Source organism: Pseudomonas sp. FBCC-B1667 (assembly GCF_059133255.1).
Genome location: NZ_CP101437.1, coordinates 4,364,283 through 4,421,075, shown reverse-complemented (window position 1 = coordinate 4,421,075; position 56,793 = coordinate 4,364,283). Strand labels below are relative to the sequence as shown.

The 56,793-nt window shown below is 60.2% G+C and carries 51 protein-coding genes (2 of these 51 running past the window's edge); 20 read left to right on the top strand and 31 right to left on the bottom strand.

All coding sequences use genetic code 11. The features are described 5' to 3' along the window. Positions 1-497, bottom strand: the beginning of a protein-coding gene (locus NL116_RS20410) for an AraC family transcriptional regulator (protein ID WP_494373770.1). The gene continues 544 nt to the left of window position 1, outside the view; the window shows 497 of its 1,041 coding nt (coding positions 1-497); it begins with the start codon at positions 495-497; its stop codon lies beyond the left edge, outside the window. A 3-nt stretch (positions 498-500) separates the two neighbouring features. Next, positions 501-1,631 carry a carbon-nitrogen hydrolase family protein gene (locus NL116_RS20405; protein ID WP_494373769.1) on the bottom strand — a complete coding sequence of 377 codons (1,131 nt, stop codon included), beginning with the start codon at positions 1,629-1,631 and terminating at the stop codon, positions 501-503. Between the two features lie 209 nt (positions 1,632-1,840). On the opposite strand from NL116_RS20405, the gene NL116_RS20400 reads away from it, so the two are divergent. Beyond that, positions 1,841-3,880, top strand: a complete 2,040-nt coding sequence (locus tag NL116_RS20400; protein WP_494373768.1) for an oxidoreductase — start codon at positions 1,841-1,843, stop codon at positions 3,878-3,880. Between the two features lie 144 nt (positions 3,881-4,024). Then, a complete protein-coding gene (locus NL116_RS20395; protein ID WP_494373767.1) occupies positions 4,025-4,942 on the top strand; it encodes a 1-aminocyclopropane-1-carboxylate deaminase/D-cysteine desulfhydrase in 918 nt (305 codons plus the stop codon). Between the two features lie 10 nt (positions 4,943-4,952). Here NL116_RS20395 and NL116_RS20390 read toward each other — a convergent pair whose 3' ends face one another. From NL116_RS20390 to NL116_RS20380, 3 genes are all read right to left on the bottom strand, one after another. Continuing rightward, complete coding sequence (locus NL116_RS20390; RefSeq protein ID WP_494373766.1) at positions 4,953-5,501, bottom strand: cytochrome b; 549 nt, start codon at positions 5,499-5,501, stop codon at positions 4,953-4,955. A 187-nt stretch (positions 5,502-5,688) separates the two neighbouring features. Continuing rightward, entirely contained in the window at positions 5,689-6,516 is an 828-nt protein-coding gene (gene phnX, locus NL116_RS20385; RefSeq protein ID WP_494373765.1) for a phosphonoacetaldehyde hydrolase, read from the bottom strand. Between the two features lie 151 nt (positions 6,517-6,667). Further along, positions 6,668-7,777: a 2-aminoethylphosphonate--pyruvate transaminase gene (locus tag NL116_RS20380; protein WP_494373764.1), complete on the bottom strand. Its 1,110-nt coding sequence runs from the start codon at positions 7,775-7,777 to the stop codon at positions 6,668-6,670. Between the two features lie 109 nt (positions 7,778-7,886). On the opposite strand from NL116_RS20380, the gene NL116_RS20375 reads away from it, so the two are divergent. Further along, positions 7,887-8,747, top strand: a complete 861-nt coding sequence (locus NL116_RS20375; protein WP_494373763.1) for a LysR substrate-binding domain-containing protein — start codon at positions 7,887-7,889, stop codon at positions 8,745-8,747. A 103-nt stretch (positions 8,748-8,850) separates the two neighbouring features. Here NL116_RS20375 and NL116_RS20370 read toward each other — a convergent pair whose 3' ends face one another. After that, positions 8,851-9,723 (bottom strand): LysR family transcriptional regulator, encoded by an 873-nt coding sequence (locus NL116_RS20370; protein WP_494373762.1) that lies wholly within the window; start codon positions 9,721-9,723, stop codon positions 8,851-8,853. A 266-nt stretch (positions 9,724-9,989) separates the two neighbouring features. Here NL116_RS20370 and NL116_RS20365 point away from each other — a divergent pair, with 266 nt between their 5' ends. Together NL116_RS20365 and NL116_RS20360 are read left to right on the top strand one after the other, a co-directional pair. Continuing rightward, positions 9,990-11,315, top strand: coding sequence for an MFS transporter (locus NL116_RS20365; protein WP_494373761.1), 1,326 nt, complete (start codon positions 9,990-9,992; stop codon positions 11,313-11,315). A gap of 69 nt (positions 11,316-11,384) precedes the next feature. Then, a complete protein-coding gene (locus NL116_RS20360; RefSeq protein WP_494373760.1) occupies positions 11,385-12,776 on the top strand; it encodes an FAD-dependent oxidoreductase in 1,392 nt (463 codons plus the stop codon). On the opposite strand, the gene NL116_RS20355 is transcribed toward NL116_RS20360, so the two are convergent. Then, positions 12,773-14,170, bottom strand: coding sequence for a type VI secretion system Vgr family protein (locus NL116_RS20355; RefSeq protein ID WP_494373759.1), 1,398 nt, complete (start codon positions 14,168-14,170; stop codon positions 12,773-12,775). The two genes, NL116_RS20360 and NL116_RS20355, sit on opposite strands and share 4 nt — an antisense overlap. Positions 14,171-14,403: 233 nt before the next feature. Here NL116_RS20355 and NL116_RS20350 point away from each other — a divergent pair, with 233 nt between their 5' ends. Further along, on the top strand, positions 14,404-15,111 hold the full coding sequence (locus tag NL116_RS20350) for a YebC/PmpR family DNA-binding transcriptional regulator (protein ID WP_123432313.1): 708 nt from the start codon (positions 14,404-14,406) through the stop codon (positions 15,109-15,111). A 136-nt stretch (positions 15,112-15,247) separates the two neighbouring features. Here NL116_RS20350 and NL116_RS20345 read toward each other — a convergent pair whose 3' ends face one another. The 9 genes from NL116_RS20345 to NL116_RS20305 form a co-directional block, all read right to left on the bottom strand. After that, positions 15,248-16,561, bottom strand: a complete 1,314-nt coding sequence (locus NL116_RS20345; protein ID WP_494373758.1) for a leucine-rich repeat-containing protein kinase family protein — start codon at positions 16,559-16,561, stop codon at positions 15,248-15,250. An 80-nt stretch (positions 16,562-16,641) separates the two neighbouring features. Continuing rightward, positions 16,642-17,772: a cell division protein ZapE gene (gene zapE, locus NL116_RS20340; protein ID WP_494373757.1), complete on the bottom strand. Its 1,131-nt coding sequence runs from the start codon at positions 17,770-17,772 to the stop codon at positions 16,642-16,644. A 186-nt stretch (positions 17,773-17,958) separates the two neighbouring features. Further along, positions 17,959-19,005 (bottom strand): ABC transporter substrate-binding protein, encoded by a 1,047-nt coding sequence (locus tag NL116_RS20335; protein ID WP_494373756.1) that lies wholly within the window; start codon positions 19,003-19,005, stop codon positions 17,959-17,961. 18 nt (positions 19,006-19,023) lie between these two features. Beyond that, entirely contained in the window at positions 19,024-20,139 is a 1,116-nt protein-coding gene (locus tag NL116_RS20330; RefSeq protein ID WP_494373755.1) for an NAD(P)/FAD-dependent oxidoreductase, read from the bottom strand. Then, on the bottom strand, positions 20,136-21,491 hold the full coding sequence (locus NL116_RS20325; protein ID WP_494373754.1) for an FAD/NAD(P)-dependent oxidoreductase: 1,356 nt from the start codon (positions 21,489-21,491) through the stop codon (positions 20,136-20,138). The genes NL116_RS20330 and NL116_RS20325 overlap by 4 nt, the downstream gene beginning before the upstream one ends. Before the next feature lie 157 nt (positions 21,492-21,648). After that, the gene (locus tag NL116_RS20320; RefSeq protein WP_494373753.1) at positions 21,649-21,939 is read right to left on the bottom strand and encodes a (2Fe-2S)-binding protein; all 291 of its coding nucleotides are present in this window, start codon (positions 21,937-21,939) and stop codon (positions 21,649-21,651) included. Positions 21,940-21,946: 7 nt separating this feature from the next. Then, on the bottom strand, positions 21,947-22,741 hold the full coding sequence (locus NL116_RS20315) for an ABC transporter permease (protein WP_494373752.1): 795 nt from the start codon (positions 22,739-22,741) through the stop codon (positions 21,947-21,949). Between the two features lie 6 nt (positions 22,742-22,747). Then, on the bottom strand, positions 22,748-23,617 hold the full coding sequence (locus NL116_RS20310) for an ABC transporter permease (protein WP_494373751.1): 870 nt from the start codon (positions 23,615-23,617) through the stop codon (positions 22,748-22,750). Beyond that, positions 23,614-24,633, bottom strand: a complete 1,020-nt coding sequence (locus NL116_RS20305) for an ABC transporter ATP-binding protein (RefSeq protein WP_494373750.1) — start codon at positions 24,631-24,633, stop codon at positions 23,614-23,616. The genes NL116_RS20310 and NL116_RS20305 overlap by 4 nt, the downstream gene beginning before the upstream one ends. Positions 24,634-24,875: 242 nt before the next feature. Here NL116_RS20305 and NL116_RS20300 point away from each other — a divergent pair, with 242 nt between their 5' ends. Next, positions 24,876-25,712: an IclR family transcriptional regulator gene (locus NL116_RS20300; RefSeq protein WP_494373749.1), complete on the top strand. Its 837-nt coding sequence runs from the start codon at positions 24,876-24,878 to the stop codon at positions 25,710-25,712. 158 nt (positions 25,713-25,870) lie between these two features. Here NL116_RS20300 and NL116_RS20295 read toward each other — a convergent pair whose 3' ends face one another. Beyond that, a complete protein-coding gene (locus NL116_RS20295) occupies positions 25,871-26,623 on the bottom strand; it encodes an anti-sigma factor family protein (RefSeq protein ID WP_494373748.1) in 753 nt (250 codons plus the stop codon). Further along, positions 26,620-27,126, bottom strand: coding sequence for an RNA polymerase sigma factor (locus NL116_RS20290; RefSeq protein WP_140667822.1), 507 nt, complete (start codon positions 27,124-27,126; stop codon positions 26,620-26,622). Before NL116_RS20290 ends, NL116_RS20295 begins: the two co-directional genes overlap by 4 nt. A 268-nt stretch (positions 27,127-27,394) precedes the next feature. On the opposite strand from NL116_RS20290, the gene NL116_RS20285 reads away from it, so the two are divergent. The 5 genes from NL116_RS20285 to NL116_RS20265 all read left to right on the top strand — a co-directional run bounded on the left by NL116_RS20285 (position 27,395) and on the right by NL116_RS20265 (position 32,890). Then, positions 27,395-28,996: an amino acid adenylation domain-containing protein gene (locus tag NL116_RS20285; RefSeq protein WP_494373747.1), complete on the top strand. Its 1,602-nt coding sequence runs from the start codon at positions 27,395-27,397 to the stop codon at positions 28,994-28,996. Beyond that, entirely contained in the window at positions 28,993-30,318 is a 1,326-nt protein-coding gene (locus tag NL116_RS20280) for a ferredoxin reductase domain-containing protein (protein ID WP_494373746.1), read from the top strand. Before NL116_RS20285 ends, NL116_RS20280 begins: the two co-directional genes overlap by 4 nt. Positions 30,319-30,366: 48 nt before the next feature. Beyond that, a complete protein-coding gene (locus tag NL116_RS20275) occupies positions 30,367-31,131 on the top strand; it encodes an enoyl-CoA hydratase-related protein (RefSeq protein ID WP_494373745.1) in 765 nt (254 codons plus the stop codon). A 122-nt stretch (positions 31,132-31,253) separates the two neighbouring features. Continuing rightward, positions 31,254-32,348 (top strand): catalase family peroxidase, encoded by a 1,095-nt coding sequence (locus tag NL116_RS20270; RefSeq protein ID WP_494373744.1) that lies wholly within the window; start codon positions 31,254-31,256, stop codon positions 32,346-32,348. Beyond that, positions 32,345-32,890 carry a cytochrome b gene (locus NL116_RS20265; RefSeq protein WP_494373743.1) on the top strand — a complete coding sequence of 182 codons (546 nt, stop codon included), beginning with the start codon at positions 32,345-32,347 and terminating at the stop codon, positions 32,888-32,890. Before NL116_RS20270 ends, NL116_RS20265 begins: the two co-directional genes overlap by 4 nt. A 43-nt stretch (positions 32,891-32,933) precedes the next feature. Here the strand turns inward: NL116_RS20265 and NL116_RS20260 are convergent, their stop codons facing one another. The 3 genes from NL116_RS20260 to NL116_RS20250 all read right to left on the bottom strand — a co-directional run bounded on the left by NL116_RS20260 (position 32,934) and on the right by NL116_RS20250 (position 36,606). Continuing rightward, positions 32,934-34,085, bottom strand: coding sequence for a M14 family metallopeptidase (locus tag NL116_RS20260; RefSeq protein ID WP_494373742.1), 1,152 nt, complete (start codon positions 34,083-34,085; stop codon positions 32,934-32,936). A gap of 87 nt (positions 34,086-34,172) precedes the next feature. After that, a complete protein-coding gene (locus NL116_RS20255; protein WP_494373741.1) occupies positions 34,173-34,550 on the bottom strand; it encodes a cupin domain-containing protein in 378 nt (125 codons plus the stop codon). Between the two features lie 19 nt (positions 34,551-34,569). Next, complete coding sequence (locus NL116_RS20250) at positions 34,570-36,606, bottom strand: oxidoreductase (protein WP_494373740.1); 2,037 nt, start codon at positions 36,604-36,606, stop codon at positions 34,570-34,572. A gap of 135 nt (positions 36,607-36,741) precedes the next feature. Between NL116_RS20250 and NL116_RS20245 the strand changes: the two genes are divergently transcribed. From NL116_RS20245 to NL116_RS20225, 5 genes are all read left to right on the top strand, one after another. Beyond that, positions 36,742-37,401, top strand: a complete 660-nt coding sequence (locus tag NL116_RS20245) for a TetR/AcrR family transcriptional regulator (protein ID WP_494373739.1) — start codon at positions 36,742-36,744, stop codon at positions 37,399-37,401. Between the two features lie 32 nt (positions 37,402-37,433). Further along, complete coding sequence (locus tag NL116_RS20240) at positions 37,434-38,273, top strand: pyrroline-5-carboxylate reductase family protein (protein ID WP_494373738.1); 840 nt, start codon at positions 37,434-37,436, stop codon at positions 38,271-38,273. 41 nt (positions 38,274-38,314) lie between these two features. Further along, positions 38,315-39,316 (top strand): ABC transporter substrate-binding protein, encoded by a 1,002-nt coding sequence (locus NL116_RS20235; RefSeq protein ID WP_494373737.1) that lies wholly within the window; start codon positions 38,315-38,317, stop codon positions 39,314-39,316. 155 nt (positions 39,317-39,471) lie between these two features. Continuing rightward, the gene (locus tag NL116_RS20230) at positions 39,472-40,335 is read left to right on the top strand and encodes an ABC transporter permease (protein WP_494378101.1); all 864 of its coding nucleotides are present in this window, start codon (positions 39,472-39,474) and stop codon (positions 40,333-40,335) included. After that, positions 40,325-41,416 carry a quaternary amine ABC transporter ATP-binding protein gene (locus NL116_RS20225; RefSeq protein ID WP_494373736.1) on the top strand — a complete coding sequence of 364 codons (1,092 nt, stop codon included), beginning with the start codon at positions 40,325-40,327 and terminating at the stop codon, positions 41,414-41,416. The genes NL116_RS20230 and NL116_RS20225 overlap by 11 nt, the downstream gene beginning before the upstream one ends. Positions 41,417-41,857: 441 nt before the next feature. Here NL116_RS20225 and NL116_RS20220 read toward each other — a convergent pair whose 3' ends face one another. Continuing rightward, positions 41,858-42,199: a DUF6124 family protein gene (locus NL116_RS20220; RefSeq protein ID WP_494373735.1), complete on the bottom strand. Its 342-nt coding sequence runs from the start codon at positions 42,197-42,199 to the stop codon at positions 41,858-41,860. 129 nt (positions 42,200-42,328) lie between these two features. Between NL116_RS20220 and NL116_RS20215 the strand changes: the two genes are divergently transcribed. Then, a complete protein-coding gene (locus NL116_RS20215) occupies positions 42,329-42,970 on the top strand; it encodes a LexA family protein (RefSeq protein ID WP_494373734.1) in 642 nt (213 codons plus the stop codon). A 39-nt stretch (positions 42,971-43,009) separates the two neighbouring features. On the opposite strand, the gene NL116_RS20210 is transcribed toward NL116_RS20215, so the two are convergent. From NL116_RS20210 to NL116_RS20195, 4 genes are read right to left on the bottom strand one after another with little or no spacing between them, the layout of a single operon-like run. After that, complete coding sequence (locus NL116_RS20210) at positions 43,010-44,959, bottom strand: acetyl/propionyl/methylcrotonyl-CoA carboxylase subunit alpha (protein ID WP_494373733.1); 1,950 nt, start codon at positions 44,957-44,959, stop codon at positions 43,010-43,012. Next, positions 44,959-45,771 (bottom strand): gamma-carboxygeranoyl-CoA hydratase, encoded by an 813-nt coding sequence (locus NL116_RS20205; protein WP_494373732.1) that lies wholly within the window; start codon positions 45,769-45,771, stop codon positions 44,959-44,961. The genes NL116_RS20210 and NL116_RS20205 overlap by 1 nt, the downstream gene beginning before the upstream one ends. A 13-nt stretch (positions 45,772-45,784) precedes the next feature. Then, positions 45,785-47,392 (bottom strand): carboxyl transferase domain-containing protein, encoded by a 1,608-nt coding sequence (locus tag NL116_RS20200; protein ID WP_494373731.1) that lies wholly within the window; start codon positions 47,390-47,392, stop codon positions 45,785-45,787. A gap of 12 nt (positions 47,393-47,404) precedes the next feature. Continuing rightward, positions 47,405-48,568 (bottom strand): isovaleryl-CoA dehydrogenase, encoded by a 1,164-nt coding sequence (locus NL116_RS20195; protein WP_046032531.1) that lies wholly within the window; start codon positions 48,566-48,568, stop codon positions 47,405-47,407. A gap of 203 nt (positions 48,569-48,771) precedes the next feature. Here NL116_RS20195 and NL116_RS20190 point away from each other — a divergent pair, with 203 nt between their 5' ends. Further along, positions 48,772-50,469, top strand: a complete 1,698-nt coding sequence (locus NL116_RS20190) for an AMP-binding protein (protein ID WP_494373730.1) — start codon at positions 48,772-48,774, stop codon at positions 50,467-50,469. 688 nt (positions 50,470-51,157) lie between these two features. Here NL116_RS20190 and NL116_RS20185 read toward each other — a convergent pair. The 3 genes from NL116_RS20185 to NL116_RS20175 form a co-directional block, all read right to left on the bottom strand. Continuing rightward, entirely contained in the window at positions 51,158-52,057 is a 900-nt protein-coding gene (locus tag NL116_RS20185; RefSeq protein WP_494373729.1) for a hydroxymethylglutaryl-CoA lyase, read from the bottom strand. 149 nt (positions 52,058-52,206) lie between these two features. After that, complete coding sequence (locus NL116_RS20180; RefSeq protein ID WP_494373728.1) at positions 52,207-52,605, bottom strand: MerR family transcriptional regulator; 399 nt, start codon at positions 52,603-52,605, stop codon at positions 52,207-52,209. A gap of 116 nt (positions 52,606-52,721) precedes the next feature. After that, positions 52,722-53,651, bottom strand: coding sequence for a LysR family transcriptional regulator (locus tag NL116_RS20175; protein WP_494373727.1), 930 nt, complete (start codon positions 53,649-53,651; stop codon positions 52,722-52,724). Positions 53,652-53,804: 153 nt separating this feature from the next. Between NL116_RS20175 and NL116_RS20170 the strand changes: the two genes are divergently transcribed. Beyond that, positions 53,805-55,034, top strand: a complete 1,230-nt coding sequence (locus NL116_RS20170) for an acyl-CoA dehydrogenase (protein WP_494373726.1) — start codon at positions 53,805-53,807, stop codon at positions 55,032-55,034. Positions 55,035-55,152: 118 nt separating this feature from the next. Here NL116_RS20170 and NL116_RS20165 read toward each other — a convergent pair whose 3' ends face one another. Both NL116_RS20165 and xthA read right to left on the bottom strand, forming a co-directional pair. Then, positions 55,153-56,493, bottom strand: coding sequence for a substrate-binding domain-containing protein (locus NL116_RS20165; RefSeq protein WP_494373725.1), 1,341 nt, complete (start codon positions 56,491-56,493; stop codon positions 55,153-55,155). A 140-nt stretch (positions 56,494-56,633) separates the two neighbouring features. Then, positions 56,634-56,793 carry the end of an exodeoxyribonuclease III gene (gene xthA, locus NL116_RS20160; RefSeq protein WP_494373724.1) on the bottom strand. 653 nt of this gene lie beyond the right edge of the window, so 160 of the gene's 813 nt are visible here — the last part of the coding sequence; its start codon lies off the right edge, out of view; its stop codon occupies positions 56,634-56,636.

Sequence of the window (56,793 nt, the reverse complement as noted above, 5' to 3'; positions counted from 1 at the left end):
AGCGGGGCAGGGCTGATGCTGGACAATTGGTGCAACCAGCCGGCGATGATCGAGTCCACCACAAAGCGGTTGTAGGCGTTGTAGGGGCTGATGGAATAGAAACGCAGCCAAGCACCCTGAGCGTCTTCATGAAAGCTTGACTGACCGCGATAGTTGGAGCCGTACAAGGCTTCGAAACGAATCAGGCAACGCGCGGCTTCCCGAACCGTCGGCGCCTGAGCGGCCGTGACACCGGCCAGACCGGCCTGGCTCAAGCGACTGAGTCGGCCCATGCGCAAACCCAACGCGGGGTCGTCCGTCAGTTGTATCGCGCCATGGCCCAAACGCATATAGCGCGGGATCGACAGCCGCGCGCCGGGCTCCGCCAATCGGGCTGCATCCAGCCCGTATTGATCGAGCAACGGTTGCGGGTCAGCACCGTGGCTGTGTACCGCATCGGCCAGGCTATGGACGAAACCCACCGATAAATCTCCGAGGCGCATCGGTAGCGGTTTCATGGATCACAACCAGAGGTTTAGCAACCGCGCACCACGGGCATTGCCCTCGGCGAACTGTTGACCGTTGTTGCTGAGAAAACTGTGCCCGGCGCTGCCCTTGTCCCAGAACTGCCCGCGCAGGAACACGCTCATGCCGGCAATGGCCTGGCTGGCGGGCGGTTGGGCAGTCAGGGTCAGGCGATGCCAGGCCTGTCCTTCGCTCAGCTCGCCGGGTTTGAGGCTGACATCGGCGGGTGTCGGTAGTCCACGGTAACCGCGCCACGGTTTATCCCACGTGTCACGTCCGATGACGTACGCCGGAACGGCTATCAGTTGCACGCCCTGATCGTCGAGTTTGCGGTAATTGTCCGGGTACCAACTGTCGCTGCCGATCAACACGCCAAGGCGTCCGGCAGGCGTATCGACGACGGTGAGAGCTTGTTGTTCATTGGCCCTGATGCCCTCAGGCTGCTCGAACACTGGATGCATCTGGCGTTGAGGCTGGCCAATCGGCAGGCCATCGCGGTCAAAGATCACGCTGCTGTTGTACAGCTCACCGCGGCCGATTTTCAACGTGCCGTCGATGACGCTGGGCTCCGGCAACACAATGGTGCCCGCCACCAGCGTCACGTGAAACTCCTTTGCCAATCCGCCGAACAGGGCCTGATAATTCTTGGCCATGCCTTTGGCCTTCATCCGCAAATGGGCATCGTCGATCCGGCTGTCGCCCTTGGCGCTGATTAGCGCACGAACGAACTGCAACGGATTGCTCGCTGCCAGCCAGTTCATCGCTTCCTGAATCGTCGTGGCCTGGTACAACTCATCTTTTTCGCCGCTGACCATCAGCCAGGTGCCGACATGTTCGGGCAGCACGACGATGGTCTTGTCGTTCAGCAGGCCCTGATCCTGAGCCTTCTGCAAATAGGCTGCGAGTTTGCGATGCAGGCGCTCGGGGCTTTGATAGTCGGTGGGGAAGAGTTCGGGCTGGATGCCCAGCAGGTTGCCGCGATCAGCGGGTGTGCCTTGATCGATGGCCAGGTTGATGCGCAGGTCCGACAGGTAATGGCCCACCGGACGATCCGCAGCCCACATCGCGTAGGTGGTAAGGGCGGCAATGATCGCCATGGAAAAGGTCAGGTACAGAAGTTTGCGCATGGGGAAGCAGTCAACGGCCGTGTGCAGGGTTTGCGGCTAGGGTAGGGCGCCTGATGTCGCTTGCCAAGGGGCGTTGCGCATTTTGATCATTAACTTGTCAGTTTCGGTCATTGAGTGACAGCGATGCGACTCTTAGTCTGTCCACCATGACTGACGGGAGCCGAAGAACTCCTGCATTTTTTCCGTGATCGCTCGATGTGGAGTTACAAATGGCCGCCGCTCACTACCCGCACCTGTTGGCCCCGCTGGACCTGGGTTTTACCACGTTGCGCAACCGCACCCTGATGGGGTCGATGCACACCGGTCTTGAGGAGAAACCCGGCGGTTTCGAACGCATGGCGGCGTACTTTGCCGAACGCGCGCGCGGTGGTGTTGGCCTGATGGTCACCGGCGGCATCGGCCCTAACGATGAGGGCGGGGTGTATTCCGGTGCAGCCAAGCTGACCACCGAGGAAGAAGCGCTCAAGCACCAGATCGTGACGCGCGCCGTGCACGAGGCGGGCGGCAAGATCTGCATGCAGATCCTCCACGCCGGGCGTTATGCCTACAGCCCGAAACAGGTCGCACCGAGCGCCATTCAGGCGCCGATCAACCCGTTCAAGCCCAAAGAGCTGGACGAGGAAGGCATCGAGAAGCAGATCAGCGATTTCGTCACCTGTTCGGTTCTGGCGCAAACCGCCGAATACGACGGCGTCGAGATCATGGGCTCGGAAGGTTATTTCATTAACCAGTTCCTCGCCGCCCACACCAACCACCGCACCGACCGTTGGGGCGGCAGCTACGAAAACCGTATGCGCCTGCCGGTAGAAATCGTCCGTCGCGTGCGTGAAGCGGTGGGTCCGAACTTCATCATCATCTTCCGCCTGTCGATGCTCGACCTCGTGGAAGGCGGCAGCAGCTGGGAAGAAATCGTCACCCTGGCCAAGGCCATCGAACAGGCTGGTGCAACGATCATCAACACCGGTATCGGCTGGCACGAAGCGCGGATCCCCACCATCGCCACCAAAGTGCCACGCGCGGCGTTCAGCAAAGTCACCGCCAAACTGCGTGGCTCGGTGAGCATTCCGTTGATCACCACCAACCGCATCAACACCCCGGAAGTGGCCGAACAGATTCTGGCTGAGGGCGATGCCGACATGGTTTCGATGGCGCGGCCGTTCCTCGCCGACCCGGACTTCGTCAACAAGGCCGCTGAAGGGCGCGCCGATGAAATCAACACCTGCATCGGTTGCAACCAGGCGTGCCTGGACCATACCTTCGGCGGCAAGTTGACCAGTTGCCTGGTCAACCCGCGCGCTTGCCATGAAACCGAGCTCAACTACCTGCCGGTGCAGCAGATCAAGAAAATCGCCGTGGTCGGCGCAGGTCCTGCAGGGCTTTCCGCGGCGACAGTGGCCGCTGAGCGCGGGCATCAGGTGACGCTGTTTGATTCGGCGAGTGAAATCGGCGGTCAGTTCAACATCGCCAAGCGCGTACCAGGCAAGGAAGAGTTCTTCGAAACCCTGCGCTATTTCAACCGCAAATTGCAGACCACCAACGTCGAGGTGTGTCTGAACACCCGTGTCGACGTGGCTCGACTGGTCGAAGGCGGTTACGACGAGATCATTCTCGCCACAGGTATCGCGCCACGGACCCCGGCGATTCCCGGCGTGGAAAACGCCAAGGTATTGAGCTATCTGGATGTGATCCTGGAGCGCAAACCGGTGGGCAAGCGGGTTGCTGTGATCGGCGCGGGCGGTATCGGTTTCGACGTGTCGGAATTTCTCGTGCACCAGGGCGTCGCCACCAGTCAGGACCGCGAAGCATTCTGGAAGGAGTGGGGCATCGATACTCACCTTGAAGCGCGCGGAGGCGTCGCGGGTATCAAGGCTGAGCCGCATGCACCGGCCCGTGATGTGTTCCTGTTGCAACGCAAAAAATCCAAGGTCGGCGACGGCCTCGGCAAAACCACGGGCTGGATTCACCGCACGGGGCTCAAGAACAAGCAGGTGCAGATGCTCAACAGCGTCGAGTACCTGAAAATCGACGATGAAGGCCTGCACATTCGCATCGGCGAAACCGGCGAGCCGCAAGTGCTGCCAGTGGACAATATCGTGATCTGTGCCGGGCAGGATCCGCTGCGTGAATTGCAGGACGGGTTGGTCGCGGCCGGGCAGAACGTGCATTTGATTGGTGGTGCGGACGTGGCGGCAGAGCTCGATGCCAAGCGTGCGATCAATCAGGGTTCGCGGTTGGCCGCCGAGTTGTAATCAAACCCTGTGGTGAGGCGGCTTGCCCCCGTTGTGTCGCGAAGCGGCCCCAAAAGAGGGACTGCTGCGCAGTCCAACGGGGGCAAGTCCCCTCGCCACAGACTGGCTGCTAAGATGCCAGCTCTTTACCCAGAGCCGGCATCGATGTTTCTTCCTCCCTACGACTGGCTCCCCCAAGCCCCTCTCGACCCCCTCCCTATCGACTGGCTCACCGCCGGCGGCATCGAAGTCGCGATCCTGCGCCTCGACCAAATCGACCCGCTCATCAGCGGCAACAAATGGTTCAAGCTGATCGAACACCTCAACGCCGCCAACCTCGCCGGTGCCAAAGGCATCATCAGCCTGGGCGGTGCTCACTCCAATCACTTGCACGCGCTGGCCGCCGCCGGTAAACGCTTCGGCTTCAATACCGTGGGATTGCTGCGCGGTCATCCACAAGACACCCCGACGGTGACGGACCTGCAAGCATTCGGCATGCAATTGCACTGGTTGGGCTATGGCGGCTACCGGGCGCGGCATGAGCCGGATTTCTGGCAACCGTGGCAGGCGCAATACCCCGATGTGTATCCGGTGCCGGAAGGGGGCGGCGGTCTGCGTGGCGCGCGAGGGTGCATGGCGTTGAAGGCAATGGTCGACGATCAATTGAATCGTTTGGGATGGAACGACTTCGACGGCTGGTGGCTGGCGTGCGGAACCGGCACCACCCTGGCCGGCCTGGTGCTGGCCGAGGCGGTTGAACGCAAGGTCTATGGCGCGATGGCGGTGCCCGACGATCATGGTGTTGCGCAACAGGTCGAATCGATACTGCAAGAAGCGGATGTGCCGCAGCGTAACTTCGAACTGTTGGACGCCAGCCGTGGCGGCTTTGCCAAAGTCGATCAGTCGCTGCTCGACTTCATCGACCAAACGGAACACGCCAGCGGTGTACCTTTGGAGCCGCTGTACACCGGCAAGGCGTTGCTGATGCTCAAGCAGCAAGTCGCGGCAGGGCGTTTTGAACAGGGTACACGCTTGATCTTCATCCACACCGGCGGCTTGCAAGGCCGCCGGGGATTTCAATAAAGAGCTGTGTTCAACCGCGCTTTGGCATCATCCGCAGCAAGGTGTTATCCCGCACCACGTAATGGTGATAGATCCCGGCGAGTGCGTGCAGGCCGATCAGCCAGTAGCCGAGGGTGCCGCCCAGTTCATGCCAGCCCTGGATCTGCTTGGCCAGCGCCTTGTCTTCCGAAACCAGCATCGGCAGGTCAAAGCCGTAGAACATCACTTGATTACCCTTGGCGCTCGTGACCAGCCACCCGAGAATCGGCATCGCGATCATGAAAATGTACAACGCCCAATGCATCAACTTCGCCAGCATGGTTTGCCATTTGGGTGAGGCGGGGAAAATCTGCGGTGCGGGGCCCAGGCTGCGGGCGAACAAGCGCAGCCAGACCAGCACGAACACGGTCAGGCCCAGCATGAAGTGCGACTCAACGATCAGCGCGCGACCGCCACTGCCTTTGGGAAAGATCCCGCGAAACTCGATACAGGCGTAAACCAGCGCCAGCAAGACCAGCATCAACCAATGCAGCGTGATCGATACGGTGCTGTAGCGCGATTCGGAATTCTTCCAGGGCATACGGTGTTCCTCACAGGTCTGGTCTGAAGCCACCGTTCTTGACCGACGGTGTTGCTTAACTGTAATCCGCTTTGGCGGATTTGCCTTGAGTGATTGTGCCGCATAACGCTCTGGTTCAGGTGATTGACATCAAAAAAGCGTCAGTTCCGTAATGGAACTGACGCTTTTTTATCGCAGAAAACCTCGATCAACTGCTTTGCGGCATTTCGCCTTTTGCCAGGCGCTTGTTGATGTCCGCAATCACTTCCGGCAGATCGGTGATGGTGTCGATCATGTAGTGCGGACGCGAGCTTTCGAACATCGCGTGGATGCGCTTGCGTTCGCTGTCGAGCTTATCGCTGTCGAGGGCGCGATAGCCTTCGTAGTCCAGGCCCAGCGCGTTACCCGAGCAGATCAGCGCCACGGTCCACATGCCGGCGCGACGACCTTCAAGAATGCCCGGCACGGTATCGTCGATCTTCACGCAGGCCGCGACATCATCGATACCCAGCGCAATCACGTTGGCCAAGGCCTGAGCCGGCCATGGGCGACCGTTGGGGACTTCGTCTGTGGCGACTACGTGGTCAGCGACGTAACCGTTGGTGGCGGCCAGCTCGACCACTTTGTCCATGACCTGTTTCGGGTAGCCGGAGCACGAGCCGATCTTGATCCCTTGCTGACGCAGGTTGGCGATGGTGTCCAGCGCGCCTGGAATCAGGGCCGAGTGTTCGGCGATTTTTTCGATTTGCAGCGGCATGAAGCGTTTGTAGATGGCGGTGACATCCTCATCGGTCGGTGCGCGGCCGAACACGGCACGATAACGCTCAGCGACTTGCGGCTGATCGCACAGGGTGCGGATGTGGTCCCACTTGCCCATGCCCATCGGTCCGCGGGCTTCTTCGATGGAGACCTGCACGTCGAATTCGGCGAAGGCTTCGACAAAAATCTGGGTGGGCGCGAAGGAGCCAAAGTCAACGACGGTGCCGGCCCAGTCGAGGATGGCGGCTTGCAGTTTGGTTGGGTTGTTGTAGTTCATAGTGATCAGATCCTGTGGCAACTGGCTATTCGGGAGTTCGACTTACCTGTGGGAGCGTGCTCGCGAAGGCGGTGGAGCAGCCGACATGTATGTTGAATGTCAGTACGCTTTCGCGAGCAGGCTCGCCCCGACAGGGGGATTTCGGTGTGAGTCAGATTTCGAGGACTTCCATCTCGCGCAGGACGTCGGCAATCGCCGCCACGGCCGCGTGCATCTCGGCCTGGTTGACGTGGCCGATGCAGCCGACGCGGAAGGTTTCAACCTGGGTCAATTTGCCGGGATAGAGGATGAAACCCTTGGCCTTTACCCGTTCGTAGAATTCCTTGAACTGGTAACGCGGGTCTTTCGGCGCGTGGAACGTGACGATGATCGGCGCCTGAATCGCGGCGGGCAGGAAGCTGCGCAGACCGAGCCGGGCCATGTCTTCCAGCAACACTTTGCAGTTGTCGGCATAGCGCTGATGCCGCGCCGGCAGGCCACCTTCTTCGTTGTATTGCAGCAAGGCTTCGTGCAGCGCCGCGACCACGTGGGTCGGCGGGGTGAAACGCCATTGACCGGTCTTGGCCATGTAGGTGTGCTGGTCGAACAGGTCCATCGCCAGCGAGTGCGAGTTGCCCGCAGCGTTGGCCAACGATTCTTTGCGAGCAAAGACAAAGCCCATGCCCGGTACGCCTTCCAGGCATTTGCCCGACGCGGCGATCAAGGCGTCGAACGGCACCTGTTGTGCGTCCACCGGCAGCGCGCCGAAAGAACTCATGGCGTCGATGATCAAGCGCTTGCCGTGTTGCGCGATGACGTTGGCGATTTCCGGCAGCGGGTTGAGGATACCGGTGCTGGTTTCGCAGTGAATCAGTGCGACGTGGGTGATGCTGGTGTCGGCATGCAGCAGGCGGTCGACGTCGGCGGCAGTGGTCGGTTCGTCTTCGGCGGTTTCGAAGGTGCTGAAGGAGCGGTCGAGTACTTCGCAGATCTTCGCCAGGCGTTTGCCGTAGGCGCCGTTGATCAGCACCAACACTTTGCCGTCGCGGGGCACCAGCGTGCCGATCGCTGCCTCGACCGCGAAAGTGCCGCTGCCTTGCAGGGGTACGCAGTGGTGGCTGGCGCCGCCGTTGATGATCGCCAGCAGTTGTTCGCAGAGGCTGGCGGTCAGTTGATTGAAGCGGTCATCCCATGAACCCCAGTCGACCATCATCGCCTGACGGGTGCGGGCCGACGTGGTCAGTGGGCCGGGGGTGAGCAGGATGGGTTCGGCAGTACTCATTCTCGTGTCCTCGCATTCGATGGGATGAAGCTACGGGACATAAATTGCAATTTGCGGTGCTATCAATCAAATTGTTTGTTGTTATGCCAGCCATCAGTGAGGGTTATTCATGAATCTGTTCCAGCTTCGGGCCTTTGACGCCGTGGCCCGCGAAGGCAGCTTCACCCGCGCCGCCGCGCGGTTGTTCATCAGCCAGCCGGCGGTGACCGGGCACATCAAGGCTCTGGAAGAGCACTATCAAATCACTTTGTTGCGCCGCACCGCGCGACGGGTGGAACTGACTGAGGAGGGAACCAAACTGGCTGCGATCACCCGGGCCATGTTCGGCCTGGCGGAAGAGGCGCAGGTGATGCTCGAAGCGAACCGGCAGTTACTGACCGGGCGCCTGGAAGTGGCGGCAGACGGACCGCACATGGTCATGCCAATGCTGGCCAGTCTGCGCGCGCGCTACCCCGGCATCACCGTGAACCTGCGGCTGGGCAATGCCCAGGAAACCCTGGCGGCGTTGTTGTCCGAGCACGCTGACGTGGCGGTGTTGACCGAGGTTGAACCGCGCAAGGGCCTGCACTTACAGGCGTTGAGCGAATCACGGATTTGCGCGTTGGTGCCGCAAAGTCACCCTTGGGCAAAGGCGAGCAGCGTCAAGCTCAAGGCACTGGATCAGGTGATCATGGTCTTGCGTGAGCCGAGTTCGATTACCCGGCGCACGTTCGATCAGGCGTGCGATCAGGCCAAGGTTAATCCACGGGTGCTGCTGGAGCTGGACAGCCGCGAGGCGGTTACCGAGGCAGTGGCGGCGGAGCTGGGGGTGGGGGTGGTGTCGTCGGTGGAAGTCAGCCATGACCCACGGGTGGCGGCGGTGCCGATTATTGGCGAGGGACTGGTTAACCGACACATGATCGGGTGCATGGCGCGGCGGCAAGATTTGCGCTTGATACAGGCGTTTTTTGATTTGGCTCCAATCAGTTAGACCGAGGCTTGGCCATCGCGGGCAAGCCACGCCCACAGGTTATGCGTCGTTTACGAGATGTGTGTCCACGAAGTGGGCTTGCTCGCGAAGGGGGCAGTCCTGCCTACACCAGACTCTCGCGAACCATCTCCAGAAACGTCGCCACCACCCGCCGCGAACTCTGTTCGCGCAAGCACACCAGCGTCTCCGTCAGCCGCCGTTTGCAATCAGTAATCGGCAACGCGCAAACCCTTGAGTCGGCACCAAACTCGGCGGCCGACACCACCCCAACCCCAATCCCGACCACCACCGCTTCCCGCGCTGCTTCCCGTCCTTCCACCTGAATCGCCGGGCGGATGCGAAACCCGGCCCGAGCCATTTCCTCTTCCAGTGTCTGGCGTGTCACCGAACCGATTTCCCGCAGCACCAACGGGGTGTCATCCAGGTCCGCGAGGCAAATCGATTCGCGATCCGCCCACGGATGATGGCGTGAAACAAACGCCACCATTGGGTCATTGCGCAGGGGCACCGAGATCAGCCGCTCATCACTGACATCTCGCCCCAACAACGCCAGGTCGGCCTGATAGTTAAACAGGCGAAAGAGTGACTCATCAGTGTTGCCGGTTTCAATCTTCACGCTGATGCCTGGATAGCGTTCGCAGAACCGCGCGATCTGCGGCAACACGTGCACCGGTGCATCCACCGCGAGGATCAAGCTGCCGGTCTGCAAGGCCTGGGAGTCCTGCAACAGCTCCTGCGCTTCGGCCTCGATCACGAACAGCCGCTGCGTGATGGCGAGCAGGCGCTCGCCCAGATCCGTCAGGCGCACCGAGCGTTTGTTGCGGTGGAACAACAACACACCGAAACGCTCTTCAAGTTTGCGCACTTGGTCGGAAATCGCCGGTTGCGTGAGGAATAGTCGCTCGGCGGCTTTGGTAAAGCTTCCGTGGACGGCCACGGCGTGGAAGGCTTTGAGCTGGGCGTGGGAAACCGACATCGAAACCTCCAGTAACAACCTGAGCTTATTTTGGAAATACGATAAATCGATTTCACTTATTAATCAGTAATTGTTTTTATCCACCTCAGCCCCGGTGACTGGTCAGTCGACAGCCGCGGTGGCCATGAGCCTGTGCGTGCAACAGCAGGACTCATCTGACCGGTATCGCGACATGAAATCGGCGATACCGCAGTGCTCAACAATAAAAACACAGGCGTTTTCTTCCAATTCTGCCGGCACACTCACACCCTGAGGTCAGAACCACAATGAACAATCCCATCGGCACCATCAAGCGCTGGCGCGTGCAGATCTTCGCGATCACCTGGCTCGCCTACGCCGCTTTCTACTTCACCCGCAAAGCGTTTTCCGTGGCAAAACTGGGGATCGCCGAAGACCCCACCTTCATGCTCGACAAAATGGCCATGGCCAACCTCGACGCGATCTACCTGGCGGCGTACGCCCTCGGGCAGTTCACCTGGGGCATGCTCGCCGACCGATTTGGCCCGCGGGTCGTGGTGCTCGGCGGGTTACTGATTTCGGCGGCGGCAGCCCTGGTAATGGGCACTTACGCGACACTGCCGATCTTCGCGACCTGCATGTTGATTCAAGGGTTGGCGCAGTCCACTGGCTGGTCCGGGCTGTGCAAAAACCTCGGCAGTTTTTTCCCTGCGCAGCAGCGCGGCAGGGTGCTGGGGTTATGGAGTTCCTGCTATGCCTTTGGTGGGCTGGTGGCATCGCCGTTTGCGGGCTGGTGGGCGTATACGCTGATCGGCACCTGGCATGCGGCGTTCATTTCCAGTGCGGCGGTGGTTGGGCTGGTCGCCGTGCTGTTTTTTATTTTTCAACGCAACACACCGCAAGACGTCGGCCTGCCGGCGGTGGACATCGAACCCGAGTTGACGGTTGAAGAGGTTAATGCCCACAGCAAGATCAGCATTCTGGAACCCTTGAAGGAGATCCTGCGCAACCGCACAGTGCTGGTGTTGGGCCTGGCGTACTTTCTGTTGAAACCGGCGCGTTACGCGATTCTGCTCTGGGGGCCGGTGATTGTCTTCGAGCAAATGCCCACAGTGGGCAAGGTCGGCGCAGCGATCATCCCGACCGCGTTTGAACTGGCCGGGTTGCTCGGGCCGATCCTGCTGGGGCTGGCCTCAGACAAAGTGTTCGGTGCCCGACGTATGCCAGCGTGCGTCCTCAGTCTGCTGGCGCTGACCGTGACCCTGGCCTTGTTCATGGGCGCGCTGCACACCGGTAGCGTCTTGCTGGTGGTCGTGCTGTTGTTTGTCATGGGCCTGACCCTGTACGGGCCAGACTCGATGATCAGCGGCGCGGCAGCAATTGATTTCGGCACCGCCAAGGCGGGCGCGACGGCGGCGGGTTTCGTCAACGGGTGTGGTTCGGTGGGGGCGATTCTGGGCGGGTTGCTGCCCGGTTACTTTGACTCGGTCACTGTGTTCATCGTCTTCGCTGGCTGCGCCTTGTTCTCGGCCCTGGTATTGATTCCCCACTGGAACAGCCGCCCGGCTGGCCTGCGTGTCAACTACCCATTCGTGCCCAATCGGGCGATGGACATTAAACCCCTGCGTACCTGAATCCTGTCCTTCACAGCCTGCTGCACTGGCGGCGGGCTTGCGTGTGGGCATCTGAATGGAGATTTCCCCATGAGACCCTTTTGGCTGGACCAGGCCTTGAAGGCTGATACGTCCGAAACCTGCCCGGCACTGGACGGCGACACCCGTGCAGACGTGTGTATCGTCGGTGGCGGCTACACCGGTTTGTGGACCGCGATCATGCTCAAGGAGCAGAACCCCGAGCTCGACGTGGTGTTGATCGAGGCCGACATCTGCGGTGCCGGCGCCAGTGGCCGCAACGGCGGGTGCGCGTTGTCGTGGTCGGCCAAGTATTTCACCCTCGAGCGCCTGTTCGGCGTCGAAGAAGCGGTGCGTCTGGTCAAGGAATCCGAGCGCAGCATCTATGCGATTGGCACCTTCTGCCAACAGTACGGTGTGGAGGCTGACTACCGCCTCGATGGCACGCTCTACACCGCGACCAATCGCGCCCAGTGCGGCTCGACCGATGCGGTGATTGCCGCGCTGGAGCGCAACGGCATCAACTCGTTCACCCAGCGGCCGGTCGCTGACGTGCAACGCATGGCCGGTTCCCGCAAGCATCTGGAAGGCTGGTTTTCGCCGGCGGCCGCCAGTGTGCAACCCGGGAAGCTGGTGCGTGGCTTGCGGCACGTGGCATTGCAGTTGGGGGTGAGGATTCACGAAAACACTGCCATGACCGGGCTGGAGGAGGGCAAGCCAGCGGGCATTCAAACCCGCAACGGCACTGTTCGCGCAGACCGCGTGGTGCTGGCGATGAACGCCTGGATGGCCCGGGCATTCCCGCAGTTCGAGCGCAGCGTGGCGATTGTCTCCAGCGACATGTTGATCACCGAACCGCGCCCCGACCTGCTCAACCAGATCGGCCTGACCAGCGGCGTCACCGTGCTCGATTCACGGATTTTCGTGCACTACTACCACAACACCCCGGACGGCCGGATCATGCTCGGCAAGGGCGGCAACACCTTTGCCTACGGCGGGCGGATGTTGCCGGTGTTCGATCAGCCGTCGCCGTACGCCGGCTTGTTGAAAGACAGCCTGAACGAATTTTTTCCTGCATTTGCCGACGCCAAGGTCGAGGCGACCTGGAACGGTCCGTCAGATCGCTCGGTCACCGGTTTGCCGTTTTTTGGCCAAATGAGCGCCAGCGGGAATGTGTTCTACGGGTTCGGTTACTCCGGTAGCGGCGTTGGTCCATGCCACATGGGCGGGCAGATTCTGGCCTCGATGGTGCTGGGGCTGGACAACGCCTGGACCCGTTCGCCGCTGGTGAGCGGTCCCTTGGGTTTCTTTCCACCGGAGCCGATTCGTTACCTCGGCTCCCTGATGGTGCGCAATGCCATCCGCCGCAAGGAGCGTGCCGAAGATCACGGGCGCCGGCCACGGCACCTGGACATACGGCTGGCCAAGTTTGCCGCGGCGGCCGGCAAGGCGGACAAAGGCTAGCGATTGATCAGCCAATCGAGCAGCAATCGCCCATCGCTGCGGGGTTGATAGGCGCGGGGGCTGGGTGGATTGAAAACGGTGGCGCACAACACCGGGCGTTCCGGGTCGCTGTCGAGAAAACTGATGAGCACTTCGGTGCCGGCCAGCGGCAGGCTGGAGGGATCAATACCGGCTTGCGGTGTGGAGAAGGCAACGGGAAGCCACAGGCCGGCAGATTCATCCGCGTCCTCTTGCAGTGCGGGCCACAGCCGCACGTGGATTCGATGTTGCTCATCCAGCGCTGCCGGTTGTCCGGCGACGCCCAGCACTAACGCCCTCTGATAGCCCGGAATACTTGGCCGGGGTTGCGTGAGCGCGGGCCTGAATTCCGTTGACCAGGGAATGGCGGTGAATTGATTGCTGTAATGGCGTGGACGTTGGTCGGCGAGAATTGAAGGCTGTTGCCCGCCGTGTTGCACATCGGTGACCAACCACTGATCGTTGAAGCCCGACAGAGGATGTTCCGTCACTTGCACGATGCTGCCACTGCGCAAGACGGCGTGATTGCTTTGCCCTTCAATCTGTCGATGGTGGCAGCGCAGACGCTCCAGTGATCGACGACTGAGCCTCTCGCGGTGCGCCTGTTCGGCGGCAGGGCGACCGGTGAAGGGGGATGTCTTGGCGAAGATTGGGTTGGCGGCGCCGTCACCCTCTGTCTGAGGTCCGCGATTATTGGCAACGCGGCGGGTGGGCAGGGCGCGCGCGCTGTGACGTTGGGACAGCTCGCTGATCACCGGTATCGAAGTCTCGCTGAGCGCATCTTCTTGAAAAGGCAGCACCAGCGGCTCCTGGGGGAATGCCTGACTGTCATCTGCCAGCACCAGCACATGCCCGTCGCACCGCTGTTCGAAGTGATAGTGGATGCCTTCTTCTTCGCAGAGTCGCTGCATCAGTGTCAGGTCGGACTCATCGTATTGAATGCAAAACGGCCGGGGCGGGTAATGCAAGGGGGCCAGTTCCAGGCGATAGCTGTTCTCGGGCAGCGCATGTTCCTGGAACAATTGACGCAGAATCGCCGGCACGCTGAGGTGGTGAAAAACCCGGCGGCAAGGTGGGTGGTCGAGGGATTGCAGGTAAGGCACCAGCACCAGGTGATAACCAATGCAATGCGGGCCGCGGTGTTCACGGCTGGCGCTGTGAAGAATGCCGTGAACGGCGATGCGATCGCCCATCGTCAGCAGGGCCGGTTGTTGCAGCAACGGGTCGAGGTTCATCGACGGTGCCAGGCCAATCACTTCAATGTCGAACCGGAAAGGCCGGTTCAGGGCTTCGGTGCCACTGAATTGCAACACCTGCAGACGTAAACCGCTGTCGAGGAGGGTCAGGGTGTAGAGACTTTCCTTGTCGTTGTGCATCGAGTGCGCTTCTGCCTTGGATTCCGGACGCAAAGGGTACGAAACCGCGCCTCTCAATGGTCACCGCAAATCGCTGTTTCAGAATCGCCCTACGAGTGCTGGCGAAAATGTCGATCCGTGAAGCCGGTGGGCTCGCTCGTATTTTTTGGTCGATTGCCAACTTTAGGCCGTATAAACTTGCGCAACGCGTCGGCCAATAGATGTCTCGGCGCCACAGATCAAGAGAGTGAGTAATGGGCGCACAGTGGAAGGTTAAACACAAAGAAGCGGCATCCAACGCCAAGGGCAAGATCTTCGGCAAACTGGTGAAAGAAATCACCATTGCTGCGCGTAACGGCGCCGATACCGCCACCAACGCACACCTGCGACTTGTGGTTGAACAGGCCAAGAAAGCCTCGATGCCCAAGGAAACCCTGGATCGCGCGATCAAAAAAGGCGCGGGCCTGTTGGGTGAAACCGTGCAATACCATCGCGTGACTTACGAAGGCTTCGCCCCGCATCAGGTGCCGCTGATCGTTGAATGCGTGACCGACAATATCAACCGCACCGTGGCGGAAATCCGCGTGGCGTTCCGTAAGGGCCAGCTGGGCGCTTCTGGCTCAGTGGCGTGGGACTTCAACCATGTCGGCATGATCGAGGCGTCCCCGGACAGCCCGGACGCCGACCCGGAAATGGCGGCGATTGAAGCCGGTGCCCAGGATTTTGAGCCTGGTGAAGAAGAGGGCACGACCCTGTTCCTGACCGAACCTGCGGACCTGGATGCGGTGCAGAAAGCACTGCCGGAGCAAGGTTTCACAGTGTTAGCGGCGAAACTGGGCTACCAGCCGAAGAACCCGGTCAGCGGTTTGAGCGATGAGCAGATGGCTGAAGTTGAAGCGTTCCTGGAAGGCCTCGACAACCATGATGATGTGCAGGATATGTTTGTCGGTCTGGCGGGTTAAGCATTCCAGCAGGGTCGGCTTTGTTGTCTGACAGGCCGTCTTCGCGGGCAAGCCCGCTCCCACATTTAACTGAGGTCTGTCTGAAGTACTCGGTCAACTGTGGGAGCGGGCTTGCCCGCGAATGACCGCGCAGCGGTCACCGATCTTGCAGCTCCCTCAGAATCTCGCCAAACCCCGGCCGCTTCAGCACCTCTGGGTGACAGCAGCGCTCCTGCAACACCTCCAGCTCCTCACGCGCCACATCGCTCAACCCCGAGTCGATGCGCTCCAGCAATTCCCCCAGCAACACCCCAAACGCCCGCACCTCAATGCGTTGCAGCGCCCGGCTTTCAGGGCTGTCGCAGGTCGCGTGGAAAGACGCCGCGCCAAAATCCCCCAGCAGGCAATCACCGTCCTCGTTCCACAGGATGTTGTGGCCATAGAGGTCGCCGTGGGTGATGCCGTGTTGATGTAAATGCCTGGCCACCGAGGCGACGCCATAGGCGATGCGCATTGCCACGCCCGCACTGAAACGGGTGTCATCAGCGTAGATGTCGCGGGTGCATGAGGCCAGGCTCGGCAGCGCGGCCAAGTTGCGATAACTCGGATCGATCAGTTGCATCACTAGCCCGGCTTGCTGCTCGGGATGATCGACGATTCGGCCTTCGACGCGGATCAGGTTCGGGTGAAGGCCGGCGGTAATGCACGCGTTCATTTCGTGCAGGGGCGAACCATCGCTGGTCATTTCGCCCTTGTAGAGCTTGACCGCGACCTGCGTGGCCGGTTGTTCCGGTTGCGTCCAAGTGGCCCGATGAATCACCCCCGAAGCGCCTTCGCCCACTTGTTGCTCCAGACGCAATTGGTCCCAGGGAATCTGCGGTGTGGCTTCCAGGGCCGCGGCATCCGCTTCGGTTTCCAGCGGATTACCGGCATACGCCAGCCAGGTAAGACTAGGCAGCGCCAGCAGCCATTCCGGAAGTTCACTGAACTGATTCGCGGCGATGCGAATCAGCTCCAGTCGATGGCACTGGCTCAGGCTGCGGGGCAGGCGCTGCAAGCGGTTGCCGGCGAGCATGAGTTTTTGCAGGTTTGGGCGGTCGCCCAGTTCGGTGGGCAGTTCGTTGATGCGGTTGTCAGTCAGGATCAACCAGCGCAGCAACGGTGGCAGCGCGGCGGCGGGGACCGATTCGATGGCATTGGACCGGAAGCCGATCATCGTCAGCGCAGCGCACTGGCCCAGGCTCGCGGGCAGTTCGGTGAACAGGTTGTCCGAGCAGAACAGCACGCGTAACCGGGTCAGGCGATGCAGATCATCTGGCAGGCTGCGCAAGGCGTTGCCGCTGAGGTTGAGCACTTCCAGCGAGTCTGCCAGGTCGAAAATTTCCCGCGGGAATTCTGTCAGGCCGCAGGCCAGGTCCAGGCGGGTGATGCCAGTCAATTGGCCGGCGCGCAGTTGGGCGAGGGTATCCATGGGCGGGTTCGCTATTGATCAGGGGAAGGCGCGGTGGCCTGGAAATGGGCGACATGATAGCGGTAAAGGAGGCGCGCTTGTCAGGCCGGTGCGCGCACTTCCAGCAACTGGCCCAAGCGGCTGCGCGTACGCGCCAGGTCGATGGCATCGCCGCCCAGGCTTTCGCGCAACGATTGCTGGCCGAGCAGCGTCAGGTGTTTGTCCTGATCGTATAGAACGTCGATCAGGTTGATAAACCGCTGCTGTGCGGCGATCGAACAGTCGGCGAGGTTGGGCAGTTCGTCGATGATCCAGTGATCGAAACGCCGGCACAACTCCAGGTAATCCATGACGGCCGTGGGGTGTTCGCACAGATCGCCAAAGGTGAACCCGACGGTGCGTTCTCCGCAGTGCCGCGCTTGAAGGTGGCGGGGGCCGACCGCCAGTTGCAACGGCGGTGTAACGCGCTCGGGCAGGTTCAACGCCTGACGTTGCGCCACGCTGCCCGGCCAGACATACCGGCCGAGCGCAAACACCTGCTGCGCATGGGTTCTGACTTGACTGCGGTAGTCATGCGGGCCGCCGACTTCCATCACTTGCATGCGCGCATGGATCAGGTCGATGACCGGCTTGAAACGTGCGTGGTAGAGCGGATTGGGCAGCAAAGCTTCCGGCGGATAATTGGACGTCACCAGCAGCAGAATGCCGCGACGGAACAGCGCCTTGAACAGCCGTGAGATGAGCATCGCGTCACCGATGTCATGGACGTGAAACTCGTCGAAACACAGCACCCGGCAATCGCTCAGCAGTTCATCGAGGGTGAAGGCCAGCGCATCGGGCTGATCGCGGTGGGCGAACATGCCCTGATGCAAGCGGGCAAAGAATTCGTGGAAGTGCAGTCGCTGCTTTTCCTCGACCGCAATCGCCTGGAAAAAGCCGTCGAGCAACCAGCTCTTTCCGCGTCCGACCGCGCCATGCAAATAAAGGCCAGGGAGCGTTTTTGCCGAGGCGCCGAGCAGCGCGGTGGCGTGTTGCGCCATGCAGTCGATCACTCGCTGCTGGCTGTGACTGAGGGTATAGCCTTGGGCGTGGGCTTTCTGGCGGAAGTAATCGTGGACGGTTTTACCGGCTGCCGTGCCGCTGGCAGGCGTGGCAAGCGCCTTGCCGAAAAGGCTGCGCAAGGAAGGCAAGCGTGGTGTCAGTCGTGAGCGATTGGGCGGTCGAGCGGCCATTGTCATGTCACCCCGTAGTCGTCAGCCGCTCCCCGAGCAGCGGCGGCGTAGTGTAACCAGATGGGTAATTGCCCATCCAGTCATGTCGACGGACGAATCGGGTAGACCCTGTAGCAGCAGCCTCGCGGAACTCGACAGCTGCTACATCAATCGTGTGGCTGCCGAGCTGGGTGCGGGGGCGGTTATCTAGCGCTCGATGCTGCGATTCCACCGTGCGTTCCACGCCGGGCGTTGTTCGTTGACCTGGTCCCAATCGATGGCAATTGCTGTTTCCAGGTACTGCTTCATCGCCTCGACCTGGCCGCGCGTCTTGTCAGTGGTCGGGGTGTTCGGGTTCGACGGGATCTGGTCGCCGTCCTCGAGTGCGGCGGCTTGCGCTTCAGGCGTCAGCAAGAACGCGACAAGTTTTTGTGCCAGTTCCGGCTGGGTGTTGTTGGCGATGGCGCACTCGGCAACGTTGAGCACCACGGCGCCTTCCTTCGGTTGCGCGTACTCGACCGGCATGCCTTTGAGCTTCAGCGCGGTGACTTGAGTCGGGGTCAGCGGGAACAGCGCGGCTTCGTCGGTCTGAAGCATTTCGGAAATTTTCGCCGAGCTCGGAATGTATTCCAGCACGTTGCGCCCGATGGTGTTAGGCCAGGCCTTGAAGCCCGGTTCGACGTCGGTTTCGCTGCCGCCCTGAAGGCGGTTGAACATCAGGAAACCGTGCAGGCCGAAGGTCGACGAGGCCATCGACTGGAACACCAGTTTGTCCTTGAAGCGCGGGTCGGCCATGTCCATCCACGACGTCGGCGCACTCCAGCCTTTTTCCTTGAACAACCGGGTGTTGTACGCCAGCCCGGTGACGCCGAGGCTGACTGCCACGGCCTGGTCTTTGATTCGGCCCTTGGCCGGAATTTGCGCCAGGGTCGGGCTGTCCTCAAGCTTGTCGCACAGGCCCATGGCGATGGCGCGGTACATGATGCCGTCGTCGAGGAACATCACGTGCAACTGCGGGTTGCCTTTGCTGGCCTGGACCTTGGCCAGGATGTCGGCGGAGGTGCCCGGCACGATGACCACTTTGACGTTGTTGGCTTTTTCGAACACCGGCAACACCTTGTCGGCGTACAGCCGCTCCATGGTCCCGCCGTTCATGCCCAGGTAAAGCGTCGGCTCGGCGTGAGCCTGGGTCACCGTGAGCAGGGCGCTCAGGCATGAAAATCCGAGCAGTGCAGTGCGTTTGAACTGATTCATTGGCGCGACCTTCCTCTATCAAGCTACGGAAATGGAGTGAAACCGGGTGATGGAAAACGCATCCAGCGACGTCGACGGGGCGCCGTTGCAGATGATTTCGGTGAGCGCCATGCCCACCGCGGGTCCGATCTGAAAACCCGCGCCGGCAAAGCCGAACGCGTGCAACAGACCGGGTTGCGTGCTGCTGTGCCCGATCACCGGTTGACGGTCGGGCAGATAACCTTCGGTGCCGCTCCAGGTGCGAATCGCCTGGGCGCCTTCAAGAAATGGATAGAGCTCGACGGCCTGGCGCAGGATTTCGATCACCGCCTGCTGGCCGGGGCGTGCGCGGGCCGCGTCGAGGGCAAAACCCTGGCCGCCGCCTAGCACGCAATTGCCGCGAGCGACCTGCCGGGCATAAATGCCGCCGCCTTCGACGCCGGTGCTGGCGTTCATCACCAGTGGCAACGGCTCGGTGACCAGCATCGCCGGGTGCCCGGCGTGCATAGGCACCGCTTCGCCGAACTGTTCGGCGAGACTGCCGGCCCAGGCGCCGGCGCAGTTCAGCAGCCAAGGCGCGTGCAACTCAAGACCGTTTCGGGTGCTGACCCGAAAGCGCTGGCCGTCATGCGCAACGGCGCAGACGGCACATTGCTCATGAACCTGTGCGCCGTGGCGACGGGCCGCTTGGGCGAAGGCGGGGGAGACCAGTCGCGGATTGGCGTGGCCATCGTCGGGGCAATATGACGCGCCGGCGGCGACATCGCCGACCCAAGGGAAACGTGCGCGTAATTCAGCGCGATCCAGTAGCTGCAAATCGAGGCCGAACCCCTGGCTGCTGGCGGCGTAATCCTGCAACGCGCGCAAGTCGTCGAGGCTGCGGGCGAGTTTCAAATGACCGCTGCGTTGATATTCACCGTCAATGCCAAGCAATTGGGGCAGTTGGCCCCAGATTTCGTGTGCCCGTTGCGACAAGGGCAATTGCGACAGCGGCCGACCCTGACGCCGTACACCGCCATAGTTCACGCCGCTGGAATGCGAACCGCAAAAATCCCGCTCCAGCAATGCCACGCGACGTCCGGCTTTGCTGAGAAACAGCGCGGCCGAGGCACCGACAATGCCGCCGCCGATGATGATGGCGTCGACTTCGTTCACGACTCGATCTCCAGGCCAAACGGCAACGGCTTGACCGGCGCCTGCGCGCGCAGCCGACCGATTTGCGACACGGCGCGCTGGCTCTCGCCGGCAATGATTTCTGCGGTGGCCGCGCCGCACATGCGCCCTTGGCAGCGGCCCATGCCCGCGCGGCAATGGGCTTTGACCCGGTTGATTTCCCAGTGCCCTTCGCGCACGACCTGCCGGATGTCACCAGCGCGCACTTCTTCGCAGCGGCAGATCATCACCTCGTCCGCGGTGTTGGCTGCCCAGTGTTCGGGGAAGATGAAGGCCTGTTCCAGTCCTTGGCGAAAGGTATTTATCCGGGTGAGCGATTGCTCCAGTCGGACGCCGCGCTGCGGCGCAATCAGGTAGCCGCTGTCTTCGAGTACCGCCAAGGCTGCCCGTTCACCGGCCATTTCCGCGGCATCGGCACCCATTATCCCGGCGCCGTCACCGGCCAGGTACACCTCGGCGACACTGCTGCGTCCGGCGCTGTCACGTTGCGGCAGCCACGCACGGTTGAGCGGGTTCCAGGCAAATTCGCAGCCGAGCAAATCGGCGAGTTGGGTTTCGCTGCGCAGGCCATGGGCGAACGCGACGGCGTCGCACGCCAGTTCATGTTCGCCCTTTGAGTCGGACCAGTTCAGCGACCGAACGCGGTGTTCACCATCGATGCGTTGCAAGGTGGCGCCCTGATGCACCGGGACGCCGTGAGCAGTCAGCCAGCTGCGGTAATAAATGCCTTTGGCCAGCGTCGCGGGTTGCGCGAGCAAGCCGGGCAGGGCGCGGACCTGGGCGATGAACGGCGAACTGTCGAGCACCGCGACCACCTTCGTACCGGCCTTGGCATATTGATACGCGACCAGGTACAGCAATGGGCCGCTGCCGGCGAACACCACGCGTTCGCCGATCGCGCAGCCCTGATACTTCAGGGCGATTTGCGCGGCGCCGAGGCTGTAGACGCCCGGCAATGTCCAGCCTTGCACGGGCAGGATGCGGTCGGTGGCGCCCGTGGCGACAATCACGCGGGAAAAGTCGATCCGTGCGGCACGACCTTCATGCAGCGTGTCGAGCCCATCCGATTCGGCGTTCCACACGAGGGTGTCGGGCCGATAGTCGAGCTGTTCGCGCAGGGTATCGAGGGTCTGATGCAGCGCCTTGGCCTTGCGCGCTTCGAAGCCATACAACGTGACCGCCGAGCGCTTGAAGTTGGTCGGCTGACGCCGATAAATCTGCCCGCCACCGCGCGCGGCTTCATCCAGCAACACCGGGCGAACGCCATGCGCTACTAGCGTCTGCGCCGCCCGAATCCCGGCGGGGCCGGCGCCGATGATAACCACAGGCTTCATACCCGCCACCCATTAGCCGACCGCCGCAAAACCCCCGTGGGAGCGAGCCTGCTCGCGAAGGCGGCGGTACTTTCAACACAGGGGGTTACTGACACTCCGCCTTCGTGAGCAGGCTCACTCCTAAAGGGGATTCGGTGGCGGCAGATTGGCAACGTGTTCATAGCGAGCGCCCTGTTTCGCGGGTGATTTGGTGGTCGGTTTCAAGCAGCGTCGAGCACGCGCGGACGCGTCGGCCATCGCCCAGGCGGACCCAGCAGTCCTGGCACGCGCCCATCAGGCAGAAGCCGGCGCGGGGTTCGGCGCTGAAGTCGCTGCCACGCAAATGGTCGCTGCAGGTCAGCACCGCCGTCAGCACGGTGTCGCCGAGCAGGGCGGTGGCCGGTTGGCCGTCGAGGGTAAAGTTCACGGTCGGGCGGTCGCCCTCGGCCAGTCGTTTCAGCAAAGCCATGGCGCCCTCATTGTTTACCCACCAGCACCCGATCAAGGCCGTACACCCGATCAAGCAGAATCATCGTCAGCGCGGTCAACGCAATCACCAGGGCCGACACCGCCGCCATCATTGGGTCGATGGATTCGGTGGCGTACACGTACATGCGCACCGGCAAGGTTTGCGTGGCCGGCGAGGTGACAAAAATCGACAGCGTGACCTCGTCAAAACTGTTGATAAACGCCAGTAACCAGCCCCCCGCCACCCCCGGCAGAATCATCGGCAAGGTGATTTCCCGGAACAGTGTGAAGCGCCCGGCACCGAGGGATTGCGCCGCATGTTCGGCGCTGCGATCCAGACCGATGGCCGAGGCCAGCACCAAACGCAGCACGTACGGCGTGATCACCAACACATGGGCGAAAATCAGCCAGGCAAAGCTGCCGTTGACCCCCATCAGCGCAAACAGACGCAGCAAGGCAACACCCAACACCAGGTGCGGAATGATGATCGGCGACAGGAACAGGCCGTTGAAAAAGTCCCGTCCCGGAAACTCGAAGCGGGTGATTGCCAACGCCGCCGGCACCGCAATCAGCGTCGCCAGGCTGGCGGCGCAGAACGCCAGGATCAGACTGTTGTAAAACGCATCGACGAAGTCCGCGCGCTCGAACACCGCGCGGAACCAGCGCAGGGAAAACTCGGTAGTCGGCAGGCTCAGGGTGTTTTCCGGGGTAAATGCGACGAGGCAGACCACCACCAGCGGCGCGAGCATGAACACCACTACCAAGGCATGAAACAGCAGGGCGAAAGGACCGTTTCTGGACATGACGAATTATCCCAATGACTTCTTGTAGCGGCCTTCGATCATGCGGTTCCACGACAGCATGATCAGCAGGTTGAGCACCAACAGCGCCACGGCAATCGCCGCGCCCATCGGCCAGTTCAGCTCCGACAGGTACTGGTCGTAGATCAGCGTGGCGACCATTTTCAGGCGACGCCCGCCCAGCAGGCCGGGGATGGCAAACGAGCTGGCGGCCAGACCGAAGACGATCAAGGTGCCGGAAAGAACGCCCGGCATGATCTGCGGCAGAATCACCTGGCGCATCACCGTGAAATGACTGGCGCCGAGGGACATCGCGGCTTGTTCGGCGGCCGGGTCGAGTTTCTGCAGCGAGGTCCAGACCGGAATGATCATGAACGGCAGCATCACGTGGACCAGTGCAATCACCACCGCAAACGGCGTGTACAACAGCTTCATCGGCGAACCGCCGAAGGCTTGCAGGGTTTGATTGATCAGGCCGTCGGCGCCGAGCAACAGGCTCCAGCCAAAGGCCCGCACCACCACCGAAATCAACAGCGGCGTGAGGATCAAAATCAGGAAGATCGAACGCCACGGGGCACCCATGCGGCTGAGGATGTAGGCCTCGGGCACGCCGATCAGCACGCACAGCAGGGTGGTCAGGGCACTGATCCACATCGTGCGCAGAAAGATTTCGTAGAAGTACGGGTCGCCCAGCAGGCTGCTGTAGTGACTGAGGGTGTAGGCGTCACCCTTGATCCCCGAGCTGTAGTCGAAGACGTTGAACGACAACACCAGCGTCAGCAACAGCGGGATGGCCAGCAGGCTGATGTACAACGCGAGGGCCGGTGCCGACAACAAATAACCCTGACGCCCCTGGCGAACGGCGGCCAACGTACTCATGCCGACAACTCGTCAACCGTCAGCACCCGCAGCAGTTTTGCATCCCAATCAAGGCCGACCGCCGTGCCTTCGTTCAGCGGCGTCGAGCCGTCGTTGCGGCGCACCACGCTGATGTCGCCCAGGGCCGTGGCGACGCCGTAGAGCCATTGGCTGCCGAGGAAGAAGCGGCTGGCGATCTTGCCTTGCAGACGCCCTTGGTCTTGTTCGCGTAAATCGATTTTTTCCGGGCGCAGGCTCAAGGTCAGGTCGCCGCCACTGCGCACCTGCACCACGCCGGCGCTGTCACGCTCGCCCGGCAGCAGGTTGGCTTTGCCGACGAAGCCGGAAATGAACTCGGTGCGTGGGTGTTCGTAGAGGGTGTACGGCGCATCGATTTGCGTGATGCGTCCGGCCTGCATGACCACCACGCGGTCGCTGATGGACAGCGCTTCGGATTGGTCATGGGTGACCATCAACGTGGTAATCCCGACTTCGCGCTGGATGCGGCGAATTTCGAACTGCATTTCTTCGCGCAGGTTGGCGTCGAGGTTGGACAGCGGCTCGTCGAGCAGCAACACCGGCGGCTCGATCACCAAGGCCCGGGCCAGTGCCACACGCTGGCGCTGACCACCGGAAAGCTCTCGTGGATAACGCTCGGCCTGTTGATCCAGGCGCACCAGTTTCAGCACCCGGGCCACGCGTTGCTGCAACTCGGTGGCGGGCACTTTGCGCATCCGCAGGCCGAAGGCGACGTTGTCCTTGACGGTCATGTGCGCAAACAGCGCGTAACTCTGGAACACCACGCCCAGGCCACGGCTGGCGGGTTTGGCGTGGGTGATGTCGCGGCCGTCGAGCAGGATGCGACCGCTGGTGACTTCGACGAAGCCGGCGATCATTTGCAGGGTGGTGGTTTTGCCGCATCCGGAGGGGCCGAGCAGCGAGACGAACTCGCCTTTCTCGACCGAGAGGTGGGTGGCCACGACGGCGTCGATTTCGCCGTAACGTTTGCCGAGTCCTTCAAGTTGCACAAAAGCCATGACTGCGCTCCACCTGAGATTGTTATGCGTCACCCGAAGGCGCGCTTTTTTGTATGGGCAGATACGAAAAGGTCTTGCTGGGTGCGTTGGCGCTCGACTGGAGTCGGCTGCCGCTGTTGTTCGAATCGCCCCTGTGGACGCAGATTAGGACGAAGACTAGGATGGGCTCAATGGCCTATTTCACTGAAGCGACGACTATTTTCGATTTCATTCAGTGAGTAAATTAATTCTCGAGAAACCACATGCCTGATTCCACTGAGCGGAATGAAACCAAAAATGAGGTCGGTGTCGGTGCGGTCTCCCGATTGTTTGCGGTGTTGCGCACCCTCGGCGACACGGTCGAGGGCGGGGAGCGCGTGACGCAACTGGCGCAGCGCATTGGCTTGTCGCAACCGACCACGCACCGTTTATTGCGCAGCCTGATGGACGAGGGCATGGTCGAGCAGGATGTGCGCAGCAAACGCTATCGCCTGAGCCTGGATTTTTTTGCCTTGGCGGCACGCGCGGGCAATAGCGGAAACCTGCGCGAACTGGTGCGCCCGTCGCTGCTGCGGCTCTCGGCTTCGTTGGGGGATTCGTTGTTTTTACTGGCTCGCAGCGGTTTCGACGCGATTTGTCTGGACCGCAGTGAAGGGCCGTTTCCGATCCGCACGTTCACCGGCGATATTGGTGGGCGGGTGGCGCTGGGCGTCGGGCAGGGCAGCCTGGCGATTCTGGCGTTCCTGCCGGAAGAGGAGCGTGACACGGTGATTCACTACAACTTGCCGCGACTCAAGGATTTCCATTTGTACGACGAAGTGTTCCTGCGCTCGGAGGTCGAGAACGTGCGCGCGCTGGGTTATGCGGGGCGCAACACCGGTGTGCTGCAAGGCATGGCCGGGGTGGCGGTGCCGATTCTGGATCGGGAGGGGCGAGCGGTGGCGGCGTTGAGTGTGGCGACGGTGACTGATCGGCTGGGCCCGGATCGATTGCCGACGGTGGTGGAAATGCTCAAGCGCGAAGCGGCGATGATCGGGCCGCGGATCAATCCGTTTGATCCGCTGCTGCGCCGGCCTTCGCAGGTGTTTGGGCAGGGCTGAATAGATCGCTGAACCCCTTGTAGGAGTGAGCCTGCTCGCGATGAGGTCGGTACATCCAGCATTGCTGTTGACTGACCCATCGCTATCGCGAGCAGGCTCCCTCCTACCGTTGATTGGGGGGCCAGGTTTTGCGATCGAAGCCGAATCCCTTTAGGGGGTCAGAACTGCTCCGTCTGCTTGAGCATCTGCGCCGTCGGCGTGTCGCTCGGGCTGACCATCGCGTAGTTGTAGCCGCTGCCGGACCAGTACTCCGCCTGTAACTCGCCATCGCTGCGACTGCCCCGTGGCAGGAAGTTGTTTTTTGGTCCCGGTGGGCGCACGTAGAAGCTGATCTTGTGCCCACCCTGATCCTCGTAAACCACCATCGCCGCCGGGCCTTGTTCGGTGCTGAGCAAACGGCCGCTGACCGGTTTGAAGCCTGCACTCGACAGGTCTGGCAGGCGATTGGCACGGGTGAAATAACGGTCGAGCCAACCTTGCATATCGCCATCTTCGCTGACTTTGTAGTCGGCCGGCAGGATGCCTTGCTGGGCAATCAGGCGATAAGCCTGCAGGGCATCGGTCATTGGCAGCGCAGGGCTGGGCAGGGTCATCTCGCGCGCTTGCCAGCCGCTCAATCCACCGACACTGACGGCAATCAACAGCACCGCCGCGCTGGCGAGATGTCGGTGTGACTGGCGTTTGAGGCGCTGGCGAATCAGCGCCGGGTCGAGGTCCGGGTTGGCGGTGTGGTGCAGGGCACCACTCATGGCGGCGCGCAGTTGTTGGGCGTCCTGCTGCCAGGCGCGCACCTGCGCCGCCACTTGCGGGTTGCTGGCCAGATACGTTTCCACCAGACGTCGGTCGGCGTCGATGAGTTGGTGATCGACGTAGGCGTGCAGGTCGCGCTCGCTTGGGGGCATGCTGATCATTTGAGTATCCGCAAAGATGGGCTGGTGATTTCGCCGTCGCTGAGCTGGCGCAAGGCCTGGCGGGCGCGAGACAGGCGGGACATCACGGTGCCGGTGGGGACGTCGAGAATCTCGGCGACTTCTTTATAACTTAATCCTTCGACTGACACCCAGAGCAGCAAGGCGCGCTGTTCGGTGGTGAGTCGGTCGAAGGCTTGCAGCGTCGATTGGGCAATCACCGTGCGTTCAACCGAGGGCTGTGCGTCGTCGCGCCCGGTAAAGAATTCGAGCATCCGCGCATAGCGCCGGGAACGGCGATGGGCATCCAGAAACTGCCGGTACAGTATCGAAAACAGCCAGGCGCGCAAGTCGCCTTCGGGGCGTTTGTCAGCCCAACTCGACAGAGCACGCTCCAGGCTCGACTGCACCAGGTCGTCGGCGCTGCTGGGATTGCGCGTCAGGGACACGGCGAAACGCCGGAGCCTGGGAATGATTTCTCTGAGTTGTTCGTCGATATCGTTCATGGGAAAGGGCGGGTTCTGAGTCAGTGAAGGGCGGCAGTGACAAGGAAGACGCCGTCTAAGGCAGGTTATTCCCTCTGCCGTAAAAGAAAATCCCATGGCCCACTTTTTGTAGGACTTATCCTGATTGGTTGTAATCCATGTAATGACGTCAAGCGTCGTGGCTCAACCCTCGTAACAAGTGCAAGCCGCATTCCGTCCAGCCAGTCAAACGGCTCGGCGCAACCCGCGGGTCTTGAGCTTGAACATTGAGCCCGATGAGAATTTTGACATGCAAGAGCACGCAATCCCCCTCAAACCAGCATTGGCCTACTCGCCGATGCCTGTGCCAGCTATTGATCAGGACCTTTGGCAGACAGTGGGCCGTGGGCCGACGGTCACGCCAGCGTTCTCCTTGATTCATCACGCAATCGAAGCGCAAGCCGTGACCCATCCGCACGGTGTTGCGGCCCTTTGGCACGGTGAGTCCCTCACCTACAACGAATTGAACAGACAGGCCAATCGACTGGCTGCCGTGTTGATCAGCCAGGGCATCAAGCCCGGTGATCACGTTGCCCTGTTCGTGGAGCGCTCGGTCCCCATGCTGGTGGGTATGTTGGCCGTATTGAAGGCGGGAGCGGCCTACATTCCCCAGCACGTGGGAATCACCCCGGTACCGCAATTGCGCCACATTATGGAAGTTGCTGCCACGCGTCTTGTGCTGACGCTGTCGAGCCTCGAGTCGCAGATTCCCCTCACAGCAGCGCAGCAGTGCATTTGTCTCGATGCGTTCATGACCGTCCCGACCACCTCAGCGGACGAATCGAACGTGGTGGGTACGCCGTCAACGACCCCGGATCAACTGTGCTTCCTGTTGTTCACTTCCGGGACCACCGGGCAGCCCAACGGGGTTCGGGTTACCCACCGCAATGTCTGCAACATTCTGCTGACGGAACCGGGCAACCTCGGCATGAAGCCTGGGCTCAAGGTCGGGCAGATTCTGAACATCGCCTTCGATATGGCCGCGTGGGAGATCCTCGGTTGCCTGGCCCATGGCGCGACGTTGATGATCCGGGGCAGAGACATTGCTCAGACCGCCGAGCGCTGCGACGTGCTGATCGCCACGCCGTCGATTCTCGGCACACTCGATCCCGCACGTTGCCAACAGGCCAAGGTCGTGGCCGTTGCCGGTGAGCCATGTCCCCAGTCACTGGCTGATCGCTGGTCGTCGTTTTGCACGTTTTACAATGCCTGCGGCCCGACCGAGACCACCATCGTCAACACCATGCAGCGGTATCAGGCCGGAAGGCCCCTGACCATCGGCAAACCCACGCCCAATAACACGGTGTACGTACTCGATGAAGACGGTCGACCGTGTGCCGTTGGGGTGCAAGGGGAGATGTGGGCGGGCGGGGATTGCGTCACGGCGGGTTACTCGGGGAATGCTGCGCTCACCGCCGAACGTTATCGACCCGATCCGTTTCTTGGTCAGGACCGGATGATGTTTCGTACTCGCGATCTGGGGCGCTGGACGGCGGAAGGCGAGCTCGAACACTTGGGCCGCGTCGATGATCAGGTCAAGGTAAGGGGGTTTCGGGTCGAGCTCGACAGTGTGTCGGCGGTGCTGGAGTCATGCGACTCCTGCGAGCGAGCGGTGACGCTGAAACTCGACAGTCGTCATCTGGTGGCCTTCGTCAGCCCTGCGTCCGCCGACATCGAGGCGGCGCGACAACGTTGTGAGGCGCGCCTCGCCTACTATTGCGTCCCTTCGTTGATCATCGCTGTGGACCACATTCCCCTGACTTCACGGGGTAAAGCCGACAAGCGGCTGCTGCTGGCCCAGGCACAACAGGCCAGCCTTGATGCCAGCGCGGTACCGAGGGTGAACGCATGAGCGCCGCCAGCGGTTTACCCGCCAGACGTGCGCTGTGGCAACGCCTTGGGGCGCTGCCGGTGTTTTCCCATTACAACCGTCTTGTGGCACTGGTCCTGGTACTGAATGGTGCCGCGCTGGCGCACGGGTTGAATGCCGGGCAATGGTGGACATCCTCCGGTGTGGCCCTGGAAACGCTGGCTGGGCTGGTCGTGGCGAATCTGTCGTTGGCGATTTTGATACGCCAGCAATACGTCATCAATCTGGTGTTCTGGCTGGCCACCCGCGCTCCCGTCCATTGGCCGCTGGTGATTCGTCGCTCATTGGCCAAGGTCTATCACCTGGGTGGCCTGCACAGTGGCGCAGCCTTGGCCGCCATTGGTTGGTTCATGGCATTGCTGGGCTCATTGGGTTGGCATTGGATTGACGGCAAGGGCGGCGTTTCGACTGCGCTGCTTTGGGTGAACGCAGCGTTGCTGGGGGTGTTGCTGCTGGTGGCGACCATGGCGCATCCGTGGATTCGTTCGCGTTTCCACAATGGGTTTGAGCGAACTCATCGCTTCGGTGGCTGGACGGCACTCGCCATGTTCTGGGTCTCGACCCTTCTGTTTGCCCGTGATCAGAACCCGCAAGCGCCGCTGCAAGACGTGCTGACCACCTCAATGGCCTTCTGGATGCTGATGGTGCTGACGTTCAGCATTGCGTTGCCATGGTTACGCTTGCGCAAAGTACCGGTGCAGTTACTCAAGACTTCATCCCACGCCGTCATAGCCCGGTTCGGACATGTCACGCCGTTTGCCGGTTCGTCCAACGCCATCAGTCTCAATCCGCTGTTGGAGTGGCATTCGTTTGCCAACATTCCCACGCCGGGGCAGGCCGGTTTTCGACTGATCATTTCCCGGGCCGGGGACTGGACCGGCGAATTCATCGAGCAAATGCCGACTCACGTTTGGGTCAAAGGCATTACCACCGCCGGCGTGGCGCACATCGAAACCCTGTTCAAGTCTGTGGTGTATGTCGCAACCGGTAGCGGCATCGGCCCGGTACTGCCTCATCTGCTTGCAAGGCAGGTGCCGATCCATCTGGTCTGGTCGACCCGCAACCCGCGCAAAACCTACGGTGACGAGTTGGTGGAGGAAATTCTCGAGGCCGAGCCCGATGCCTTGATCTGGGACACCGATGTGCTCGGCAAACCCGACCTGGTGCAACTGGCCTATGACGCGGTTCAAGCGACCGGTGCAGAGGCCGTGATCTGCATTTCCAACCAGACACTGACTCGGCGAGTGGTCGAGGAAATGGAAAGTCGCGGCATTCCAGCTTACGGCGCGATCTGGGATTCCTGAGCTGAGCGCTGGCCGTTCAACCCTTCAACTACTTTCAAAGAGGTCACCATGCACACATTGATCGAACGTCATGATCGAGTCGTCTTGATTCGTCTCAACCGCCCGCAAGCCCGGAACGCCTTGAGCGATGAGGTCATGCGCGAATTGCTGGACACACTGCAACGATTGGATCGGGATCCAGGGGTGGGGTGTTTCGTCCTGACCGGTACCGATGAGTTTTTCGCGGCCGGTGCCGATATCAAGGAGATGAGCCAAAAGTCCTATCTGGACATGGTCCACGAGGATTATTTTGCCGAATGGGAAGCCTTTGCCGCGTTACGCACCCCCACGCTGGCTGCGGTCGCCGGCTATGCGTTTGGTGGCGGCTGCGAGTTGGCGATGATGTGCGACTTGATCTTTGCGGCCGATACGGCGCGATTTGCCCAACCGGAAATCAGACTGGGCGTGATGCCCGGCATGGGCGCCACCCAGCGCTTGACGCACCTGATCGGAAAATCGAAAGCCATGGACATGATCCTCACTGGTCGCGCGATGTCTGCCGAGGAAGCCGAACGGGCAGGACTGGTGTCGAGGGTGATTGCCGCCGCCGACCTGTTGGAGGAGTCCATGGCGGCGGCGCAGACCATCGCCGGTTTCGCCAAAACCGCCACCATGGCGGCGCGCGAAGCGGTTGATCGCGCGCTGGAACACGGATTACGCGAAGGTCTGCTGTACGAGAGGAGGGCGTTCCACGGGTTGTTTGCAACCCCGGGGCAAAAAGAAGGCATGCAGGCTTTTCTCGAAAAACGTGAGGCGTGTTTTAACCCCGTATGAGGGGAGGTGAGTATTCGTCGCTCGCTGCGCTTTGAAAGAAACTACAGTTCAGGGGGAATAATCCTACGTGACGTTCGTCTCATAGCTCCTTCCCCCTGTGGCCGATGGCCCTGGAGTCTTTCATGGTTGATCGCTCAACACCGCCATCCGGGCCCGCCCGGCCACCGCTGAGTGGCGCAAGCCTGACGTTACGCCTGGCCGGCATTGCCGTGGTGGTCGCCGCGCTGGCCGGGGCCTTTGCCTACGTCAACGGCACCTTTGACCCACAACGACTAACGCCGAAAAAACTGATCAATGTGCTGGAAACCAACAACGGCGTTCACCCGGGTTTCCGGCGCAATCACGCCAAAGGCGTGTGCGTGATCGGCCATTTCGAAAGCACCGCCCAAGCACGCACCTATTCCAGTGCTCAGGTGTTCAGCGAAGCCCAGACCCCGGTGGTCGGGCGGTTCGCATTGCCCGCCGGCAATCCTTACGCGCCTGACAGCGCCGTGCCGATTCGCAGCATGGCGTTGCGATTCACCCAGGCTAACGGCCAGCAGTGGCGCACCGGAATGAACAGCATGCCGGTGTTCCCGGTGGGCACGCCTGAAGCGTTCTATCAGTTGCAGCAAGCCCAGTCGCCGCTTCCGGCCACGGGCAAACCTGATCCGGCGGCGGTCCCGGCATTTTTCGGTGCCCATCCGGAAGCTGCACCGTTCCTGGCCTGGATCAAAACCGCCAAGCCGTCGGCCAGTTATGCGACCGAGACGTACAACAGCGTCAACGCGTTCTATTTGGTGAATGCCGCCGGTCAACGCCAGGCGGCGCGTTGGAACATGGTGCCGGTGGCACAGGATGCGGCGGGCGCTACAGCGCCAGAAGGCAGTGATTTTCTTGAGAAAGACCTCGTTCAGCGTTTGTCGGCCGGACCGTTGCGTTGGCAGTTGATGATCACGCTGGCGAACCCGGGGGATCCGGTCAATGACGCCAGCAAGGCCTGGCCTGACGGTCGCAAAGTGCTGAATGCGGGCACCCTGGTTCTTGAACGCACACAGCCACAACTCAATGGCGAGTGTCGCGACATCAACTACGATCCGCTCGTGCTGCCCAGCGGTATCGAAGGTTCCGACGACCCGTTGCTCGCGGCTCGTTCAGCCGGTTACGCGAGTTCCTACTTGCGCCGCACCAGTGAAGTCAATCAGTTGCCCGCCGCTAAACAGGAGGCTCAACAATGAGCGCCCAACCTAACCATTTCGCGCCGTTGGCTCGGCTGCTGCATTGGCTGATGGCGCTGATGATCATTGCGATGCTGTTTATTGGCGCGGGGATGGTGGCCTCGGTGTCCGAGCGCCATGAGTGGTTGATCCATCTGCACAAGCCGTTGGGCATTGCGATTCTGCTGCTGGTGATCGTGCGTTTGTTCGTGCGCTTTTCCACGCAACAGCCGCCGTTGCCGGCCGATTTGCCGAGCTGGCAGGCATTGGCGGCCAAGGCCTCGCATGTCTTGCTGTACGCCTTGATGTTCGTCTTGCCGTTGCTCGGTTGGGCGATGATTTCGGCGGCGGGGGATCCGGTGATGCTCAGCAACTCGTTCCAGTTGCCATCGATCCTGCCGGCGAATGCGCAGGTGTTTGCGTTATTACGCAAGGCGCATGGGTATCTGGCGTATTTGCTGTTCTTGACCGTGCTGCTGCATCTGGCGGCGGCGTTGTTTCACGGTTGGGTGCGGCGTGATGATGTGCTGAACAGCATGTTGCGGAGCAAGGATCGCGGCTGAATATGATAGGGCTGCATGCCTGGCATGCAGCCCTTGAGGGCGATCAGCGCAGAATGTCGATCATGTCGGCGACGGTGGTCAGCACATCTTTACCCAATTGCTTGGAGCGTTTTCCGGACCAGCCGGTCAGCGCATTCGGTGCATCGTCGTTGTCCTTGAACGGCATCTCCAGGGTCAACGACAGGCAATCGAATTTCTGACCGACGCTGTTGCAAGCCAGGGTCATGTTGGCTTTTCCCGGCTCGTCGCGGGTGTAGCCGTGCTTGGTCTGGAAATCCTTGGTCAGGTGTTTCAGATGGCTGCGGAAATGCTCTTCGAGTTTTTCGATGCGTGGTGTAAAGCCCGGGTTGCCTTCGCAGCCTGCGGTGAACACGTAAGGGATTTCTTCATCGCCATGGATGTCGAGGAACAGGTCGACGCCATATTGTTCCATCTGCTGTTGCGCGAACAGCACTTCCGGGCTGGTCTCCTGGCTGGCGCTCTGCCAGGCTCGGTTCAGGTCCTGACCCATGGCGTTGGTACGCAGGTGACCGTGGAAGGCACCGTCCGGGTTCATGTTCGGGATCAAGTACAGGTCGGCGCTGGCCAGCAGTTTGTTCAACACGGGGTCGTCGTGCTTTTCCAGGCGCTCGATCACGCCCTCCATGAACCATTCAGCCATGTGTTCGCCAGGGTGTTGCTGAGCGATCATCCAGACCTTGCGCCGACCTTCGGCCCCCGTGCCTTTGCGCAACAACTGAATGTCGCGACCTTCAACGCTCTTGCCGGTGGCCAGCAACTCGGTGCCGGCCTTGGTCAGTGCCTGCTCGATCAGCCAGTCGTGACGGCCTCGGCTGTAAGGTTCGAAATAGGCGAACCAGGCGTGGGTGGCGGTGGCTTCGAGGCTGAAGCGCAGGCAGTCGCCTTCAAAAATGGTCGGTACGCGGAACCAGTTGACGTGGTCGTACGATGCAACGGCCTGATAACCTTCCCAGGCTTTGTTGTACGAGGACTTGCTGGCGTTGTTCAGGCGAAACCAATGCTCCTGACCGACGTGCAGGCCGCTGGCCTTGAAGTGGAACCATTGAAAATGCGGGCTGCGGGTGTCAGGTTTGATGGCCAGCAGCGCTTGAAGCGGATTGCTGATATCCAGCACTTCAATATTGCCGCTGTCGAAATTTGCACTGATGTCGAAGGAAGATTTGGCCACGGTCATAGTCGGTTCCTGAATATGATTTTATGGCGGCTACTTTACACGCTGGAAAGTGATTAGGCGGATGGAAAATCGCCGATCGTGAACCCTTTATCGGCGCGTATAAATCACCATCAGGATCGCCCCCTGCATCGAGCCCGCACTGTGTGCGGCATTCGGGGCGCGGCAGCAGTAGTCGCCGACGTTCAGTGTGCGGTCCTGATCGTAGAAGGAACCTTGCAGTACGAACAGTTGTTCCAGCTCGCCTTCATGGGTATGACTGGCGACCTGGGCACCAGGATCGACTTTCATCAGCATGGTTTTTTCGCCGCGCTCGCTGTCTTCGAATAGCGGTTTGATCCAGAAGCCTTCGGCCTGTGTCGGCAGCCAGTCATCCATCGAGGACGAGTGATAAAGAGAGCCTTGGACCGGTCCCTGGATGCCGTTTATCCCGGCAATTTTCCACGAAGGTGTTTCATCGCTCGGCATGTTTTTCACCTGGGTTGGTTTACAAGTCCTTGACCAGTCGCAAGGCATCGTAGATCGCGGCGTGGGTGTTGCGCGCAGCTACGGCGTCGCCGATACGGAACAACTGGAATCTGCCGTCCGGGTTGGTCACCACCTGTTGTGGGTTGCCGACGATCAGGTCCTGATGTTCGATCACGCCGCCGTTGCTGGAGGCGGATTTCAATTCGAAATACAGTTCGTCCAGCGGTCGGGTGCCGTGGTTGACCACCACTTGATCGACGCGTCGGACCTTGCGCGCACTGCCGTAATCGCTGTCGATCGTTGCCAGCAGATCCGGCCCTTCGCGCTCGACCGCGAGTAGCCGGAACGTCACGGTGAAGGTGGTATCCAAAGCTTGCAGCGAGCGCATGTACGGCACCAGATTCATCGCCATGACCTCCGGGGCAAAGGTTCGGTCCGGCGTCATGATCTCGACTTTTGCGCCAGTTCTGGCGATGAATTCGGCAGCCTGCAGTCCCGCATGATCGCCGGCATCGTCGAACAGCAAGACATTGCGCCCGGGTTTCACATCCCCGGAAATAATGTCCCAGGTGGAGACCACCAGTTCATTGCCTGTCGAGAGAATCTCGGTATGGGGCAGGCCGCCGGTGGCGATGATCACCACGTCCGGGTTTTCGTCGTGGACGGTGCTGGCCTCGGCCCAGGTATTGAAACGAAAGCTGACGCCGCGCGCCAGGCACTGGGCCATGCGCCATTCGACGATGCTGATCATTTCCCGTCGGCGTTCCGATTGCGCGGTGAGTCGAACCTGGCCACCGGCCTGATTGGCGGCTTCGAACACCACCACCTCATGGCCGCGTTCGGCCGCCACTCGCGCCGCTTCCAGCCCGGCGACACCGGCCCCGACAATCACAATCTTGCGTTTGCTCGCCGCTTTGGGAATGTCATGGGGCATGCTGGTTTCGCGGCCGGTGGCCGGGTTGTGAATGCAGTAGGCAGCGCCACCCTGATAGATCCGGTCCAGGCAATAATTGGCGCCGACACAGGGGCGAATATCGTCTTCGCGGCCTTCGATAATTTTGCGCACGATATGCGGATCGGTCATGTGCGCGCGGGTCATGCCCACCATGTCGATCTTGCCCGAGGCGATAGCATGGCGGGCGGTGGCCACGTCCGGAATCTTTGCAGCGTGGAAGGTGGGGAAGTCGGTGGCGGCGCGTATTTCACCGGCAAAGTCCAAGTGCGGCGAGTTGCGCATGCCCTGGATGGGAATCAGGTCGGTCAAACCTGCGTCGGTGTCGATGTGGCCGCGGACAACGTTGAGAAAGTCCACCATGCCGCTGTCTTTCAGGCGTCTGGAAATGTCCAGTCCGTCGGCCGCGGTCAGCCCGCCAGGCATTAACTCGTCGCCGGTATAACGCACGCCGACGATGAACTCGTGGCCGACGCGCTGGCGAATGGCACTGAGGATGTCAAAGGTAAAACGCAGCCGGTTGTCGATGGAGCCGCCATACGGGGCATCGAGGTCGTTGGTCAGTGGCGACCAGAACTGATCCATCAGATGCCCATAGGCTTGCAGTTCGATGCCGTCCAGGCCGGCGAACTTCATGCGTTCGGCAGCGTCGGCATAGTCCTTGATGATGCGTTCCACATCCCAGTCTTCCATTTTCTTCGGGAAGGAGCGATGGGAGGCTTCACGTTCGAACGAGGGTGACACCACGGGCAGCCAGTCGCCCTTGTCCCAGCGCGTGCGCCGGCCCAGGTGCGTCAACTGGATCATGACGGCCGCGCCATGTTCGTGGCAGGCGTCGCTCAGGTCGCGCATCCAGCCGACCACCTCGTCCTTGTAGGCCAGAATGTTGTTGAACACCGGCGGGCTGTCCCTGGACACCGCAGCGGAGCCGGCGGTCATGGTCAAGGCCACGCCGGCCTTCGCCCGTTCCACGTGATAGGCGCGATAGAGCTCCTTGGGCATGCCGTCCACGGGGTAAGCGGGTTCGTGGGCGGTGGTCATGATGCGATTTCGTAAAGTCAGGTGCTTCAACTGATAAGGCTGGAGGAGCGGATCATTCAGCATCGTCAAGACTCTCCGAAAGCGGGCAAGGACCTGCGTTGAAATTACGTTAGGGTGAAATGTACACCTGTGTCAACACTGTGGACACAAGTGTACATTTTGCTTGCGCAGTGTTGTGTGAGCGACTAGGATCCAGCCATGAACGAACAAACCAAAGCAGTAGAAACCGGCTGGAGAGGGTCACTGGAAGGGTGGCTCGACGCAGCCTATGAAAGCCTGACCGAGTGCGGAGTCGACACGGTTCGGGTGATGCCGCTGGCGAAAAAGTTGGGGTTGTCGAGAACCAGCTTTTACTGGTTTTTCAAGGATCGCGAAGAGCTGCTCGCTGCGTTGATCGAGCGCTGGCGGGTGAAGAACACCGGTAATCTGGTTGCCCAGACCGAGTGTTACGCCGAGAGCATTGCCGAAGCGATGCTGAATGTTTTCGACTGCTGGCTGAATCCCGATCTGTTCGATTCACAGTTCGAATTTGCCATGCGCAGTTGGGCTTTGCAGTCCGCAGAAGTGTCCGAGCATATTCGCGTGGCCGATATTGCCCGACGCGAAGCGCTGATCCGGATGTTCATGCGCTTCGACTACACATTCGAAGGTGCCGATGTGCGGGCCCGCACGATTTACCTGACACAGATTGGCTACATCAGCACCAACACCCGAGAGGATATCGGGGAGCGAATGCGGCGGATTCCCGAGTACGTGAAAATCTTCACCGGCCAGGAACCCCTGGAGCGTGAATTGAAACGCTTCTACTCCCGCCATGGGTATGTGATGGATGAGGTTTCATCGTCTACCCAGGACTGATCGCGACGTCTGACTGACGAAGGCAGGTTCACATGCACGAAGAACCCACGATAGGCATTATCGGTGGATCGGGATGGCTTGGCCGTTCGATTGCTCTGGCAATGCTCGACAAGGCGTTTGTCCAGCCCGGGGCTTTGATGCTTTCGAACCGCAGTGCGAGCAATCCGCTGCCGACTGCCCGGTGGTCACAGGTCTCGGTAACCAGCGACAACCAGGCGCTGGTGGAGCGCTGTGAGGTGGTCATCGTGTCCGTGCGCCCCGAGCAGTTTGCCGAGGTGGAAATCTGCGCTGAAAACCGGCTGGTGATTTCCTTGATGGCAGGCGTTTCTCTGGACGAAGTGGCACTGCGTACTGGCAGTCGGCAGGTGATTCGCGCCATGGCCAATGCCGCCGCCGAAATCGGCAAATCCTATACGCCCTGGCTGGCGACTCAACAGGTCAGCGAAGAACAGAAAGCGCTCGCCCAGCGGTTGTTCGAAACCTTTGGTGGTGCCGATGAAGTCTTTAGCGAAAGTCATTTGAACTACCTGACGGCGTTGTCGGGAACAGGGCCTGCTTACCCGGCGTTGTTGGCTCGCAGCCTGTTTCAACATGCCGTGAGCAGCGGTTTGCCATCGGCGATCGCCCAGCGCGCTTCCCATGCAGTGGTGGTGCAAGCCAGTCAGTTGATTGGCAATGGACGCTCCGCCGACGAACTCTTGCAGACGCTCATCAATTATCGCGGGGTCACGGCGGCGGGTCTCGACGCCATGCTCGCCAGCGGATTCGATAAAACAATAAAAGCAGGTCTGGATTCAGCGGCCTCGGTCGCCAATGGCATGAATCCCTTTGCCCATTCTGCTGACACGAAAGAAGGTCCAATGACGCGGTAGTTGGCCCTCCTTAACTCTGGCCGCAATCGAGGTTAGCGTTTATGAATTTAAAGTCTTTCTCGAAAACGGGACTTGCACTCGGCATCGTCGCCTTCAGCGGTTGGGTGTCAGCCTCCGAGTGTGGGGATGTAACGATCGCCAACATGAACTGGCAATCGGCAGAAGTCATGGCCAACGTCGACAAGCTGATTCTCAATGCGGGTTACGGTTGCAATGCCGATCTGGTCACCGGGGATACGGTTCCGACCATCACCTCCATGGTCGAGAAGGGCCGGCCAGACATCGCACCCGAAGGCTGGATTGACCTGGTTCCGGAAGTCGCCAGGACCGGCATTCAAAGTGGCAACCTGATCCAGGCGGCGAACTCGTTATCCGACGGCGGCTCGCAAGGCTGGTGGATTCCGAAGTACATCGCCGACGCCCATCCGGACATCAAAAGCTTCGAGGATGTGAAAAAGCATCCCGAACTGTTCCCGGCCCCCGACGACAAGAAAAAAGGCGCGATCTACAACGGTCCGCAGGGTTGGGGCGGCACCGTGGTCACCAGTCAGTTCTATAAGGCATACGACTTCGAGAAGGCCGGCTTCGTGCTGGTTGACACCGGCTCGGCCGCCGCGCTGGATGGCTCCATCGCCAAAGCCTACGAGCGCAAGGCGCCTTGGCTGGGGTTTTACTGGGAGCCGACCGCCTTATTGGGCAAGTACCCGATGGTGAAACTGGACAATGGGCATCCGGTCGATGCTGCGGAGTGGAAACGTTGTAATACCGTTGCTGACTGTCCTGATCCCAAACCGAATGGCTGGCCGATTGATCGGGTCTACACCCTCACCACCAAATCCTTCGCCGCTCGTTCGCCAACGGTCATGGCGTACCTGAACAAGCGCGCCTGGTCCAACGAGACGGTAAACAAGCTGATTGCCTGGATGACCGACAACCAGGCCACCGGTGAAGAAGGCGCCAAGTATTTCCTGAAAAACAACGAAGCGCTTTGGACTAAATGGGTTACCCCTGAAGCCAGCGGCAAGATCAAGGCTGCGCTTTAATCCACTGGGGTCGATGCAGCTCGCCTGTTCGCGCTGCATTGAGCCTCGCGCACCGATAACAATAAAAACACCCACGTATTGAAACGACCTGCCAGCTTTCTACCGGTCTTCTACAAAAGGGGAATGTCATGGAGTGGTTACTCAGCTTTCCACACATGGAGGACGAAAGACTCCGGGCCTTGAAAAAGGCCATCGATGGCGCCTTTCGTAACTTCACCAGCACTTACGGCGACAGCTTTGAAGCCTTTTTCCAGCCGTTGCAGGTTTTCCTCAATCAGTCTGAAAAGTTCATGACCACGACGCCATGGCCGATCATCATTGTGCTGGTCGCCTTGATTGCCTGGTTCGCCAGCCGCAGTTGGAGAATTGTCCTGGGTTGCGTGTTCACACTGATGGCAATCGGTTATCTGGACATGTGGTCTGACACGATGAAGACCCTGTCGATGATCTTCGTCTGCACGGTGATATCCATCGTCATCGGCTTGCCGACCGGGATCGCGATGGCCCGTTCCAACCGTCTGCAGAATCTTGTCAGCCCGGTACTGGACGTGATGCAGACCCTGCCGAGCTTTGTCTACTTGATTCCAGTGGTGATGTTGCTGGGGATTGGCAAGGTCGCGGGGCTGATTGCGGTTGTGATCTATGCCTTGCCGCCGATGATCCGCTTGACCAACCTCGGCATCCGTCACGTTGACGCCGAGATGCTGGAGTGCGCCGACGCCTTTGGCTCGTCCAGTTGGCAGAAACTGAAAAACGTCCAGTTACCCTTGGCATTGCCCTCGATCATGGCCGGCATCAACCAGACGATCATGATGGCGCTGGCCATGGTGGTCATCGCCTCGATGATCGGCGTTCAAGGCTTGGGCCAACCCGTGCTCAAGGCTATTTCCAACCAATATTTCACCCTGGGTATTTTCAACGGGCTGGCCATTGTCGGGATCGCGGTAATTTTCGACCGAGTCAGCCAAGCCTATGGCCGAAGACTGCAAAAGCATTTGGAGAGGGTTCATGGCCACTGATCTGACCAACGATTTCGGCATCGAAATCAGGCATCTCTACAAGATTTTCGGTTACCAGGCACAGGCCAGTATCGAGCGGGTCAAACAGGGCATGAGCAAGGCTGAGCTGTTGAGCAATCACAGTCATGTGCTGGGGTTGAAGGACATCAATATCAGCATGCCGTCCGGGGGGATTCAGGTGATCATGGGGCTTTCCGGTTCCGGTAAGTCGACCTTGATTCGTCATATCAATCGATTGATCGAACCCACCGCCGGCGAAGTCATCGTCGGTGGCGTGGACGTGCTCAAGATGAGCCCGAATGATCTGCGAGCGTTTCGCCGACATAAAATTTCCATGGTGTTCCAGAAGTTCGCGCTGCTGCCAAACCGCACCGTGCTCGACAATGCGGTGTATGGGCTGGAGATTCAGGGCATGTCCCGTGACAGGCAAGTAGAGATCGCCACAGGCTGGTTGGACCGGGTAGGGCTCCAGGGTTACGCGAGTCACTATCCCAATCAACTGTCCGGAGGCATGCAGCAGCGCGTCGGCCTTGCCCGGGCGTTGGCCAGTGATGCGCCTATTCTGTTGATGGATGAAGCGTTTTCGGCGCTGGATCCGCTGATCCGAATGGACATGCAGTCGGTGCTGCTGGACCTGCAAAAAGAGATCAAGAAGACCATCGTGTTCATTACCCATGATCTTGATGAGGCGCTGCGCATTGGTGACCGCATCGCGATCTTGCGTGACGGTGAAGTGGTGCAACAAGGCACCCGACAGGAAATCGTCATGAATCCTGCCGACGATTACATTGCCAACTTCGTCAAAGAAGTGAATCGGGGGCGAGTGATCGGCGTCGAGGCCATCATGCGGCCCATTGTTCAGGTGAAAGGCGGAGCGACGCTGGCCGTACCCATGGGTACGTCATTGGAATCAGCGGTTAAAAAACTGGTTGAGGCGGGATTCGAAGAATTGGTGGTCACTGACGGTCAGGGTCAGCCGGTAGGGCAGGTGACGCTGCAGTCGATCATAGCGACGATGGTCACCTCGGCAGTGAGTGAAGAGTCCCAGGTCGTTCAGCCAAGAATAAAATCGGAAGCGTGACGGCTTACCGAAGTAAAACCGAGGGAAATCGCGGGGGCAGAGGGGGCGTCCTCCATGACGCCGACGCAGCTTAGAGACTGTGCGATTGATTCTCAAGTGCTATTTTTACTATCGTTTGACCCAATGAAGCCGGGCTTCTGTTACCAACCAATATTCATTTGATATTATCCGCGCCATCGAATTTGCAGCACCCAAAGACTTCATTAGCCTGAAGGTAAAAGCCAGAAGAACTGGCAAAAAAAACCCGGCCAAAAGCCGGGTTAAAAACCGTGATTAGCCTGATGAGGAGATAGTCCAGGAGACCGACCTAAGGTCACTTGGACAATCGACTGATCTCGCGACCAGCTGCATGCAATAATAATCATTCTCGTTTGAGGGTCAAATGATTTTATCTGCGCAACCGGAAAGCTCTTTCCTCTCCTCCCCAAACGCTCGCCCGTTTCATGGGGTTTGATGCGCTTGCAAAGACCGATCGATCATCGCCTTCGCCATGTCGATCATGTGCACCGTCGAATAGGCCAGGTCGCGACTCGGACCGTTCAGATTGCTGGCTGATTCATGTGCCGTCGCCGCCGCGCATCGCAACAAATCCGAGGCATGTACCAGGGCCTCTTCCGCACTGATACCCGGGTTCACATCAAAGAACCGCTCCACAGTAGCGGGTTCGGACACAGTTGGTTTCAAGTAATAATCCAGCGCTCGCTGTGCGGCGGCATTGCCTTTGGGCGAGGTCAAGGTGGTATCGATTTGCATATCTGGCAGGTCATTGCTGGGTAACGTCATGACGATGGCAAGCTCCGTGATAGATTCAGATCCGTGAATCCATCCTAGTACGAACTGTATTTGTGACTGGAATTTAAATACTACAAGTTGTGTTTTGTTGGTCGGAGTACCCCACGTATCGTGCTGCACATGGATAAATGGATTGAGTTAGTCAAAGCCAAGATGAGTGATCTCAAAGTCACTCAGGAAGTCCTCGCCGACCGCCTTGGGATGTCCCAGGGTGGCGTGGGTCACTGGCTGAATAAACGCCGTCAACCGAGCATTCAAGACATGAACCGTGTCTTGCGCGCGCTCGGGATGGATTTTCTGGAAGTGGCGATGGTGATTCGCGAGGTCTTGCAGGACGACGAGCCTTGCCTGGCGCACAAGTACAACCCGTACTTCCGTTACCCGGTCAGTGACTGGCGCGAGCCGATGCAGGTGCGTGACGGTGAACTGGCGGTCTACGGCAAGCCGCGCTTCGAACTCACCGATTACCACGCCCAGGGTGCGGCATTCTGGTTGGTGGTCGTGGGAGATGCGATGACGGCACCCACGGGCGTGAGCATCGCCGAGGGCATGATGATTCTGGTGGACCCGGCCATTGTGCCGGAGCCCGGAAAGCTGGTGATTGCGCAGTGGTCGGACAGCACCGAGGCGACGTTTCGCAAGCTGATCGAAGAGAGCGGGCAGCGTTACCTGGTCCCGCTCAATCCGACGTATCCGAAAGCCCTATACACCGATGACTGTCGAATTCTCGGCGTAGTGGTTCAGGCAACGGCCAAATTCTAATCAGACCGGTCCTCGTAGAACGTAGGACCGATCTTCATTTCACGCCTCTTCCAGTTCGACCAATGCACTGCCTTCGCTGACCATTTCGCCTTCCTGGCAATACAAAGCCTTGATCACACCCGCGTGGGGCGCTCGAATGCTGTGCTCCATTTTCATCGCTTCCAACACCACCAATTGCGCCCCGGCTTCGACCGTTTGCCCGGCCTCTACCAGCACACGCACGATGCTGCCGTTCATCGGGGCGGTAAGCCCACCCTGATGGCTGTGGCTGGCGTCGACGGCGCTGATCGGATCGTAGGACTCGATGCGGCGCAGTTCACCTTCCCATTGCAGATAAACACAGTCGCCGCGACGGATTGCCCGATGCTGGCGGCGTACACCGTGGTGCTCAGTCAGCAATTGCTCGCCTTTAAGCTGGGCCGTGCAGACATCCCCTAACGTCAGTGCGCGGTCCTGGCCCTCGCAACTCAAGTGCAGGGTGATTTCTTTCGGCAATCCAGCCCGGAAACCATTGCTGATCGCCCATGGCGAACTCGCATCATCTGCGCGCGGTAAATCTGCCTGGCTCTGCGCAACGGCCTGAGCGGCCGTTTGCCAGAACGCATCGCTGAGGTCCGACGGCGCGGGCAACAATTGCTCCTGGAAGCGCGGGATGAACCCGGTATCCAGTTCTGCCGCCGCAAATGCAGGGTGCGCGACGATCCGGCGCAGGAAGTTGATGTTGGTCTTGAGCCCGCCAATCGCAAACTCATCGAGCATGCTCAACAAGCGCAACCGTGCCTGTTCGCGATCCTCACCCCAGGCAATCAGCTTGCCGAGCATCGGGTCGTAGAACGGCGAAATCTCATCGCCTTCTTCAACACCGCTGTCGACCCTACGTCCCGGGCCTGCGGCGGATTCACGGTACAGTTCCAGACGCCCGGTAGCCGGCAGGAAATCATTGGCCGGGTCCTCGGCGTACAGCCGCACTTCAATCGCATGCCCGATCAGCGGCACTTCGGCCTGGGTCATTGGCAGCGCTTCACCACGGGCCACACGAATCTGCCAGGCCACCAGATCGAGACCCGTGATGGCTTCGGTGACCGGGTGTTCAACCTGCAGGCGCGTGTTCATTTCCATGAAAAAGAACGCGCCGCGCGAATCCAGCAAAAACTCCACGGTACCGGCGCCGACATAGCCGATGGCTTGCGCCGAACGCACGGCCGCTTCGCCCATGGCGCGACGCAGTTCCGGGCTCAAGCCTGGCGCGGGTGCTTCTTCAACGACTTTCTGGTGGCGACGCTGGATCGAGCAATCGCGTTCATTCAGGTACAAGCAATTGCCATGCTGGTCGGCGAAGACCTGGATTTCCACATGGCGCGGTTTGAGCAGGTACTTCTCCACCAACATCCGTGAGTCGCCGAAAGAGGATTTCGCTTCACGCTGGGCCGAGGCGAGGGCTTCGGCCAACTGGCTGACGTCCTCGACCACTTTCATGCCCTTACCACCGCCCCCCGCGGTGGCCTTGAGCAGCACCGGATAACCGATGCGCTCACACGCCTCGCGGAAGGTGTCGAAATCCTGCGCTTCGCCGTGATAGCCCGGCACCAATGGCACGCCGGCGGTTTCCATCAGTGCCTTGGCGGCGGATTTGCTGCCCATGGCGTCAATGGCCGAGGCGGGTGGGCCGAGGAAGATCAGGCCGGCGTCTTCAATCGCGCGGGCAAACCCGGCGTTCTCCGACAAAAAGCCGTAACCCGGATGGATCGCCTGAGCGCCGCTGGCCTTGGCCGCGGCAATCAGTTTGTCGATTTGCAGGTAACTGTCAGCGGCTTTGCTGCCGCCGAGGTCGACGCGGATATCCGCTTCGCGGCTGTGTCGCGCTTCACGGTCGGTGGCGCTGTGCACGGCCACGGTGGTCAGGCCCAGAGCCTTTGCGGTGCGCATGACCCGGCAGGCGATTTCGCCACGGTTGGCCACCAGCAAGGTGGTGAGAACAGGTGCGCTCATCAACGCGGCTCCTTGGTGGTGAGGGCTTGCCAGCTCGGCGGACGCTTTTGCAAAAAGGCTCTCAGGCCTTCCTGACCTTCAGGGCTGACGCGAATGCGCGCGATGGCGTTTTCGGTGTAGCGGCGCAGGGCCGGAGTCAGCGCACCGTGGCCGACTTCGCGCAGCAAGTCTTTGCTGGTGCGCATGGCGGCGGGGCTGTTGAGCAGCAGGTTGTCGATCCACTGTTCGACTTTTTGCTCCAGCTCGGTGACCGGATAGCTTTCCGACAACAAACCGATTTCCCGCGCCCGTTGTCCGCCGAAACGTTCGGCAGTCAACGCATAACGGCGGGCCGCGCGTTCCCCGATGGCTTGCACCACGAACGGGCTGATCACCGCTGGCGCCAGGCCGATGCGCACTTCCGACAGGCAGAACTGTGCGTCATCGGTGCCAATCGCCATGTCGCAGCAACTGATCAGGCCCAGCGCTCCACCAAAGGCTGCGCCTTGCACCACGGCCAGGGTCGGGATTTTCAATTTGGCGAGGTTGTACATCAACTCCGCTAGTTCCCGGGCGTCGTCGAGGTTGGTGTGGTAATCGAGCTCGGCCGATTGCTGCATCCACGCCAGATCCGCGCCGGCGCTGAAATGTTTGCCGCGTCCACGCACCAGCAAAAAGCGCAGGCTGGCATCGCTGGCCACGGTGTCCAGCGCCAGGATCAGTTCGCGGATCATTTCTGCGTTGAAGGCGTTGTTCTTTTCTTCACGGCTGAGCCACAGGGTGGCGAAACCCCGTGGGTCGGTCAGCAGTTCGAGGGTCTTGAAGTCGCTCATGGTTTTCTCCCGATCACATCCGGAACACGCCGAAGCGGCTCGGTTCGATAGGCGCGTTCAACGACGCGGACAAGGCCAGGGCCAGTACATCGCGGGTCTGCGCGGGGTCGATGACGCCGTCGTCCCACAGCCGAGCGCTGGAGTAGTAGGGATGACCCTGCTCTTCGTACTGATCGAGAATCGGCTGCTTGATCTCGGCTTCCTGTGCGGCGCTGAAACCTTGGCCACTGCGCTCGGCCTGCTCGCGTTTGACCTGTACTAACACGCCAGCGGCTTGTTCGGCGCCCATCACGCCGATGCGTGCATTTGGCCACATCCACAGGAAGCGCGGATCGTAGGCTCGACCGCACATGCCGTAGTTGCCGGCACCAAAACTGCCGCCGATGATCACGGTGAATTTCGGCACCTTGGCACACGCCACGGCGGTTACCAGTTTTGCGCCATGCTTGGCGATGCCGCCAGCCTCGTACTTCTGACCGACCATGAAACCGGTGATGTTTTGCAGGAACAGCAACGGGATGCCGCGCTGGCAGGCCAGTTCAATGAAGTGCGCGCCTTTCTGCGCGGCTTCGGCGAACAGGATGCCGTTGTTGGCGAGGATCGCGATCGGGTAGCCGTGCAGGTGGGCAAAGCCGCACACCAGCGTGGTCCCGAACAGCGCTTTGAATTCATCGAACACCGAACCGTCGACCAGGCGCGCGATCACTTCGCGCACATCGAACGGTTGCTTGGCGTCCGCCGAGACCACGCCGTACAACTCGTCGCTGGCGTAGAGCGGGGCAATCGGAGCGCGTTGTTGCACTTCGCCGAGCTTGCGCCAGTTGAGGTTGGCGACGCTGCGTCGGGCAATGGCCAAGGCGTGTTCATCGCTCTCGGCGTAATGGTCGGCGACCCCGGAAATCTTGCAGTGCACGTCAGCCCCACCGAGGTCTTCGGCGCTGACCACTTCACCGGTCGCGGATTTCACCAGCGGCGGACCGGCGAGGAAAATCGTTGCTTGCTGGCGCACCATGATCGCTTCGTCCGCCATCGCCGGCACGTAAGCGCCACCGGCGGTGCACGAGCCCATCACCACGGCAATCTGCGGAATGCCCATCGCGCTCATGTTGGCTTGGTTGAAGAAGATCCGCCCGAAGTGTTCGCGATCCGGGAACACTTCATCCTGACGCGGCAGGTTGGCGCCGCCGGAGTCCACCAGATAGATGCACGGCAGGCGATTCTGCTGGGCGATGGTTTGGGCGCGCAGGTGTTTTTTCACGGTCAGCGGGTAATACGAACCGCCTTTCACCGTGGCGTCGTTGGCGACGATCATGCATTCGACGCCCTCCACGCGGCCGATCCCGGCAATCACGCCAGCGGCCGGAACGTCTTCACCATACACCTCGTAGGCCGCCAGTTGGCTGATCTCCAGAAACGGTGAGCCCGGATCGAGCAAGCGATTGATGCGCTCGCGAGGCAGCAATTTGCCTCGCGAGGTGTGGCGCTCTTGGGCCTTCGGGCCACCACCGAGCTGCACTTGGGCGAGCAAGGTGTGCAGGGCGTCGACCTGTGTGCGCATCGCCGCGCTGTTGGCCGCGAACTCCGCCGAACGGGGGTTGAGCTGGGTATGCAGGATAGCCATGGACAGCTCCGTTTAGCGGGTTTCGTTGAACAGTTCGCGACCGATCAGCATGCGGCGGATCTCACTGGTGCCGGCGCCGATTTCGTACAGCTTGGCGTCACGCAGCAGACGACCGGCCGGAAATTCGTTGATGTAGCCGTTGCCACCGAGAATCTGGATTGCGTCGAGGGCCATTTGCGTGGCGCGCTCGGCGCTGTAGAGGATCACGCCGGCTGCGTCCTTGCGCGTGGTTTCGCCACGTTCGCAGGCTTGGGCTACCGCGTAGAGGTAAGCGCGACTGGCATTGAGTTGGGTGTACATGTCGGCGACCTTGCCCTGGATCAGTTGGAATTCGCCGATGCTTTGGCCGAATTGCTTGCGGTCGTGGATGTACGGAACGATCAGGTCCATGCACGCCTGCATGATCCCGGTCGGGCCGCCGGAGAGCACGACGCGCTCGTAGTCGAGGCCGCTCATCAGCACTTTCACGCCGCCGTTGAGTACGCCGAGGATATTTTCTTCCGGCACTTCCACGTCGTCGAAGAACAGCTCACAGGTGTTGGAGCCGCGCATGCCGAGTTTGTCGAACTTGTTGCTGCGGCTGAAGCCTTTCCAGTCACGTTCGACGATGAACGCGGTGATGCCGTGCGGGCCTTTTTCCAGGTCGGTCTTGGCGTAGATCACGTAGGTGTTAGCGTCAGGGCCGTTGGTGATCCAGGTCTTGCTGCCGTTGAGCACGTACTTGTCGCCACGTTTGTCGGCGCGCAGTTTCATTGAAACTACGTCGGAGCCGGCATTTGGTTCGCTCATGGCCAGGGCGCCGATGTGCTCGCCGCTGATCAGCTTGGGCAGGTATTTGCTTTTCTGTTCGTGGTTGCCGTTGCGGTTGATCTGGTTGACGCAGAGGTTGGAGTGGGCGCCGTAGGACAGGGCAACCGACGCCGAACCGCGGCTGATTTCTTCCATGATCACTACGTGAGCCAGGTAACCCAGGCCTGCACCTCCGTACTCTTCTGGCACGGTGACGCCCAGCAGGCCCATGTCGCCGAATTTGCGCCACAGGTCGGCAGGGAAGAGGTTGTCGATGTCGATTTGAGCGGCGCGCGGGGCGATCTCTTTGGCGACGAAGGACTGAACCTGATCGCGCAGCATGTCGATGGTTTCACCGAGGGCAAAATTCAGGGATGGGTAGCTCATGGGGCACCTTTTGGCTTTTTTGTCGGTTGGTGAGACAGTCAATCGGCTCTCACCTTTACGTTAACGTAAGCTTGTGACGAATGGCTGTCAATCACCCTTTACGTTAACGTCAACTTGAGCGAGAGTAGAGCCAGTTCTGAACGATCGAGGCGATTCATATGCCTCGGTCCAACAACCCACTAATAAAGACAATAGGGGTCGTCATGGATCAACCCAGTGCAAGCCCGCAGCGCAGCTATACCCGTGGTTCCCAGGACAAAGCCTTGCTGGCGATGACCATCGGCCAGGCGTTCGATAACACCGTCGCGCAACACGCGACCGGGGAGGCGCTGGTCGTGCGCCATCAGCAGTTGCGTTACACCTGGCAGCAACTGGCCGAGGTCGTTGACCTGCATGCCAGAGCGCTGCTCGCGCTGGGTTTGCAGGCCGGTGATCGTCTCGGCATCTGGGCGCCGAACTGCGCGCAGTGGTGCATCAGCCAATTTGCCAGTGCAAAAATCGGCGTGATTCTGGTCAACATCAACCCGGCGTACCGCAGCTCCGAACTCGAATACGTGTTGAAGCAATCCGGTTGCCAATGGCTGGTCTGCGCCGGCGCTTTCAAAACCTCCAACTATCACGCAATGCTGCAAGGCCTCATTCCTGAACTGGCCGAGCAATCCATCGGACAGTTACACAGTGAGCGCCTGCCTGATTTGCGCGGCGTCATCAGCCTGGACGCGCAGCCACCTTCAGGTTTTCTGCCGTGGTCGCAATTATCAGATCTGGCCGCCAGCGTTTCGATGGAACAGCTGCGCGAACGCCAGGACAGCCTGCATTTCGATCAGCCGGTGAACATCCAGTACACCTCTGGCACCACCGGGTTCCCGAAAGGCGCGACCCTCAGCCACTACAACATTCTCAACAACGGTTACATGGTCGGCGAAAGCCTCGGCTTGTCCGCGAACGATCGCCTGGTGATCCCGGTGCCGCTGTATCACTGCTTCGGCATGGTCATGGGTAATCTGGGCTGCATCACCCACGGCAGCACCATGATTTACCCGAACGATGCCTTCGATCCCTTGCTCACCCTGACCACTGTCGCTGAAGAAAAAGCCACGGCGCTGTATGGTGTACCGACCATGTTTATCGCCATGCTCGATCAGCCCCAACGCGCCGAATTCGATCTGTCGAGCTTGCGCACCGGGATCATGGCCGGTGCGACGTGCCCGATCGAAGTGATGCGCCGGGTCATCAACGAAATGCACATGAGCGAGGTGCAGATTGCCTACGGCATGACGGAAACAAGCCCGGTGTCATTGCAGACCGGTCCGTCAGACGAACTGGAATTACGCGTGACCACCGTCGGCCGCACCCAGCCGCAGTTGGAAAGCAAAATCATCGACGAGGCCGGTAATCTTGTGCCGCGAGGCACTATTGGCGAGCTGTGCACCCGTGGCTACAGCGTGATGCTCGGCTACTGGAACAACCCGCAAGGCACGGCAGAGGCTATCGATCAGGCCGGCTGGATGCACACCGGTGACTTGGCGAGCATGAACGATGAAGGCTACGTGTGCATTGCCGGGCGCAACAAGGACATGATCATCCGGGGTGGCGAGAACGTTTACCCTCGCGAACTGGAAGAGTTTTTCTTTACCCACCCGGCGGTGGCGGACGTGCAAGTGATCGGCATTCCCTGCTCGCGTTATGGCGAAGAGATTGTGGCATGGATCAAATTCCACCCGGGCCACAGCGCCACCGAGCAAGAGCTGCAAGCCTGGTGCAAGGAGCGCATCGCACACTTCAAGACGCCGCGCTCGTTCAAGTTCGTGGAGGAGTTTCCGATGACCGTAACCGGCAAGATCCAGAAATTCCGGATGCGCGAGATCAGTATCGAAGAACTGCGCGGTCACCAAGACTAATCACATTCTCTTGTAGAAGCGGGCTTGCACCGAAGGCGGCGGATCAGTCGACACACGCAGTGACTGACACGCCGCCTTCACGAGCAAGTCGAATCGTGGCAACGCCGCTCCCACCATTGGACTGGGGAAATCACAAATCCCGGAAAGCACAAAGGGGAGCCGAAGCTCCCCTTTAATTTTTTCGTTGCGCGTGCTCTTTTTTTATTATTGAGGGGCGGTCTGTTTTTGTTTTTAGTGACCGTGACCCTTTACTGCTGTTTTTGTCGATCCCCATCCGGGATCAAGAGCAAACGTATTTTTTTGAGCGCTGATCTACTTTTTCGCCAAGCGATCCAACCAGTTCGGGAGCTACCTGAAGGTAGTTTTATTGTTCTCTGCCCGGTTGCGGGTGGCTCCGAAAAGCACCCTGAAAAGCACATCCTCTCCAAAAAAATCTGTTAGCTGCGTCTCTGCCGTGTTGTTTTTGTTATGTCAGAGTCGTTACGTCTTATTTTTATTAGGGCTTGCTGCTTTTTTTATTCTTGTTATGCAGTAGAGATAGCAGAAGCCGTGCCAACTTTTAAAAGTCCTTTAAAATCAGTGTCTTAAAATTTTGTAGGTTTTTCGCCTCAGGGAAAACCCTGGAATCTGTTTCCGTGTTACTCGCTTGCGCGCACCTTTGGGACCGTGCGGTAACACCCCGACACACTCAATGTGCACTGCGAGCCTTGGCCACGCGCGAACCGGTCGGACGCCCCAGCACCGTGCAAATCTGTTGACCGGCCAGGATCAATGCATCCAGATTGATGCCGGTCCCGATACCCAGGCCATTGAGCAGGTACACTACGTCTTCTGTGGCGACGTTACCGCTGGCGCCCTTGGCGTATGGGCAGCCGCCGAGGCCGGCGACGGAGCTGTCGAACACCGAGATCCCTTCCAGCAGGCTGGCGTAAATGTTGGCCATGGCCTGGCCGTAAGTGTCGTGGAAATGCCCGGCAAGTTTTTCACGGGGCACGTCGGCTGCGACCACCTCGAACATCTTGCGGGTCGCACCAGCGGTGCCGGTACCAATCGTGTCGCCCAGCGACACCTCATAACAGCCCATGGCATAGAGCTCACGCGCGACCCTGGCGACTTGCTCGGGGGCGACGTTACCTTCGTACGGACAGCCCAGCACACAGGATACGTAACCGCGCACGCTCACGCCGTGTTGCTTGGCGGCGTCCATGATCGGCACGAAACGCTCCAGGCTTTCGCTGATCGAGCAGTTGATGTTGCGTTGCGAGAAGGCTTCAGACGCGGCGGCGAACACCGCGACTTCCTTCACCCCGGCCGCCATCGCATCCTCAAACCCGCGGAGGTTGGGCGCGAGCGCGCCATAGGTCACGCCGGGTTTGCGCTGGATTTGCGCGAAGACCTCAGCGGAACCGGCCATTTGCGGCACCCATTTGGGGGAAACGAAACTGCCGACTTCTATATAACCGAGGCCGGCGGCGGTCAGGGCATCAACCAGTTGAACCTTGTCGGCAACGCTGATCGGTTGGGCTTCGTTTTGCAGACCGTCGCGGGGGCCGACTTCGACCATGCGTACGTGGGTTGGAAGGGACATGGCGTTGGACCTGTTGTAATTGTATGAATGTTCACAGAACCCCTGTGGGAGCGTGCTTGCTCGCGATAGCGGTCAGTCAGCCAACATCAATATTGAAGGTAAGTCCGCCATCGCGAGCAAGCTCGCTCCCACAGGGGGATTGTGTAGCGTTAAACAGCTTTCTGGTTCTGGATGGTCTGTTCCAGCGCCTGAGTGCAGCGTTCCTGCGCGGTGTCCAGTTCCAGCTTCATCTGCTCGATGTCCAGCATCTGCTGTTCCAGCTGTTCGCGGCGCTCGGCGATTTTGCTCAGCATGGTTTGCAGTTGTTTCTGATTGCCGCCGGTGGGGTCATAGAGCTCGATCAGCTCGCGGCATTCGGCCAGGGAAAAGCCGATGCGCTTGCCCCGCAAGATCAGCTTCAGGCTGACCTTGTCGCGGGGCGAGTAAATACGTTCCTGGCCGCGACGCTCGGGGCTAAGCAGGCCTTGCTCTTCATAAAAGCGGATGGCCCGCGTCGTGATGTCGAGCTCACGGGCGAGGTCGGAAATACTATAGGTCTGGCTGCTCATGGAAGCGCTCGAAGAAGGTCATGGGGCTAAGCTAATGGCAGCTTGACGTTTACGTCAAGGGGCTGATGCCTTCAGTGTTATTGCTGGCCCCATTGCGAGCAGCTCGGTATCAAGTCCTACACCTTTTCAAGCTTCTTCTCATGCGCCGTCACCTGCTGGCACAACTCGATCATCTGCTCGCGCATCCAGCGGTTCGCCGGGTCCTGGTCAGTGCTTTCGTGCCAATAGAGGTGAGTTTCCACTGGCGGCACGTCATTGACCGGCAAGCTGAAGGCGTGCAAGTCATTGCGACGGGCAAAGCGCTCGGGCACGGTCATGACCATGTCGGTCTGCTGCAACACTTGCGAGGCCATCAGGTAATGCTGGGAGCGCAGGGCGATCTTGCGCTGAATGCCCATTTTCCCTAGCGCCAGGTCGACATGGCCCAGACCGCTGCGACGGCTGGAGATGTGGATGTGGGTCAGCGACAGATAATCATCGAGGGTGAGCTTCTCTTTGCCCGCCAGCGGATGGCCCTTGCGCATGGCGCACACGTAACGGTCTTCCATCAACTTGACGTGGCGCACTTGCGGGTCGGTGTTAAGCGGCGCATCCACGGCAAAATCGAGGCGCCCGGCCGCCAGTTCCTTGGTGGTTTCGCGGCGTTTGGACAGGAAACTTTCGATGATCACCGTCGGCGCGAGGCGTCGCAGGCGCTGGAACAGCGGCGGCAAGATCACCGCTTCGGTGAGGTCGGTCATGCTGATACGGTAGGTCTTGACCGCTTGCAGCGGGTTGAAAATGCGGCTTTCCTGCACTGACACCCGTAGCAATGAGAGGGCGTTGCGCACCGGCCCGATGATGTTCTGGGCCATGGGCGTCGGCACCATGCCCTGGGCGGTGCGCACAAACAACGGATCGTTGAAGGTCTCGCGCAGTCGGGCCAGAGCGTTCGAGACCGCTGGCTGGGTAATGCCGACAATCTGCCCGGCGCGGGTCAGGTTGGCTTCGGTGTAGATCGCGTCGAAGACGATGAAAAGGTTGAGGTCGACCTTGCTCAGATTCATTGCGCTGCACTCTTATTGTTGGTTCTCAATCACCCGATCATATATCGGTGATGAATGTTAATACACGCCGAGAATAGGCTAGGTAAATTATCAACGCTGTTCTAGCATCGATACATGACCAAAAACAACCTCTGCCCAAGAAGGTAAATGCTCATGGATTTCGCTTATTCGCCCAAGGTTCAGGAACTGCGTGAGCGCGTGACCGCGTTCATGGACACCTACGTTTATCCCGCTGAAGCGGTGTTCGAGCGTCAGGTCGCCGAAGGCGATCGCTGGCAGCCGACCGCAATCATGGAAGAGCTCAAACTCAAGGCCAAGGCCGAAGGCCTGTGGAACTTATTTCTGCCTGAGTCCGAGCTCGGCGCCGGCCTGACCAACCTCGAATACGCGCCGCTGGCCGAAATCATGGGCCGCTCCTTGCTGGGCCCGGAGCCGTTCAACTGCTCCGCGCCAGACACCGGCAATATGGAAGTGCTGGTTCGCTACGCCAACGAAGAACAGAAACAACGCTGGCTCGAACCGCTGCTGCGCGGTGAGATCCGCTCGGCCTTCGCCATGACCGAGCCGGACGTTGCCTCCTCCGACGCCACCAACATGGCCGCCCGCGCCGTGCGTGATGGCGATCAGTGGGTCATCAACGGCAAGAAATGGTGGACCTCAGGCGCCTGTGATCCACGCTGCAAGATTCTGATCTTCATGGGCCTGAGCGATCCGGAGGCGCCGCGCCACGCCCAGCACTCGATGATTCTGGTGCCGGTGGATACCCCGGGCGTGAAGATCGTTCGCCCATTGCCGGTGTTCGGTTATGACGACGCCCCGCACGGTCACGCCGAAGTGCTGTTCGAAAACGTCCGCGTGCCGTACGAAAACGTCCTGCTGGGTGAAGGACGCGGCTTCGAAATCGCTCAGGGTCGTCTTGGCCCAGGCCGGATTCACCACTGCATGCGTTCGATCGGCATGGCAGAACGGGCGCTGGAATTGATGTGCAAACGCTCAGTCAGCCGTACCGCGTTCGGTAAGCCGTTGGCACGTCTGGGCGGCAACATCGACAAGATCGCCGACTCACGGATGGAAATCGACATGGCCCGCCTGCTGACATTGAAAGCGGCGTACATGATGGACACCGTGGGAAACAAGGTGGCGAAGAGTGAAATCGCGCAAATCAAGGTAGTGGCGCCAAACGTGGCCTTGCGCGTTATCGACCGGGCGATCCAGATCCACGGTGGGGCGGGGGTTTCCAACGATTTCCCGCTGGCCTATATGTATGCGATGCAGCGCACCCTGCGCCTGGCCGACGGCCCGGACGAAGTGCACCGCGCGGCGATTGGCAAATTCGAAATCGGCAAGTATGTGCCGAAGGAACTGTTGCGTAGCGGGCAGTAACCTGTGGTGAGGGGGCTTGCCCCCGTTGGACTGGGTAGCAGTCCCTCTCCTTTAAAGGGATGAGAGGGGCCGCGACCCAACGGAGCAAGCCCCCTCATCACATTGTCAGCATTACACCTCAATACACCCAAACCTCAACCCGTCGATTCTTGATCCGTCCCTCATCTGCGCTATTCGCCGCTACCGGCATTTCCGCACCAAAGCCGCGAATCTCGCGAAACACCACGCCGCTTTTCACCAGTTCCCGTCGTACCGCCATCGCCCTCAGCTTCGACAGCAGATCGGCGCGGGCCGGGTCGCTCTTGGCATCGCCAAAGCCGACCAGCGTCACCTCTCGGTTGGTTTTGTCATGCTGCTTTATATAGTCGAGCACCCGCTTCAGGTCCTGCTGTGCCTTGTTATCGAGCGTCGCGCTGCCTTCTTCAAAACGAAAATTCACTGACAGCCGCTGCGCATGGCGGCTAAGTGCCTGATAGCCTTCAGGCATCAACGCATTCGGCGTGACCGTGATGGCCTGGACGGTCTGGGCGATAAAGCCGTTGGCCGCGACAATCGCCTGGCCTTTGCTGCTTTGCGCGAACACGGCCAAGGCCTCGGCCCAAGGGTTTTTTCCATGGGGCGGCAGGTAGAAAAACAGGCGACGCGACAACGGATAGTCTTCGGTCGCAATCAGGCTGTTCAGTGGAAGCATCGCCTGGGATTGGCCATCGACGATTGCCACGGCTTTGGCCTGGCGCACATAAGGCAGGCCGATGAAACCGATACCTAGCGGGTCAAGACTGACGGCATCGGATAATTGCTCGCTGGATTCGAAACGTTTCGCGGCGCTGCTCAGCGTTTTCCCACGACGACTGAGGACCAGTTCCTTGAACGTGTCGTAGGTACCTGATTGGTCATCCCGCGCATAGAGATGAATCGCGCCACCGCTGCCGCCAAGCTCTTCCCAGGTTTTTGCTTCGCCACTGAAAATTCGCGCCAGTTGTTCCGTGTTGAGTTGATTCAGCGGGTTTTGCGGGTGAAGGATGATCGCCAGGCCATCGATGGCGATGACTTGCTCGGCGTCGCGGCTTTTGAAGTCGCCCAAGGGTTCGAGGTCCACCACTTCGCTGTCCTTGATCGGACGCGAGGAGGCGGCGAGGTCGGCCGAGGCATTTTTCAGCGCGGTGAAACCGGTGCTGGAACCGTGCGCCGCCACGTCCACCACGACGCGATGGCCGAGGGTTGTTTCGCCGACGATGCGCAGTTCGTTCGCGGTGTCCGGGGTTTCGCTGTGGACGTTAAGCAAGCCCTGTTCGCGCAACATCCCTTCGACCAACGCCGGGCCCAATGCCGCGCCGATGGTGTTGGACCCTTGGATGCGCAGCACCGAGCCAGTGGCGGGTAGGGGTAAATCAGCGGCCGATGCCGTCAAGGGCAGGCCGGCGCACAGCATCCCTAGAAACAAAACGCGCAGCGTCATGCCCGCACCTTAATTAACCAAAGAAAGTGCGGGGAGAATAAGTCAGTAAGATTTCCGAAAGATGACAGTTGTTTATATCTGTGGGGGCGAGCCGTGGCGAGGGGGCTCGCTCCCAGAGGTTTTGTATTCAGTGTTGGATATCAGCTCAATTCAAGCCAGATCGGCGCATGATCGGATGGTTTTTCCATCCCGCGCAGGTCGTAATCCACGCCCGCATCCTTAACCCGTGGCAACAGGCCATGGGAGGCCATGATCACGTCGATCCGCAGCCCGCGCTTGGGTTCGTCTTCAAACCCACGG

Coding starts and splice junctions, on each gene's coding strand:
- NL116_RS20240 (WP_494373738.1), top strand. CDS start 37,434: ATGCACGAAGAACCCACGATAGGCATTATCGGTGGATCGGGATGGCTT.
- NL116_RS20235 (WP_494373737.1), top strand. CDS start 38,315: ATGAATTTAAAGTCTTTCTCGAAAACGGGACTTGCACTCGGCATCGTC.
- NL116_RS20250 (WP_494373740.1), bottom strand. CDS start 36,606: ATGCTGAATGATCCGCTCCTCCAGCCTTATCAGTTGAAGCACCTGACT.
- NL116_RS20375 (WP_494373763.1), top strand. CDS start 7,887: ATGAATCTGTTCCAGCTTCGGGCCTTTGACGCCGTGGCCCGCGAAGGC.
- NL116_RS20370 (WP_494373762.1), bottom strand. CDS start 9,723: ATGTCGGTTTCCCACGCCCAGCTCAAAGCCTTCCACGCCGTGGCCGTC.
- NL116_RS20355 (WP_494373759.1), bottom strand. CDS start 14,170: ATGCACAACGACAAGGAAAGTCTCTACACCCTGACCCTCCTCGACAGC.
- NL116_RS20270 (WP_494373744.1), top strand. CDS start 31,254: ATGGTTGATCGCTCAACACCGCCATCCGGGCCCGCCCGGCCACCGCTG.
- NL116_RS20275 (WP_494373745.1), top strand. CDS start 30,367: ATGCACACATTGATCGAACGTCATGATCGAGTCGTCTTGATTCGTCTC.
- NL116_RS20350 (WP_123432313.1), top strand. CDS start 14,404: ATGGGCGCACAGTGGAAGGTTAAACACAAAGAAGCGGCATCCAACGCC.
- NL116_RS20180 (WP_494373728.1), bottom strand. CDS start 52,605: ATGAGCAGCCAGACCTATAGTATTTCCGACCTCGCCCGTGAGCTCGAC.
- NL116_RS20360 (WP_494373760.1), top strand. CDS start 11,385: ATGAGACCCTTTTGGCTGGACCAGGCCTTGAAGGCTGATACGTCCGAA.
- NL116_RS20230 (WP_494378101.1), top strand. CDS start 39,472: ATGGAGGACGAAAGACTCCGGGCCTTGAAAAAGGCCATCGATGGCGCC.
- NL116_RS20225 (WP_494373736.1), top strand. CDS start 40,325: ATGGCCACTGATCTGACCAACGATTTCGGCATCGAAATCAGGCATCTC.
- NL116_RS20175 (WP_494373727.1), bottom strand. CDS start 53,651: ATGAATCTGAGCAAGGTCGACCTCAACCTTTTCATCGTCTTCGACGCG.
- NL116_RS20205 (WP_494373732.1), bottom strand. CDS start 45,771: ATGAGCGACTTCAAGACCCTCGAACTGCTGACCGACCCACGGGGTTTC.
- NL116_RS20280 (WP_494373746.1), top strand. CDS start 28,993: ATGAGCGCCGCCAGCGGTTTACCCGCCAGACGTGCGCTGTGGCAACGC.
- NL116_RS20260 (WP_494373742.1), bottom strand. CDS start 34,085: ATGACCGTGGCCAAATCTTCCTTCGACATCAGTGCAAATTTCGACAGC.
- NL116_RS20310 (WP_494373751.1), bottom strand. CDS start 23,617: ATGAGTACGTTGGCCGCCGTTCGCCAGGGGCGTCAGGGTTATTTGTTG.
- zapE (WP_494373757.1), bottom strand. CDS start 17,772: ATGGCCGCTCGACCGCCCAATCGCTCACGACTGACACCACGCTTGCCT.
- NL116_RS20305 (WP_494373750.1), bottom strand. CDS start 24,633: ATGGCTTTTGTGCAACTTGAAGGACTCGGCAAACGTTACGGCGAAATC.
- NL116_RS20245 (WP_494373739.1), top strand. CDS start 36,742: ATGAACGAACAAACCAAAGCAGTAGAAACCGGCTGGAGAGGGTCACTG.
- NL116_RS20190 (WP_494373730.1), top strand. CDS start 48,772: ATGGATCAACCCAGTGCAAGCCCGCAGCGCAGCTATACCCGTGGTTCC.
- NL116_RS20345 (WP_494373758.1), bottom strand. CDS start 16,561: ATGGATACCCTCGCCCAACTGCGCGCCGGCCAATTGACTGGCATCACC.
- NL116_RS20295 (WP_494373748.1), bottom strand. CDS start 26,623: ATGATCAGCATGCCCCCAAGCGAGCGCGACCTGCACGCCTACGTCGAT.
- NL116_RS20335 (WP_494373756.1), bottom strand. CDS start 19,005: ATGAATCAGTTCAAACGCACTGCACTGCTCGGATTTTCATGCCTGAGC.
- NL116_RS20325 (WP_494373754.1), bottom strand. CDS start 21,491: ATGAAGCCTGTGGTTATCATCGGCGCCGGCCCCGCCGGGATTCGGGCG.
- NL116_RS20255 (WP_494373741.1), bottom strand. CDS start 34,550: ATGCCGAGCGATGAAACACCTTCGTGGAAAATTGCCGGGATAAACGGC.
- phnX (WP_494373765.1), bottom strand. CDS start 6,516: ATGAACTACAACAACCCAACCAAACTGCAAGCCGCCATCCTCGACTGG.
- NL116_RS20380 (WP_494373764.1), bottom strand. CDS start 7,777: ATGAGTACTGCCGAACCCATCCTGCTCACCCCCGGCCCACTGACCACG.
- NL116_RS20290 (WP_140667822.1), bottom strand. CDS start 27,126: ATGAACGATATCGACGAACAACTCAGAGAAATCATTCCCAGGCTCCGG.
- NL116_RS20300 (WP_494373749.1), top strand. CDS start 24,876: ATGCCTGATTCCACTGAGCGGAATGAAACCAAAAATGAGGTCGGTGTC.
- NL116_RS20195 (WP_046032531.1), bottom strand. CDS start 48,568: ATGAGCTACCCATCCCTGAATTTTGCCCTCGGTGAAACCATCGACATG.
- NL116_RS20165 (WP_494373725.1), bottom strand. CDS start 56,493: ATGACGCTGCGCGTTTTGTTTCTAGGGATGCTGTGCGCCGGCCTGCCC.
- NL116_RS20220 (WP_494373735.1), bottom strand. CDS start 42,199: ATGACGTTACCCAGCAATGACCTGCCAGATATGCAAATCGATACCACC.
- NL116_RS20405 (WP_494373769.1), bottom strand. CDS start 1,631: ATGCGCAAACTTCTGTACCTGACCTTTTCCATGGCGATCATTGCCGCC.
- NL116_RS20365 (WP_494373761.1), top strand. CDS start 9,990: ATGAACAATCCCATCGGCACCATCAAGCGCTGGCGCGTGCAGATCTTC.
- NL116_RS20265 (WP_494373743.1), top strand. CDS start 32,345: ATGAGCGCCCAACCTAACCATTTCGCGCCGTTGGCTCGGCTGCTGCAT.
- NL116_RS20170 (WP_494373726.1), top strand. CDS start 53,805: ATGGATTTCGCTTATTCGCCCAAGGTTCAGGAACTGCGTGAGCGCGTG.
- NL116_RS20395 (WP_494373767.1), top strand. CDS start 4,025: ATGTTTCTTCCTCCCTACGACTGGCTCCCCCAAGCCCCTCTCGACCCC.
- NL116_RS20185 (WP_494373729.1), bottom strand. CDS start 52,057: ATGTCCCTTCCAACCCACGTACGCATGGTCGAAGTCGGCCCCCGCGAC.
- NL116_RS20215 (WP_494373734.1), top strand. CDS start 42,329: ATGGATAAATGGATTGAGTTAGTCAAAGCCAAGATGAGTGATCTCAAA.
- NL116_RS20390 (WP_494373766.1), bottom strand. CDS start 5,501: ATGCCCTGGAAGAATTCCGAATCGCGCTACAGCACCGTATCGATCACG.
- NL116_RS20285 (WP_494373747.1), top strand. CDS start 27,395: ATGCAAGAGCACGCAATCCCCCTCAAACCAGCATTGGCCTACTCGCCG.
- NL116_RS20200 (WP_494373731.1), bottom strand. CDS start 47,392: ATGGCTATCCTGCATACCCAGCTCAACCCCCGTTCGGCGGAGTTCGCG.
- NL116_RS20315 (WP_494373752.1), bottom strand. CDS start 22,741: ATGTCCAGAAACGGTCCTTTCGCCCTGCTGTTTCATGCCTTGGTAGTG.
- NL116_RS20400 (WP_494373768.1), top strand. CDS start 1,841: ATGGCCGCCGCTCACTACCCGCACCTGTTGGCCCCGCTGGACCTGGGT.
- NL116_RS20210 (WP_494373733.1), bottom strand. CDS start 44,959: ATGAGCGCACCTGTTCTCACCACCTTGCTGGTGGCCAACCGTGGCGAA.
- NL116_RS20320 (WP_494373753.1), bottom strand. CDS start 21,939: ATGGCTTTGCTGAAACGACTGGCCGAGGGCGACCGCCCGACCGTGAAC.